General features: G+C 72.6%; 43 protein-coding genes and 1 riboswitch. Of the genes, 21 read left to right on the top strand and 22 right to left on the bottom strand.

The genetic code is table 11. From position 1 onward, the window contains the following. Nucleotides 1-108: 108 nt before the first annotated feature. Nucleotides 109-1209 (bottom strand): aminotransferase class V-fold PLP-dependent enzyme, encoded by a 1101-nt coding sequence (locus AB0389_RS33650; RefSeq protein WP_366399348.1) that lies wholly within the window; start codon nucleotides 1207-1209, stop codon nucleotides 109-111. Nucleotides 1210-1298: 89 nt separating this feature from the next. Between AB0389_RS33650 and AB0389_RS33645 the strand changes: the two genes are divergently transcribed. The 3 genes from AB0389_RS33645 (at nucleotide 1299) to AB0389_RS33635 (ending at nucleotide 4197) form a co-directional block, all read left to right on the top strand. Further along, nucleotides 1299-2396, top strand: a complete 1098-nt coding sequence (locus AB0389_RS33645) for an amidohydrolase family protein (protein WP_366399346.1) — start codon at nucleotides 1299-1301, stop codon at nucleotides 2394-2396. A 31-nt stretch (nucleotides 2397-2427) separates the two neighbouring features. Beyond that, the gene (locus tag AB0389_RS33640; protein ID WP_366399345.1) at nucleotides 2428-2871 is read left to right on the top strand and encodes an NUDIX hydrolase; all 444 of its coding nucleotides are present in this window, start codon (nucleotides 2428-2430) and stop codon (nucleotides 2869-2871) included. A 192-nt stretch (nucleotides 2872-3063) separates the two neighbouring features. After that, nucleotides 3064-4197 carry an SCO1860 family LAETG-anchored protein gene (locus AB0389_RS33635; RefSeq protein WP_366399344.1) on the top strand — a complete coding sequence of 378 codons (1134 nt, stop codon included), beginning with the start codon at nucleotides 3064-3066 and terminating at the stop codon, nucleotides 4195-4197. A 75-nt stretch (nucleotides 4198-4272) separates the two neighbouring features. Here AB0389_RS33635 and cobC read toward each other — a convergent pair whose 3' ends face one another. Together cobC and AB0389_RS33625 are read right to left on the bottom strand one after the other, a co-directional pair. Continuing rightward, nucleotides 4273-5334, bottom strand: a complete 1062-nt coding sequence (cobC, locus tag AB0389_RS33630) for an Rv2231c family pyridoxal phosphate-dependent protein CobC (protein ID WP_366399343.1) — start codon at nucleotides 5332-5334, stop codon at nucleotides 4273-4275. A 116-nt stretch (nucleotides 5335-5450) separates the two neighbouring features. Further along, nucleotides 5451-6143 carry a cobalamin biosynthesis protein gene (locus AB0389_RS33625; RefSeq protein WP_366399342.1) on the bottom strand — a complete coding sequence of 231 codons (693 nt, stop codon included), beginning with the start codon at nucleotides 6141-6143 and terminating at the stop codon, nucleotides 5451-5453. Between AB0389_RS33625 and AB0389_RS33620 the strand changes: the two genes are divergently transcribed. Next, nucleotides 6060-6806 carry a ZIP family metal transporter gene (locus AB0389_RS33620; protein ID WP_366399341.1) on the top strand — a complete coding sequence of 249 codons (747 nt, stop codon included), beginning with the start codon at nucleotides 6060-6062 and terminating at the stop codon, nucleotides 6804-6806. The genes AB0389_RS33625 and AB0389_RS33620 overlap by 84 nt on opposite strands. A gap of 31 nt (nucleotides 6807-6837) precedes the next feature. Here AB0389_RS33620 and AB0389_RS33615 read toward each other — a convergent pair whose 3' ends face one another. The 7 genes from AB0389_RS33615 to AB0389_RS33585 all read right to left on the bottom strand — a co-directional run bounded on the left by AB0389_RS33615 (nucleotide 6838) and on the right by AB0389_RS33585 (nucleotide 15291). Beyond that, the gene (locus AB0389_RS33615) at nucleotides 6838-8235 is read right to left on the bottom strand and encodes a cobyrinate a,c-diamide synthase (RefSeq protein WP_366399340.1); all 1398 of its coding nucleotides are present in this window, start codon (nucleotides 8233-8235) and stop codon (nucleotides 6838-6840) included. Continuing rightward, nucleotides 8229-8828: a cob(I)yrinic acid a,c-diamide adenosyltransferase gene (gene cobO / locus AB0389_RS33610; RefSeq protein WP_366399339.1), complete on the bottom strand. Its 600-nt coding sequence runs from the start codon at nucleotides 8826-8828 to the stop codon at nucleotides 8229-8231. The genes AB0389_RS33615 and cobO overlap by 7 nt, the downstream gene beginning before the upstream one ends. Further along, nucleotides 8828-10954, bottom strand: coding sequence for a putative cobaltochelatase (locus AB0389_RS33605; RefSeq protein WP_366399338.1), 2127 nt, complete (start codon nucleotides 10952-10954; stop codon nucleotides 8828-8830). Before AB0389_RS33605 ends, cobO begins: the two co-directional genes overlap by 1 nt. Nucleotides 10955-10982: 28 nt before the next feature. Further along, a complete protein-coding gene (locus AB0389_RS33600) occupies nucleotides 10983-12515 on the bottom strand; it encodes a cobyric acid synthase (RefSeq protein WP_366399337.1) in 1533 nt (510 codons plus the stop codon). Beyond that, a complete protein-coding gene (locus AB0389_RS33595; RefSeq protein ID WP_366399336.1) occupies nucleotides 12512-13549 on the bottom strand; it encodes a cobalamin biosynthesis protein in 1038 nt (345 codons plus the stop codon). Before AB0389_RS33595 ends, AB0389_RS33600 begins: the two co-directional genes overlap by 4 nt. Before the next feature lie 55 nt (nucleotides 13550-13604). Next, nucleotides 13605-13693: riboswitch (cobalamin riboswitch) on the bottom strand. A 114-nt stretch (nucleotides 13694-13807) separates the two neighbouring features. Continuing rightward, nucleotides 13808-14047 (bottom strand): hypothetical protein, encoded by a 240-nt coding sequence (locus tag AB0389_RS33590; protein ID WP_366399335.1) that lies wholly within the window; start codon nucleotides 14045-14047, stop codon nucleotides 13808-13810. Then, a complete protein-coding gene (locus tag AB0389_RS33585) occupies nucleotides 14044-15291 on the bottom strand; it encodes an inorganic phosphate transporter (protein ID WP_366399334.1) in 1248 nt (415 codons plus the stop codon). The genes AB0389_RS33590 and AB0389_RS33585 overlap by 4 nt, the downstream gene beginning before the upstream one ends. A gap of 172 nt (nucleotides 15292-15463) precedes the next feature. Between AB0389_RS33585 and AB0389_RS33580 the strand changes: the two genes are divergently transcribed. From AB0389_RS33580 to AB0389_RS33570, 3 genes are all read left to right on the top strand, one after another. Beyond that, nucleotides 15464-16171 carry a class II aldolase/adducin family protein gene (locus AB0389_RS33580; RefSeq protein ID WP_366399333.1) on the top strand — a complete coding sequence of 236 codons (708 nt, stop codon included), beginning with the start codon at nucleotides 15464-15466 and terminating at the stop codon, nucleotides 16169-16171. A gap of 60 nt (nucleotides 16172-16231) precedes the next feature. Continuing rightward, the gene (locus tag AB0389_RS33575) at nucleotides 16232-17395 is read left to right on the top strand and encodes a hypothetical protein (protein ID WP_366399332.1); all 1164 of its coding nucleotides are present in this window, start codon (nucleotides 16232-16234) and stop codon (nucleotides 17393-17395) included. Between the two features lie 367 nt (nucleotides 17396-17762). Beyond that, nucleotides 17763-19085 carry a hypothetical protein gene (locus AB0389_RS33570; protein ID WP_366399331.1) on the top strand — a complete coding sequence of 441 codons (1323 nt, stop codon included), beginning with the start codon at nucleotides 17763-17765 and terminating at the stop codon, nucleotides 19083-19085. 57 nt (nucleotides 19086-19142) lie between these two features. On the opposite strand, the gene AB0389_RS33565 is transcribed toward AB0389_RS33570, so the two are convergent. Then, complete coding sequence (locus AB0389_RS33565; protein ID WP_366399330.1) at nucleotides 19143-20036, bottom strand: neutral zinc metallopeptidase; 894 nt, start codon at nucleotides 20034-20036, stop codon at nucleotides 19143-19145. A 274-nt stretch (nucleotides 20037-20310) separates the two neighbouring features. Between AB0389_RS33565 and AB0389_RS33560 the strand changes: the two genes are divergently transcribed. The 9 genes from AB0389_RS33560 to amaP all read left to right on the top strand — a co-directional run bounded on the left by AB0389_RS33560 (nucleotide 20311) and on the right by amaP (nucleotide 26919). Continuing rightward, the gene (locus AB0389_RS33560; RefSeq protein WP_366399329.1) at nucleotides 20311-21909 is read left to right on the top strand and encodes an ABC-F family ATP-binding cassette domain-containing protein; all 1599 of its coding nucleotides are present in this window, start codon (nucleotides 20311-20313) and stop codon (nucleotides 21907-21909) included. A gap of 324 nt (nucleotides 21910-22233) precedes the next feature. After that, nucleotides 22234-22455 (top strand): helix-turn-helix domain-containing protein, encoded by a 222-nt coding sequence (locus tag AB0389_RS33555; RefSeq protein WP_006123601.1) that lies wholly within the window; start codon nucleotides 22234-22236, stop codon nucleotides 22453-22455. 130 nt (nucleotides 22456-22585) lie between these two features. Further along, nucleotides 22586-23380, top strand: a complete 795-nt coding sequence (locus AB0389_RS33550; protein WP_366399328.1) for an enoyl-CoA hydratase/isomerase family protein — start codon at nucleotides 22586-22588, stop codon at nucleotides 23378-23380. Nucleotides 23381-23827: 447 nt separating this feature from the next. Next, a complete protein-coding gene (locus AB0389_RS33545; protein WP_366399327.1) occupies nucleotides 23828-24253 on the top strand; it encodes a ribonuclease domain-containing protein in 426 nt (141 codons plus the stop codon). A gap of 337 nt (nucleotides 24254-24590) precedes the next feature. Beyond that, nucleotides 24591-25073, top strand: coding sequence for an Asp23/Gls24 family envelope stress response protein (locus tag AB0389_RS33540; protein ID WP_366399326.1), 483 nt, complete (start codon nucleotides 24591-24593; stop codon nucleotides 25071-25073). 43 nt (nucleotides 25074-25116) lie between these two features. Beyond that, the gene (locus AB0389_RS33535) at nucleotides 25117-25308 is read left to right on the top strand and encodes a hypothetical protein (protein WP_114658549.1); all 192 of its coding nucleotides are present in this window, start codon (nucleotides 25117-25119) and stop codon (nucleotides 25306-25308) included. A gap of 21 nt (nucleotides 25309-25329) precedes the next feature. After that, nucleotides 25330-25662 (top strand): hypothetical protein, encoded by a 333-nt coding sequence (locus tag AB0389_RS33530; protein ID WP_366399325.1) that lies wholly within the window; start codon nucleotides 25330-25332, stop codon nucleotides 25660-25662. Further along, nucleotides 25659-26336, top strand: coding sequence for a DUF6286 domain-containing protein (locus AB0389_RS33525; RefSeq protein ID WP_366399324.1), 678 nt, complete (start codon nucleotides 25659-25661; stop codon nucleotides 26334-26336). The genes AB0389_RS33530 and AB0389_RS33525 overlap by 4 nt, the downstream gene beginning before the upstream one ends. A 4-nt stretch (nucleotides 26337-26340) precedes the next feature. Further along, on the top strand, nucleotides 26341-26919 hold the full coding sequence (gene amaP, locus AB0389_RS33520) for an alkaline shock response membrane anchor protein AmaP (protein WP_366399323.1): 579 nt from the start codon (nucleotides 26341-26343) through the stop codon (nucleotides 26917-26919). A 12-nt stretch (nucleotides 26920-26931) separates the two neighbouring features. Here amaP and AB0389_RS33515 read toward each other — a convergent pair whose 3' ends face one another. The 6 genes from AB0389_RS33515 to AB0389_RS33490 form a co-directional block, all read right to left on the bottom strand. Then, nucleotides 26932-27687: an SDR family oxidoreductase gene (locus AB0389_RS33515; RefSeq protein WP_366399322.1), complete on the bottom strand. Its 756-nt coding sequence runs from the start codon at nucleotides 27685-27687 to the stop codon at nucleotides 26932-26934. Between the two features lie 4 nt (nucleotides 27688-27691). Continuing rightward, entirely contained in the window at nucleotides 27692-29494 is a 1803-nt protein-coding gene (locus AB0389_RS33510) for a glycoside hydrolase family 15 protein (RefSeq protein ID WP_366399347.1), read from the bottom strand. A gap of 98 nt (nucleotides 29495-29592) precedes the next feature. After that, entirely contained in the window at nucleotides 29593-30411 is an 819-nt protein-coding gene (locus AB0389_RS33505) for an SURF1 family protein (RefSeq protein ID WP_366399321.1), read from the bottom strand. Between the two features lie 131 nt (nucleotides 30412-30542). Next, nucleotides 30543-30779, bottom strand: a complete 237-nt coding sequence (locus AB0389_RS33500) for a hypothetical protein (protein ID WP_114658544.1) — start codon at nucleotides 30777-30779, stop codon at nucleotides 30543-30545. A gap of 127 nt (nucleotides 30780-30906) precedes the next feature. After that, nucleotides 30907-31887, bottom strand: a complete 981-nt coding sequence (locus AB0389_RS33495; RefSeq protein WP_366399320.1) for a DEDDh family exonuclease — start codon at nucleotides 31885-31887, stop codon at nucleotides 30907-30909. A gap of 57 nt (nucleotides 31888-31944) precedes the next feature. Continuing rightward, nucleotides 31945-35043 (bottom strand): NACHT domain-containing protein, encoded by a 3099-nt coding sequence (locus tag AB0389_RS33490; RefSeq protein ID WP_366399319.1) that lies wholly within the window; start codon nucleotides 35041-35043, stop codon nucleotides 31945-31947. A 203-nt stretch (nucleotides 35044-35246) separates the two neighbouring features. Here AB0389_RS33490 and AB0389_RS33485 point away from each other — a divergent pair, with 203 nt between their 5' ends. Then, the gene (locus tag AB0389_RS33485) at nucleotides 35247-36290 is read left to right on the top strand and encodes a zinc-dependent alcohol dehydrogenase family protein (RefSeq protein ID WP_366399318.1); all 1044 of its coding nucleotides are present in this window, start codon (nucleotides 35247-35249) and stop codon (nucleotides 36288-36290) included. Between the two features lie 107 nt (nucleotides 36291-36397). Here AB0389_RS33485 and AB0389_RS33480 read toward each other — a convergent pair whose 3' ends face one another. Continuing rightward, nucleotides 36398-37966, bottom strand: a complete 1569-nt coding sequence (locus tag AB0389_RS33480; protein ID WP_366399317.1) for a S8 family serine peptidase — start codon at nucleotides 37964-37966, stop codon at nucleotides 36398-36400. A 265-nt stretch (nucleotides 37967-38231) separates the two neighbouring features. Between AB0389_RS33480 and AB0389_RS33475 the strand changes: the two genes are divergently transcribed. The 3 genes from AB0389_RS33475 to moaA all read left to right on the top strand — a co-directional run bounded on the left by AB0389_RS33475 (nucleotide 38232) and on the right by moaA (nucleotide 41502). Beyond that, entirely contained in the window at nucleotides 38232-38633 is a 402-nt protein-coding gene (locus tag AB0389_RS33475) for a DUF485 domain-containing protein (protein ID WP_366399316.1), read from the top strand. Beyond that, a complete protein-coding gene (locus AB0389_RS33470; protein ID WP_366399315.1) occupies nucleotides 38630-40303 on the top strand; it encodes a cation acetate symporter in 1674 nt (557 codons plus the stop codon). The genes AB0389_RS33475 and AB0389_RS33470 overlap by 4 nt, the downstream gene beginning before the upstream one ends. Nucleotides 40304-40512: 209 nt before the next feature. Next, nucleotides 40513-41502, top strand: a complete 990-nt coding sequence (gene moaA / locus AB0389_RS33465) for a GTP 3',8-cyclase MoaA (protein ID WP_366399314.1) — start codon at nucleotides 40513-40515, stop codon at nucleotides 41500-41502. Here moaA and AB0389_RS33460 read toward each other — a convergent pair. Both AB0389_RS33460 and AB0389_RS33455 read right to left on the bottom strand, forming a co-directional pair. Further along, entirely contained in the window at nucleotides 41485-41781 is a 297-nt protein-coding gene (locus tag AB0389_RS33460; RefSeq protein WP_366399313.1) for a hypothetical protein, read from the bottom strand. The genes moaA and AB0389_RS33460 overlap by 18 nt on opposite strands. Before the next feature lie 184 nt (nucleotides 41782-41965). After that, nucleotides 41966-42331 carry a DUF3099 domain-containing protein gene (locus AB0389_RS33455; protein WP_366399312.1) on the bottom strand — a complete coding sequence of 122 codons (366 nt, stop codon included), beginning with the start codon at nucleotides 42329-42331 and terminating at the stop codon, nucleotides 41966-41968. 214 nt (nucleotides 42332-42545) lie between these two features. Here AB0389_RS33455 and AB0389_RS33450 point away from each other — a divergent pair, with 214 nt between their 5' ends. Further along, nucleotides 42546-42839 (top strand): GlsB/YeaQ/YmgE family stress response membrane protein, encoded by a 294-nt coding sequence (locus AB0389_RS33450; RefSeq protein WP_366399311.1) that lies wholly within the window; start codon nucleotides 42546-42548, stop codon nucleotides 42837-42839. 77 nt (nucleotides 42840-42916) lie between these two features. Here AB0389_RS33450 and tyrS read toward each other — a convergent pair whose 3' ends face one another. Both tyrS and AB0389_RS33440 read right to left on the bottom strand, forming a co-directional pair. Beyond that, nucleotides 42917-44185 carry a tyrosine--tRNA ligase gene (tyrS, locus tag AB0389_RS33445; RefSeq protein ID WP_366399310.1) on the bottom strand — a complete coding sequence of 423 codons (1269 nt, stop codon included), beginning with the start codon at nucleotides 44183-44185 and terminating at the stop codon, nucleotides 42917-42919. 54 nt (nucleotides 44186-44239) lie between these two features. Beyond that, the gene (locus AB0389_RS33440; RefSeq protein ID WP_366399309.1) at nucleotides 44240-45640 is read right to left on the bottom strand and encodes a metallopeptidase TldD-related protein; all 1401 of its coding nucleotides are present in this window, start codon (nucleotides 45638-45640) and stop codon (nucleotides 44240-44242) included. Nucleotides 45641-45849: the final 209 nt, after the last annotated feature.

The raw sequence follows: 45849 nt of genomic DNA, 5'->3' as shown, positions 1-45849 counted from the left end.
CCTGCGGCGGGGGCGACCACTGGGCCACCCGCGAAGACGGGTGCGGGGCGCGAGCACCCGGTCGGGCCGGGCCGGGGGGGGGGCCCCCCCGCCGCCCCGCGACCGCGCTCAGTTCCACACCTCGTCGGCCGCGCGCAGCGCGCCCGCCACGTCCACCGAGCCGCTTGCGCCGCCCAGCGCCGCGCCCAGCGCCGCCAGCGAGGCCCGCACCGCTTCGGGGGTCGCGTCGGCGCCGTAGTGGTTGACCCGCACCATGCCGGTCGCCAGCGCGCCGCCGCCCGCGATCAGCGGCAGCCCCGGGTCGGCCGCCAGCGCCTTCGCGACCAGCTCCGAGGCGTCGACCCCGGCCGGGGTGCGCAGGGTCGTGGCCACCGGCGCGGCCTCGGCCGCGTCGTGGACGTACGGCGCGAGACCGCCCCCGAGCGCCAGCGCGCCCGCGCGGGTGGCCGCGGCGGCCGTGGTGTGCCGGGCGATCACGGTGTCGAGACCGACCGCCTCGATCCGCTCCAGACACGCCTCCAGCGCGAGCATCTCCAACTGGGCGGGGGCGTGCGGCAGGGCCGTGCGGCCGGTGTCGATCCAGCGCTCCTTCCAGTCGAGCAGGGAGAGGTACGAGCGCCGGGGCGCCCGCGGATTGGCCGCGAACCGCTCCCAGGCGCGCGGGCTCACCGAGACCGCCGAGACGCCCGCCGGGCCGCCCATCGCCTTCTGCGCGCCGATGACGCACAGGTCGACACCCCAGGCGTCCGGCAGCAGCGGCTCCGCGGCGACCGAGGCGACGGCGTCCAGCATGAACAGCGCGCCGTGGGCCCGTACGACCTCGCCGATCTCCGCGACCGGATTGGTGTTGCCGGTCGCGGCCTCCGCGTGCACCAGCGATACGAAGCCGATCTCGGGGCGCGCGGCGAGCGCGGCCTCGACCTGCGCGGCGGTGACCGCCGTGTCGAAGGGCACCGCCAGATCGACCACGTCAGCGCCGCAGTCGCGCAGCCAGTTGCCGAAGGTCTGCCCGTAGGGGCCGGTGACCACGTTCAGCGCCGTCGAACCGGGACCGGCGCCACCGCGTACGCAGCCCTCCAGCGGCAGCAGGGCCTCGCCCTGGGTGATCACGACATCGTTCGCGGTGGCGAGGAGCGAGCCGACGCGGCGCTCGATCGCGGCGAAGTGCGCGGCGGACAGCGGGGGCAGGTCCAGCAGGGGGTGGGTCACGGCGGTGCTCTCTTCGGGCGTCGGGTCGGGCGGCGAAGGGGGGAATCCCTCGCGGTCGAGGGTACTCACGGCCTCGTACAGTGCTGGCCATGAGCGATCACGAGGTGCTGCGGGTCACGGGACGGATCCTGGTCGGACCCGAGGAGGTCCGGGACGAACTGTGGGTGGTGGGCGGCCGGATCACCTACACCCCGCCCTCCGGCACCGGTGCGCGTGAGGTCCGTACGGTCCAGGGCTGGGCGCTGCCCGGACTGGTGGACGCCCACTGCCATGTCGGGCTCGACGGCCACGGCGCGGTCGACGCCGCCACCACCGAGAAGCAGGCGCTGGCCGACCGGGACGCGGGCGCGCTGCTGCTCCGGGACGCCGGCTCGCCCGCCGACACCCGCTGGACCGACGCGCGCGAGGACCTGCCGAAGATCATCAGGGCGGGCCGCCACATCGCCCGTACCCGCCGCTACATCCGCAACTACGCGCACGAGATCGAGCCGGGAGAGCTGGTGGCGTATGTGGCGAGAGAGGCGCGGCGCGGCGACGGCTGGGTCAAGCTCGTGGGGGACTGGATCGACCGCGACGCGGGCGATCTGACGGCCTGCTGGCCGCGCGCGGAGGCCGAGGCGGCCATCGCGGAGGCCCACCGCCTGGGCGCGCGCGTCACCGCGCACTGCTTCGCCGAGGCCGCGCTGCGCGATCTTGTGGAGGCGGGCATCGACTGCGTCGAGCACGCGACCGGCCTCACCGAGGAAACGATCCCGCTCTTCGCGGAGCGCGGAGTCGCCATCGTCCCCACACTCGTCAACATCGCCACCTTCCCGAACCTCGCGGCGGGCGGCGCGGAGCGCTACCCGCGCTGGTCGGCCCACATGAACCGCCTGTACGAGCGCAGGTACGACACGGTCCGCGCCGCGTACGACGCGGGCGTCCCCGTCTTCGTTGGCACGGACGCGGGCGGCACCCTCGCCCATGGCCTGGTGGCGGCCGAGGTCGAGGAGCTGACACGGGCCGGCATCCCGCCGCTGGAGGCGCTCTCCGCCACAACCTGGCGGGCACGGACCTGGCTCGGCCGCCCGGCCCTGGACGAGGGCGCCCCGGCCGACCTCGTGGTCTACGACGAGGACCCCCGCGCGGACGTCCGGGTACTGGCGGCGCCCCGCCGGATCGTGCTGAACGGGCGGGTAGTAGGCTGAATGTCCGCGCCGGTCAGTACGCTCCCGGGCCATGAGCGACACATCCGAGCGGGGGCCGATGCGGGATGCCTCCGTCGTCGTGGCCCGAGATGTGGACGGCACGGTCGCCGTCCTGAGCGCCGAATTCCCGCGGCACGGTGGCGAGTACGTGTTCCTGCCCGGCGGGCGCCGGGAAGGTGGCGAGACGCCGGAGGAGTGCGCGCGGCGTGAGCTGCGGGAGGAGGCCGGTGTCACCGCCGCTACTTGGCGCCCCCTCGGCTCGTACGCCATCACCCTGAACTCCCCGGCCCGTATCCATCTCTTCCTGGCCGAGGGCCTCGCCTGCGGTCCACGTCAACTCGCCCCGAGCGAAGTGGATTTCAAGCTGATGTGGTGGCCGATGGCCGACGCGATCCATGCCGCCGTCCAGGGGCGCTTCCTGCTCCAGGGCGGCCCCCTGGCGCTGCTGCTGGCCCAGCGGGCGACCGCGGCTTGAGGTGCCCTTCGGGAACGCGTGTCCCACAAGAATCGAATTTGGACCCGAAAACCCCACTTTAGAGTGAACTCACTTCAGGTGCTCGCTCGTTCACTCTAAGTGCGTAAAGATGACTGGTGTCTCAGTCGTCACTGCCCGCGTGTCCCCGCGGACAGCAGGCGACGCCATGTCTCTTGTGGGGGTTCCACCATTTTGAACAGCAATACCTTCCGCCTGCCCGCGCGCCGCTGCGCCGCCGTCGTGGCCGCCGCCACGCTGACGGCGGGGCCGGTGCTCCTCGCCGCGCCGGCGCAGGCCACCGAGGGTGGGCACGAGGGAAAGGCGAGCGCGGTTGTGCTCGGTGTCGGGCTCGACGTGTCCCTGCTCAACAAGTCCGTCAACCTGCCGCTCAAGCTCGCGCTCAATGAGGTCCAGGCGCCCGCGACCGCGGAGAAGACGGCGTTGACCGCCCAGCTCGACGGTGTCGACAAGGGCAGGCCCTTCACCCTGCTGCGCGCCGAAGTCGCCACCGCGAAGGCGACGGCCGACAAGCACAGGGCCGAGGGCTACACCAACATCGCGCACGCCAAGGTCCACGTCCCCGGGCTGCCGCTGCTCTCGCTCATCGAGCTCCAGGAGGTCACCTCCAAGGTGGTCTGCGAGGCGGGCAAGCAGCCGACCGCCGAGTCGAACCTGCTCGGCCCCGTGACCGTCCTCGGCAAGAGGATCACGCTTTCCGCGGCCGGCACCACGCGCGTCGAGGTGCCCGCCGTCGGTGAGGTCTCGCTCACCCTGTCGAAGACGCACACCACGTCCCGTACGGCCGCGGCGGCGGCGCTCGAACTGAAGGTGTCGGTCAACCCGCTCAAGCTGAACGTCGCGGAGGTCGAGGGCACCGTCACGCTCGCCGGGGCCACCTGCGAGTCACCCGACGCGCCCGCCGCCGCACCCGCGCCGGAGAAGCCGGCCGACACGCCGGACGACAAGCCCGGCGACAAGCCGGAGGAGCAGCAGCCCGCGCCCGGCAAGCCGGCCGGTGAGCAGCCCGCCGCCGACCCGGAGGAGGGCGCCAAGCCCGCCACCGGCGACAAGCCCGCGGCCGGGGACGACACCCCCGACACGGACAAGCCGGCGGCCGAGCAGGCGGCCGACAAGGGCTCAGAGAAGGAGCAGGAGTCGGACGGCGGGCTGAAGGCGCAGTCCGCCGCCGAGCCGGTCAGGACGAACCTCGCCGAGACCGGCAGCAGTTCCACCACGCCCTACCTCGCGGGCGGCGCGGCGGCGCTGCTCGCCCTGGGCGGCGGCGCCATGCTCGTGGCCCGGAAGAACCGTGCCGCCAAGCGCTGATGTAGTTCGGACGGCCTGACCAGGAGCGGCGCTCCGGTACGCATGTGAGTGTGCCGGAGCGCCCGCCCCTACGTACTACGTCCCCGTCGCCGTCAGCGCCTGGTCCAGCGCCTGGAGGAAACGATTTGTCGTGGCCCGGTCCCGGACCGCGATCCGCAGCCACTGCGGCCCGAGCCCCGGAAACGTGTCCCCCCGGCGCGCGGCGAAGCCCAGCGTGCGCAGCCGCGCCCGGACCGCCTCCGCGCGCTCCATGCGGATGAGCACGAACGGCCCCTCGGCCGCCTCCACCGTCCGCACCTCCTCGAACTCCGCCAGCCCCGCCAGCAGATGGGCCCGCTCCAGCGCCATCCGGCAGGCCGCCCGCTCCGCCTCCGCGAGCGCCTCGGGCGTCACACACGCCTCCGCCGCCGCAAGCGCAGGCGTCGACACCGGCCACAGCGGCTGCGCCCGTTCCAGCGCGGCCACCGTCCCCGGTTCGGCCAGTACGTAGCCGATCCGCAGCCCCGCCAGACCCCAGGTCTTCGTCAGGCTGCGCAGCACCACAAGGCCCGGCACGTCCGTCCGGCCCGCCAGGGCCTCCGGCTCGCCCGGCACCGCGTCCATGAACGCCTCGTCCACCACCAGCGTCCGTCCTGGCCTGGCGAGCTTCGCGAGGGTCTCGGCCGGATGCAGCACCGACGTCGGATTGGTCGGATTGCCCAGCACGACGAGATCCGCGTCGTCGGGCACTGCCCCCGGATCGAGCCGGAAGCCGTCCCACGCGTGCAGCAGCACCCGCCGGACCTCCCGCCCCGCGTCCCGCAGGGCCGCCTCCGGCTCGGTGAACTGCGGATGGACGATCACCGGCCGCCGGGCCGGGAGGGCGCGCGCGAGCAGCACGAACGCCTCCGCCGCCCCCGCCGTCAGCAGCACCCGCTCCACCGGCAGCCCGTGCCGTGCCGCGACCGCCGCGCGGGCCGCGCGCCCGTCGGGGTAGGCGGCGAGCCCGGTCAGCGACGCGGCGATCCGCTCGCGCAGCCAGGCCGGGGGAGTCCCCGTACGGACGTTGACCGCGAGATCGATCAGACCGGCGCCCGCGTCCCGTACCTCCGCGTCGCCGTGATGGCGCAGGTCGTGGCTATCAGCGCGCGTAGACATGGCCGTCACGGGGGTAGGCGCGAACTATCGCGCCGGCCGGGGCGGTGCCCGCGCCGACGGCGGCCGGTCTCCGGCGCGTACAGCTGTGCTCGGTCTTCCGAGCGTGCTGAGCGTGCTCAGCGTTCTTGATGGTCCTGACCGTGCGGGTCACCGGGCTCCTCCCCTCGTGCCACCGGTGTCCCGGGGCGTCTGCCGTGCTCTGCGCTCGCTACCGACATCATGTCCTCCCCGCCCGGTTCCACTCCGCTTGGCCCCCATCGGGTGTGGCATCTACTCGCCACCGCACAGGTGACCCCCGCCCGCCGCCCGTCCGGAGCCGACTTCCGTTTCGGTACGAGCAGGGTTCCGCCGCAGGCCAGCGCGGCGGCCTCGGCGACGGACGGCGTTCCCACCGCCCGGGCCGGCGCGGCGGACGGATTCGGTACGGCGATCCGGGTCAATAGCCCGGCCGGGTATCCCCGTACGGGCACCCCGAGCCGGGCCGCCGCCGCGACGATCGCGGGCCGCCCGGCCGCGGTCGCGACCGTCGCCAGTTCGACGACGGACTCCGGCGGCAGGCCCGCGTCCCGCAGCGTGGCCGCGATCAGCGCGAGTACGTCGGCGGTGGACGCGCCGCTGCTCGCGCCGACCCCGACGATCAGTTCCCCGATGATCAGTTCCCCGGCCCCCTCGGCCCCCCGCTCCTGACATGCGCGGGACCCGTCCGATCGGCTATGCAGGGGCCCATGGCGGTCTTCGTCGCGCTCGGCGCGTTCCTCATGACGCTGTTCGGCGGCTGGACCGCGCAGCGGGTCACCGACCGCCGCCATCTCGTGCTGGGACTGGCCGGTGGGCTGATGCTCGGCGTGGTCGGGCTCGATCTGCTGCCCGAGGCGATGCACGCGGCCGGCCACGAGATCTTCGGGGTGCCACAGGCACTGCTGCTCTTCGTCGGCGGCTTCCTCGTCGCCCATATGGTCGAACGGCTGCTCGCCGTCCGTCAGGACACCGGCGGCCCGCACGGCGCCGAGGCCGTCCCGGGCCCTCGCGAGCGGGTCCCCGAGGTCGGGCTCACCGCCGCCTCGGCCATGGTCGGCCACAGCCTCATGGACGGCATCGCGCTCGGCGCCGCCTTCCAGGTCGGCGGCGGCATGGGCACCGCCGTCGCCCTCGCCGTCATCGCCCACGACTTCGCCGACGGGTTCAACACGTACACCCTGACCAGCCTGTACGGGAACAACCGGCGCCGGGCGGCCACCATGCTCGTCGCGGACGCCGTCGCGCCGGTGATCGGCGCCGCCTCCACCCTGCTCTTCACGCTCCCCGCCGAGGCGCTCGGCAGCTACCTCGGCTTCTTCGGCGGCGCACTGCTCTATCTCGCCGCCGCCGAGATCCTGCCCGAGGCCCACCACGACCATCCGGCGCGCTCCACGGTGTGCTGCACGGTCCTGGGCGTCTGCTTCGTCTGGCTGGTGGTCGGCGTCGCCGGCTGAGCGGGGCCGAGACCTCACGCCGGGCCGCCGCTCACGCCTCCGCCACCACTGCCGCCGCGCACCGTTCGACCAGCCGCCGCGCCATCTCCGGCGCCGCCGCCCAGTGCGTATGCAGATAGCTGGCGTGCACCCCGCGCCGGACAAACCCCTCCAACCGGCGCTCCGGGTGCACCAGGCCCCAGGCGGGAGCCGCCCCGGCGCCCGGCTCCAGCACCGTCCGGTGGAACTCGTGCCCGCGTACGCGGGTCCCGGCCGCCGCCAGCGCGCTGTCGCCGACCGCCACCGCCTCCCGGTAGCCCAGCGTCAGCCGGCCCGACATCCGCGCGTCCGCGTCCAGCACCCCGCACATCGGCTTCCCGTCCAGGGAGCGCGCCAGATACAGCAGCCCGGCGCACTCGGCGGCCACCGGAGCGCCGGAGTGCGCCAGTTCCGCCACTGCCTCGCGCAGCGGCTCGTTGGCCGACAGCTCCGGCGCGTACACCTCAGGGAACCCGCCGCCGATCACCAGCCCCCGGGTCCCCGGCGGCAGCGTCTCGTCCCGCAGCGGATCGAACGGCACGACCTCGGCGCCCGCCGCCGTCAGCAGCTCGGTGTGTTCCGCGTACGAGAAGGTGAACGCCGATCCGGCGGCCACCGCGATCACCGGCCGCGCACCGGACACGGCAGCCACGGTGTCCATGGCCGGCTCCCACGCCACCGCGTCCAGCGGCGGCGCGCTCCGCGCCAGCGCCAGCAGCGCGTCCAGGTCGCACCCCGCCCGCACCCGCCCGGCCAGCTCCCGCATCGCCGTCAGCGCGTCAGTCCGCCGCTCCTCGACCGGCACCAGCCCCAGATGGCGCGACGGCGCGGCGACCTGGTCGGTCCGGCGCAGCACCCCGAGCACCGGTACGCCCGACTCGTCCAGCGCGTCCCGCAGCAGCCGCTCGTGCCGGTCGGTGGCGACCTTGTTGAGGATCACCCCGCCGATCCGCACCTCCGGATCCCACGACGCGAACCCGTGCACCAGCGCCGCCACCGAACGCGACTGCGACGACGCGTCCACCACCAGCACCACCGGCGCCCGCAGCAGCTTCGACACCTGTGCGGTCGACGCCAGCTCGCCCTGGCCCGAGGCGCCGTCGTACAGCCCCATCACGCCCTCGACGACCGCCAGATCGCACCCCGCCGCGCCGTGCGCGAAGAGCGGCCCGACCAGGCCGGGGCCGCACATGTACGCGTCGAGGTTCCGGCCGGGACGTACCGCCGTACCGCCGCTCCCCGCCGACACCGCCAGCGCGTGGTAGCCCGGGTCGATGTAGTCGGGCCCGACCTTGTGCGGGGACACGGCCAGGCCGCGTTCCGAGAAGGCCGCCATCAGGCCCGTCGCGACGGTGGTCTTGCCGCTGCCCGAGGCGGGCGCGGCGATGACCAGCCGGGGAACGTTCACCACTCGATGCCCCTCTGCCCCTTCTGCCCCGCGTCCATCGGGTGCTTCACCTTCGTCATCTCCGTGACGAGATCCGCGAAGTCCATCAGCTCGGCAGGCGCGTTACGGCCGGTGATCACCACGTGCTGGGTGCCGGGCCGGTTCCGCAGCACCTCGATCACCTCGGCGGTGTCCACCCAGCCCCAGTGCAGCGGATAAGCGAACTCGTCCAGCACGTACAGCTTGTGCGTCTCGGCCGCCAGATCCCGCTTGACCTGCTCCCAGCCCTCGCGCGCCGCCTCCTCGTTGGAGAGCTGCGAGTCGCGCTGCACCCAGGACCAGCCCTCGCCCATCTTGTGCCAGGCGACGGTGCCGCCCTCGCCGCTCGCGCCCAGCGTCTTCAGCGCCTGCTCCTCGCCGACCTTCCACTTCGCCGACTTCACGAACTGGAAGACCCCGATCGGCCACCCCTGCGTCCACGCGCGCAGCGCGAGCCCGAAGGCGGCCGTCGACTTGCCCTTGCCCGTGCCCGTGTGGACGAGCACCAGCGGGCGGTTGCGTCGCTGACGGGTCGTCAGACCGTCGTCCGGTACGTTCTCCGGCTGTCCCTGCGGCATTACGCGGCCCTCCTGGCTGCTCGTCCCTCGCCGGCCCGGTCCTGCCGGCCGGCCCGATCCTGCTGCTGTACGTCCCTGACCAGCCCCGCGATACTGTCCGCGCGCAGCTCGTCCAGGGTGATCGCGGTGCCCGCCAGCGAGGTCGCCAGCGCGCCCGCGAGCCCCAGCCGTACCGGCCCCGACTCGCAGTCCACGACCACCGAGGCCGTCCCCTCCGCCGCGTGCAGCCGCGCCGCGCGCGCCGCCAGCGCCACCGGATCCGTCGCACCGGCCGCGCCACGCCCGCCGGTCGCCCGGCCGTCCGTCACCACGACCAGCAGCGCCCGGCGCGCCGGATCCCGCAGCCGCTCCACCCGCAGCACGTCATGGGCCTTCAGCAGCCCGGCCGCGAGCGGTGTGCGCCCGCCCGTGGGCAGGGACTCCAGCCGTACCGCCGCCGCGTCCACCGACGACGTGGGCGGCAGCGCCACCTCGGCGTCCTTCCCCCGGAACGTGATCAGCCCGACCTTGTCCCGCCGCTGGTACGCGTCCAGCAGCAGCGAGAGCACCGCGCCCTTCACCGCGCTCATCCGCTGCCTCGCCGCCATCGACCCGGACGCGTCGACCACGAAGAGCACCAGATTCCCCTCGCGCCCCTCCCGTGTCGCCTGCCGCAGATCGTCCTTGCGCACCACCAGCCCGGCGCCCACGCGGCCCCGGGCCCGCTGGTGCGGCGCCGCCGCCTGGACGGTCGCCGTGAGATGCAGCTTGGTCAGCGCGCCCTTGGGACGCCGGGACCCCGTCGTCCTGCCGTGCTCGGTACGGGCCCGGGAGCGCCGCCCGGCCGCGCCGTCGCCCAGCCCCGGCACGCTCAGCGCCTTGGTGCGGAACGGCTCGGCGGCCCGTACGGCGGACTGCTCACCGGCGCCCGCGCCGGCGGGCCGGGGCCGCGCCTCGGGCCGACCCTCGGGCTCGGCGGGCGTGTCGTCCTGCCCGGTCCCGGACTCCCGCGGCGTGTCGGGCCCGGCCGGCCCCTGCTGCGGCGGGATTCCGCCGCCACCGCCGCCGTCCGGGCCGCCGTCCGGGCCGTCAGGACCGGGGCCGTCGTCCCCGCCACCGTCCCCGTCGTTCCCGTCGCCCTGGAACTCCTCCAGCGTGTCGTCGAGCTTGTCCTCGTCGATCCCCGGCGCGTCGAACGGATTGCGCCGCCGCCGGTGCGGCAGCGCCAGCAGCGCCGCCTGCCGTACGTCCTCGGCCAGGACCTCCGTACGCCCCGCCCACGCGGCCAGCGCCGTCGCCGTCCGCGCCATCACGATGTCCGCGCGCATCCCGTCCACCTCGAACGCGGCGCAGGTCGCGGCGATCTGGAGCAGCGCCGTGTCCCCGAGCCGCACCTCGGGCAGCAGCGCCCGTGCGGCGGCGATCCGCTCGCGCAGCCCGCTCTCCTCGTCAGCCCAGCGCGCGGCGAAACCGGCCGGGTCGTCCTCGTACGCGATCCGCCGCCGTACGACCTCCACCCGCAGCCCGGGCTCGCGCGACGCCTTGACCTCCACGGTCAGCCCGAAGCGGTCCAGCAGCTGCGGACGCAGCTCGCCCTCCTCGGGGTTCATCGTCCCGACGAGCAGGAAGCGCGCGGCATGCCGTACGGAGACGCCCTCGCGCTCGACGTACGAGGCGCCCATGGCGGCGGCGTCCAGCAGCACATCGATCAGATGGTCGTGCAGAAGATTGACCTCGTCGACGTAGAGCACCCCGCGGTGCGCGTCCGCGAGCAGCCCCGGCTCGAACGCCTTCACGCCCTCGGAGAGCGCCCGTTCGATGTCCAGCGCGCCCACCAGCCGGTCCTCGGAGGCGCCCACCGGCAGCTCGACCACCCGCGCCGGCCGCGCCGCGCCCGCGCCCGGCTCGTGCGGCCCGTCCGGGCACCCGGGATCGGGCGCCGCCGGATCGCAGCTGAACCGGCAGCCCGGCACCACCGCCAGCTCAGGCAGCAGCGCGGAGAGGGCCCGTACGGCCGTGGACTTCGCCGTGCCCTTCTCACCCCGCACGAGGACGCCGCCGACCGCCGGACTCACCGCGTTCAGCAGCAGCGCGAGGCGCAGATCGGCCATCCCCACGACGGCGGTGAACGGAAAAGGGGTGCTCATATGCTGCTCGCTCCTTCGAAGATGGTGGTCACGGGGCCCCCGGGGGAATGAAGGGCAGTCCCGCGGGCGCCCCCTCCTCGATCAGCCGCAGCAGCGCGTCCGTGTCCGCGTGCTCCTCGATCAGATCGCCGAGCAGATCAAGCTGCTCCTCGCGCAGCGCGCCGAAGCTCGTACCGGGCGCCGGGACGAAACGCCGGCCGGCCGCCCGCGCCACCTCCGTCAGGAACGCGCGCCGGAACGCGTCGCTCTCCAGCGCCCCGTGCCAGTGCGTGCCCTGGACGGCCCCCACCCGGCAGCCGTCCAGCGCCCCGCCCGCCGCGTCCACGGCAAACGCCTCGCCGCCGAACACCTCCGCGACGCCATGGTGGATCTCGTACCCCTCGACGGCCTCGCCGAGCGCCACCCCGACCGGCCTGGCCAGCGTCTTCTCCGCCGCGAAGCGGACCCGTACGGGCAGCAGCCCGAGCCCCGCCACCGTGCCCGCCCGGGACTCCACCTCGTCCTCGATACGCTCGCCCAGCAGCTGATAGCCGCCGCAGATGCCCAGCACCGGACGGCCCTCGGCGGCGCGCCGGGCGAGCGCGTCGGCGAGCCCGCGCTCCCGCAGCCACGCCAGCGCGCGGACCGTACCGCGGGTGCCCGGCACGACCACCAGATCGGCGTCGGCCAGCTCCTCGGGCCGGTCCACGAACCGCACGACGACCCCGGGCTCGGCCGCCAGCGCGTCCACATCCGTGAAGTTCGACATCAGCGGTACGGCGCAGACCGCGACCCGCAGCACATCCTCCCCGTGCGGGGGCGCCACCACCGACTCGCGCACGGCGCCGTGCGCCGAGACGCGCAGCCCGTCCTCCTCGTCGATGCCCAGCCCGTGCCGGAAGGGCAGTACCCCGAGCGTCGCCCGCCCGGTCAGCCCGCGTAGCATCTCCAACCCAGGCTCCAGCAGCGACACATCGCCCCGGAACTTGTTCACCAGATAGCCCGCGATCAGCTCCTGGTCCGCCGGGGACAGCAGCGCCGTCGTACCGAAGAACGACGCGAAGACGCCGCCCCTGTCGATGTCCCCGACCACCATCACCGGCAGCCGGGCGGCCCGCGCGATCCCCATGTTCACCAGGTCGGTGCGGCGCAGATTGATCTCCGCGGGGGAGCCCGCGCCCTCGCAGATCACCGCGTCGTACGTGGCCCGCAGCTCCGCCAGACACTCCAGTACGGTCCCGAGCAGCGCCTCGCGCCGCCCGCCCACGTACTCCGTGGCGCTCAGCTCGCCCACCGGCCGCCCCATCAGCACCACCTGGCTGCTGCGGTCACTGCCCGGCTTGAGCAGTACGGGGTTCATCAGCGCGGTCGGCTCCACCCGGCACGCCTGTGCCTGCATCGCCTGCGCGCGGCCGATCTCGGCGCCCTCGCGCGTCACGAAGGAGTTCAGGGACATGTTCTGCCCCTTGAACGGCGCGACCTTGACGCCCTGCCGCACCAGCCAGCGGCAGATCCCCGCCGTGACCACACTCTTGCCCGCGTCCGAGGTCGTCCCGGCCACCAGCAGTCCGCCGCCGCTCATCGGCGCCCCCGTCCCCTCGACTTCAGCAGCGCGTAGGCGGCGCGCCCGGCCAGACCGGCCCCGAGCGCGAGCACGTTCACCCGGTGCGACAGCCGTACCGCCCGCTCGATGTCCGCGACCTCGACGGGCCGCCCGCCGCCGTTGAGCACCGGCCGGTGCTCGACCCGGCCGCCGTACGCCAGTGTCCCGCCGAGGCGTACGCCCAGCGCGCCGGCGAACGACGCCTCCACGGGGCCCGCGTTGGGGCTCGGATGCTTCGCCGCGTCGGCCCGTACGGCCCGTACCGCGCCCCGGGGGTCGCCGCCCGCGGCGATCGCCAGCGCGGCCGTCAGCCGGGCGCCCGGCCAGCCCGCGACATCGTCCAGGCGCGCGGCGGCCCAGCCGAACCGGCGGTACCGGGGCGACTTGTGGCCCACCATCGCGTCCAGCGTGTTCACGGCCCGGAACGCGACCAGCCCCGGCACCCCGGCGACCGCGCCCCACACGAGGGCGCCGACCACCGCGTCGGAGGTGTTCTCGGCGACGGACTCGACGACGGCCCGCGCGATCTGCTGGTCGTCCAGCGCCTGCGGATCGCGCCCGCACAGATGCGGCAGCCGCTCCCTGGCCGCCTCGGTGTCCCCGGCGGCGAGCGCGCCGCCGATGGCCCGCGCCTCCCGGCCCAGCGAGGTGCCGCCGATCACGGTCCAGGTCGCGGCGGCGGCGAGCACGGTGGCGGCGGCGGGACGGCCGCGTACGGTACGGGCCGCCAGCGCGGCCAGCCCGGCGGCGCCACCGGCGCACACGGCGGTGTGCAGCGCGCCCCGGCCCCGGTCGTCGCGCCACAGCGCGCGCTCCAGGGCCCCGGCCGCCCGGCCGAACGCGGCGACGGGATGGCCCCGGCGCGGATCACCGAGGAGCCGGTCGGCGAGGAACCCGGCGGCGAGTCCGAGGGCGACGGAGTGTCCGAAGGGGGCGGACGGCCCGAGGGGAGCGCCGACGGGCAACCGCGCGGCACTCGGCTCGCGCACGGCGGCGGAACCGCAGCCAGGCATGGCGAAATGTCCTCACTCAGGGTCCGCGCCCCGGCTCGACGTGACGCGGCGGCAGGAGTTCCTGGCTCCCGGGGGCGCCCGTCGTGAAACGGGCTCCCCGGTGACAGTGGCGGGACCGCGCCGGATTCGCACCGGCTTCCTCTTCTGCCGCCGTGTATGGCCCCGGCAGTCCACCACGCGGTTCGAGGCCCGTCAACTCTGCCTTGACCTGCGAGGGGACAGTGTGCTGAGGCACACCCTCGGCACACTCCCGAGCGCTCAGGCCACGATCAGATAGATCCCGTACGCCACGGCCGCCGCGCACAGCGCGAAGCAGAGGTACGCGCCCGCTGAGCGGGCCACGGCCGCCCCGCCGCCCGTGGCCGCCTCCCCGGCCTCGCCGCCCGCGTCCCGCTTGGCGAGACCGACGATGCCGAGGGTGAACAGGCCCACGAGGGCGACGGTCGTCACAAGGCTGACGCCGAAGACGGAGCCGAGCGCTGCCCAGTCGATGTTCATGCGATGACTTCCTTACGCGCCGCCGGCTCGGTGGTGGTGCCGGTGGGGACGGGGGCGGGGATGGTGGCCGAGAGGCCGGAGACGTCCGTGAGGACGGCGGTGGCGGGTACGGCCTCCGTGACCGGCTCCGCCGGCTCGGTGCCCTCGGCGGCGGTGACGTTGGTGTGGTCGACCGGGCGGCGCCGCGAGGCGAGGTAGATCCCGCCCGAGACCGCCACCAGCAGCACCGCGACGAGCGCGACACCCCAGTCGCCCTGCCCGGTCAGGAACTCGGCGCCCGCGGCGACCAGACCGGCGGCCGGCAGCGTCAGCCCCCAGGCGATGAACATCCGGCTCGCGGTGGACCAGCGGACCACCCCGCCCTTGCGGCCGAGCCCCGCGCCCATCACGGCGCCGGAGCAGGACTGGGTGGTGGAGAGCGAGAAGCCCAGGTGCGAGGAGGCCAGGATGACCGTCGCGGCGCTGGTCTGCGCGGCGAAGCCCTGCTGCGGCTGGAGGTCGGTGAGCCCGGTGCCCATGGTGCGGATGATGCGCCAGCCGCCGAGGTACGTACCGAGCGCGATGGCCACGCCCGCAGAGACGATGACCCACACCGGCGGGTTCGAGCCGGGGGCGAGGACCCCGCCGGTCACCAGCGCCAGGGTGATGACGCCCATGGTCTTCTGCGCGTCGTTGGTGCCGTGCGCGAGCGAGACAAGGCCGGCGGAGGCGATCTGGCCGGCCCGGTAGCCCTTGGCGGTGGCCTTCTCGTCGCTGTTCCGGCCGATCCGGTACGTCAGCCGCGTCGCCAGCATGGCGGCCAGCCCCGCGACGACCGGCGCGGCGAGCGCCGGGATCAGGATCTTCGTGATGACGACCCCGCCGTTGACGCCGGAGGTGCCCACCGACATCAGGGTCGCGCCGATCAGCCCGCCGAAGAGCGCGTGCGAGGAGCTGGAGGGGAGACCGAGCAGCCAGGTGAAGAGATTCCACAGGATGGCGCCGACCAGCGCCGCGAAGATCACTTCTGTTCTGATGCCCTTTTCGTTGATCAGGCCGCCGGAGATCGTCTTGGCGACCTCCACCGACAGGAACGCGCCGACGAGATTCAGGACCGCGGACATACCGACCGCGACCTTCGGCTTCAGAGCACCGGTCGAGATGGTGGTGGCCATCGCGTTGGCGGTGTCGTGGAAACCATTAGTGAAATCGAACACAAGGGCTGTCACGATCACGATCGCGAGCAGCAGCGTGAGGTGTTCCATCGACCTGTACCCAGGCAATCGTTCGACGTCGGTGGCCTCGGTGAACGTAAGGAGTCAGGGTGAACGGAAGGTGAACTGGACGGGTATTCAGGGTGACTCCCACCGAGGGGGTGTCCCGGGGGCCAACGCGGCGGGGCCGCGGGCCCGTTCCGGGCGCTGGCAGTATCGCCGTATGACCGACCAACTCCCCGGCAGACTCGCCGATCGGCCACCGCGCGACACACTGGAACGGGCCTGGCGCGACCTCGTCGCGACCGCCCGCAGAACGGCCGCCGACGGACTCGTCGTCGGCACCTCGGGAAACGTCTCCGTACGGGTCGGCGAACTGGTCCTGGTGACGCCCAGCGGGGTGCCGTACGACCGGCTCACGCCCGGCGATCTGCTCGCCGTCGGCCTCGACGGCGAGCGGGTGCTCGGCGAGCTGGCGCCCACCAGCGAACTGCCCCTGCACCTGGCCGTCTACCGGGAGACCGACGCGCTCGCCGTGGTCCACACCCACGCCGTGCACGCCACCGCCGTCTCCACGCTCGTCCCCGAACTGCCGCCGATCCACTACATGGCGGCGGCCCTCGGCGGCCCGGTCCGGGTCGCGCCGTACGCCCTCTACGGCTCACCGGAACTCGCCGCGCACCTGCTCCACGCCCTGCGCGAGCGCACCGGCTGTCTGCTGCGCAACCACGGCACCCTCACCTACGGCGCCACCCTCGACCAGGCCTACGACCGCACGGCCCAGCTGGAGTGGATGTGCCGCCTCTGGCTCACCGCCGCCGCCCTGCCCGGCCGGGAGCCCACGCTCCTCACCGACGACCAGATGCGCGAGGCCGGGCGGAAGCTGAGCGGATACGGCCAGCAGCCGCCCGGCGGTGTGGACGGCGGCTGACGACGGCCCGGACGGCCCCGCCCGGTGGCCCGTCCGCGCGGGCGCCCCGACACTGGGAGCGTGCGCCCGTCTCAAGCGACAAAAGCGAGCAGAACGACCAAGGTGACGGCGGCGGCAGCGGCGGCCGTCTCCACCGCACTCGGCGTCGGCGCGGCCACGGTCGCCGCCGGCCGGTACGCCAGCGACGCCGCGCTCAAGGTGCCGCCCGGCCGGCCGCTGCCCGGCGACCCCCGGCTCACCGTCCACGCCACCGCCGCCGGCCAGGTCACCCTGACCCGCTGCCTCGCGGCCCTGCGCCCCGGCACGTACGGGATCGAGGGCCCCGGCGTGCACGCCGTCGTCGGACCCGTGCTGGAGGGCCTCGACCACTCCGCCGACACCGTGGTGCGCCGGCTGGAGCGCGTCGACCTCGGCACCCTGCGGCCCGGCACCCGCGTCCGCCTCACCCCGCAGGTCCACCGCGGCGACCCCGGCACCGCGCTCGGGCTCGCGTTCCGCGACGAGTCGGTCCCGGGGGAGCTGGGCGCGCTGCCCGCCTGGTTCGTCCCCGGCGCCCGCGACACCTGGGTGATCACCGCGCACGGTCTCGGCACCACCCGCGAACACCCCCTGAACATCATGGAGTTCCTGGCCGGACAGCAGCTCCCGGTGCTCGACCTCGCCTACCGCGGCGACCCCGGCGCCCCCCGCCCGCCGGACGGCCTCGGCCGCCTCGGCGACTCCGAGTGGCGCGACCTCGACGCCGCGATCCGGTACGCCGTGCGGTACGGCGCCGAGCGCGTCGTGCTGCACGGCTGGTCCACCGGCGCGTCCATGGCCCTGCACGCCGCCGGGAACTCGGCGCTCAGCGAGCGGATCTCGGGGCTGGTGCTCGACTCGCCGGTACTCGACTGGGAGGCCACCCTGCGGGCCCTGGCCGCCGCCCGCCGGGTCCCGGGACCGCTGCTGCCGCTGGCGGTCAGAGCGGCCCAGGGCAGGACCGGGATCCACGGCGACCGGCTCCTCGAAGCGGCCGACCCGCGCAATCTGCACCTACCGACGCTGATCTTCCACGGCCCCGACGACACCCTCGCCCCCTGGGGACCGTCCCGCGAGCTGGCCGCGCACCGGCCCGACCTGATCACCTTGCACACCGTGGAGCACGCTCCGCACGCCGCGATGTGGAACGCCGATCCGGCCGGCTACGAGGAGACGCTCCGACGCTTCCTCACGCCCCTGATGTAGCCGCGCGGGCCGCCCCGGGGCGGCTCCCGGTACACCCCGTGCGGTACCTCCCGATGTAGCGCACGCTGTACCGCCCGCCGTATCTCCCGGTGTATCCGCTTATGCGGCCCCTATGACGGCCGGCCGGCACGAAAGCCCTGCTGGCGGCCGTCCCGGGCCCCCTTCCTCCCCTTCCGTACCCGTGTGTCCCCCGCCGGAAGGGCCCCGCGCGCCGGCCCGGAAGTGCCGCGGCGGGTTCCGTTTGGGCTTTCGGGCGGTCACCGGGAAGACTGCCCCCGTGACGTCCCGAAAGCCTGATGAGCAATTGGCGCGCAACTCCAGACTCCGACTTGTCCGCGCGCGGCCGTTGACCACGGCCCGACGGGCCGTGACCGATGGGCGCAACCGGCCGGCACCCCGCCCGCCCGAGGGCACTCCGCCCCCGGCGGAGCTGGCCCGCCAGGCGAGGGCGGTCCTCGCCGACGCCGTACGGGTCGCCCGCTGGGCCGCCGCCGACCGGGACCCCGGAGCGGGCCCGCTCACCGGCGCCGCGCGGGACCGGGCAGCCGCCGCGCTGGAGCTGACCCCGCTCCAGGTCGGCGCGGGCTGGGACCGGGCCAGACTGGCCGGACTCGTCGAGCTGCACGGCGATGCCGTACGCCCCGGCTGGCGCCTCCAGGCGTGGGACCGGGACGACAGCGCCGTCCAGCGCGGCTGGGTCGCCCTCTTCGACGCCTGGTCGCTGGTCCACCCGGCACCCGAGGACGTCGCGCCTGCCACCGTCGCGGAGGTCGTCGAGGCCGTCCCCCAGGTGCTCTCGCTGCTCCAGCTCTCGGCCGGGCCCGTCCTCGTACCGGCCCTGCTCGACCTGCTCCAGCAGCGCGTCGCCGAACTCCACGGGGAGCGCTGCGAGGTCCCCTACGGGCCGCACCCCGACCCGCTCCCCGACCCGGCCGCCGCGCCGCCCGCCCCGGAACCCGTGGACGAGGCCCTGCTGCCGCCGCTGCTCGACTGGGCCCTGGAGGGCCTGGCCGCCGTCGGCGCGCTGACCCTGGGGGAGGGGCAGGCCACTCTCACCCCGCTCGGCAACTGGGCGGTCTGGGTCAAGCTGGAGCAGATCTGCGTCGCCGCCCAGAGCCCGGCGGGCAATATCGAACAGTCCGCCCAGCACATGCTGCGCGGCTGCGCCCGCCTCACCCCGGGACCGGCCCGCGCCGAGTACCGGGCCTGGCTCGCCGCCCGTACCGTCGGCAGCGCAGTCACCGAACTCCTCGCCGTCGCCCGCGGTGAGGACGCGCTCCTGCGCGGCCTCGCCTTCGAGGCGCTGCGCGTCGTCGGCGCGCCCGCCGAGGGCGAGGTACGGGCGGCGGCGGCCGAACCCTCCCTGCGCCCCTACGCCCTGCTCTGGCTGGCCGAGTACGAGGGCGCCGACCCCGACGACGCCTCCGAGGTGCTGACCCGCGAGGAGTCGACCTGGCTCTGGGTGGACACCGCGGCGGCCGTCGCCGACCACGGCGAGAGCGATCTGCTCGTACGCCATCTGGAATCCGCCGTGCAGGGCAATGTGCCCACCCTGCTCGCCGAGGTCAGGGCCATCGGCCACCCCCGTACGGTCCAGGTCCTGGTCGCCCTCGCCGCCGCCCACCCGGACCCGGCGCTCGCCAAGGCCGTCCGCCGGGCGGCCTTCCAGGTCCACACCGGCGGCTCCTGACGCCCGCGGCGGCCCCGGACCACCCGCCGGTGTCCGGAGCCGCCGCTGCCGCCCGCCTCAGGCGAACGTGTCGCAGCGCGCCACGTCACCCGAGTCGTAGCCGGTGTGGAACCACTGCTGACGCTGCGCCGCCGAGCCGTGCGTCCAGGACTCCGGGGTGACCTTGCCCTGGAACTTCTCCTGGATCCGGTCGTCACCCACGGCCGCCGCCGCGTCCAGCCCGTCCTGGATGTCCTCGTCGGTGAGGCTCGTCAGCAGCGGGCGCCCCGTCCGCTCGGACGGCGTGGTCGTCGCGTGCCGGGCCCAGACGCCCGCGTAGCAGTCCGCCTGCAGCTCCACCTTCACCGCGTTGCTGTCCGGGCCCTGCTTGCCGTCGTGCGCCCGCGCCAGCGTCCCCTTGAGGTTCTGCACGTGGTGCCCGTACTCGTGCGCCACCACGTACGCCTGCGCGAACGGCCCGCCGCTCGCCCCGAACTTCGTCTTCAGCTCCTCGAAGAAGCCGAGATCCAGATACGCCATCTTGTCGGCCGGGCAGTAGAAGGGCCCGACCGCCGAGGTGGCCGCGCCGCAGGCGGTGTTCACGCGGCCGGTGAAGAACTTCGTGTCCGCGTCCGTGTAGCGCTCACCGGTCCGCGCGTACTCCGCCCGCCAGTACGTCTGGACGCTGTTGACCACCGCGAGGATCCGGCAGTCCTCCCGCTCGTTGGCGTCCTTGCCGGTCCTGCAGTTCTCCTCGACCCCACTGACGCCCGTGGCACCGGACGAGGGGGAGGCGGAGCCGCCCGACGACAGCCCGAGCTTCTCCGGGCTGACCCCGAAGTAGAGGCCGACGAGCAGCACGACGATCCCCACGATGCCGCCCCCGACCGTGGTCGCCCCGCCGGGGATCCCGCCGCCGCGCTCGTCCTGGACCTCCGACGTGTCCAGCTCGGCGTCGTCATCGAACCGCATGTGCCACCACTCTCCGCTCCCCGACGGCCACAGCGGTCCGTCGGCGCGCGCAGAATACCGGCGCACGCGCCGCCACCCCGCGTACCGCCCGCGTACCGTCCGCGCCCACCGCCCGCGCCCGCCGTCCGCGCCCGCCGCCCCCGTACCGGCCGGGTAAAGCGGTTGCGGCGCCCGGTAGACTGCCTCTATGGCATTTCTCCTTGTGCATTAGCCGGCGTCGAAGAATCCCTCCGCCCGCCCTCTTCCGCCGTCCATACCGCCCTGGAGTCTTTCCGTGATCACCGCAACCGGCGTCGAGCTGCGCGCCGGAGCCCGCATCCTCATCGAGTCCGCCTCTTTCCGTATCGCCCGGGGCGACCGCATCGGTCTCGTCGGCCGCAACGGCGCCGGCAAGACCACCCTCACCAAGTGCCTCGCCGGCGAGGGCATGCCGGCCGCCGGCACCATCACCCGCTCCGGCGAGGTCGGCTATCTGCCGCAGGACCCGCGCACCGGCGACCTCGACGTCCTCGCCCGCGACCGCATCCTCTCCGCCCGCGACCTCGACTCCGTCCTGCGCAAGATGCGCGAGAACGAGGAGCGGATGGCGAACGGACAGGGCGCCACCCGCGAGAAGGCGATGAAGAAGTACGAGCGCCTGGAGACGGAGTTCCTCACCAAGGGCGGATACGCCGCCGAGGCCGAGGCCGCCACCATCGCCGCCGCGCTCGGCCTGCCCGACCGGGTGCTCGGACAGCCCCTCCACACGCTCTCCGGCGGTCAGCGCCGCCGGGTCGAGCTGGCCCGCATCCTCTTCTCGGACGCCGACACCCTGCTCCTCGACGAGCCCACCAACCACCTCGACGCGGACTCGATCGTCTGGCTGCGCGACTACCTCAAGACGTACCGCGGCGGCTTCATCGTGATCTCCCACGATGTCGACCTCGTCGAGACCGTCGTCAACAAGGTCTTCTACCTCGACGCCAACCGCTCCCAGATCGACGTCTACAACATGGGCTGGAAGCTCTACCAGCAGCAGCGCGAGTCCGACGAGAAGCGCCGCAAGCGCGAGCGAGCCAACGCCGAGAAGAAGGCCGCGTCGCTGAACTCCCAGGCCGACAAGATGCGCGCCAAGGCCACCAAGACCGTCGCCGCGCAGAACATGGCCCGCCGCGCCGAGCGGCTGCTCTCCGGCCTGGAGCAGGTACGCCAGTCCGACAAGGTCGCCAAGCTCCGCTTCCCCGAGCCCGCGCCCTGCGGCCGTACCCCCCTGACCGCCGAGGGCCTCTCCAAGTCGTACGGCTCGCTGGAGATCTTCACCGATGTCGATCTCGCCATCGACAAGGGCTCCCGGGTCGTCATCCTCGGCCTCAACGGCGCCGGCAAGACCACCCTGCTCCGGCTGCTCGCCGGGGTCGAGAAGCCGGACACCGGCCAGGTGACCCCCGGCCACGGACTCAAGCTCGGCTACTACGCCCAGGAGCACGAGACCCTCGACCCGGAGCGCTCCGTCCTGGAGAACATGCGCTCCTCGGCCCCGGACCTCGATCTCGTCGACGTACGGAAGACGCTCGGCTCCTTCCTCTTCTCCGGCGACGACGTGGACAAGCCGGCCGGCGTGCTCTCCGGCGGCGAGAAGACCCGGCTGGCGCTGGCCACCCTGGTCGTCTCCTCCGCCAACGTGCTCCTGCTCGACGAGCCCACGAACAACCTCGACCCGGCCAGCCGCGAGGAGATCCTCGGCGCGCTGCGCACGTACAAGGGCGCCGTCATCCTCGTCACGCACGACGAGGGCGCCGTCCACGCGCTGGAGCCCGAGCGGATCATCCTGCTGCCGGACGGGGTCGAGGACCTCTGGGGCGCGGACTACGCCGATCTGGTCGCCCTGGCCTGATCCACCCCGTATGGATCATTCGGCTCAGCAGTGATCCTTCATCTGAGTGAGTGCGTCTCGTACCACCGGTGTGGTGCGTGACCGATCCGACGGGTCACCCCATCATCCGGCCTTTCCCCTCTCGCACCCGTGCTGACCTGGTCCTTCGTTCGACGCGTCGGACGGATGTGTCTCTCGTCACGTCTGGAACGCGCGGCTCCGTTCGTGTTCGAACGCGGTAGCCGGCGCAAGCTCTCCGTACTGACCTTGCCGAATGGGTGGCCAGGACGGCCGCGAGGGGTGATCATGAGAAGTCCAGAGCGCACTTCCCATGAGGAGGCACGGGTGGCCGAGACTCTGAAGAAGGGCAGCCGGGTAACCGGCGCCGCGCGCGACAAGCTCGCGGCAGACCTGAAGAAGAAGTACGACAGCGGTGCGAGCATCCGGGCGCTGGCCGAGGAAACCGGCCGCTCCTACGGATTCGTCCACCGCATGCTCAGCGAGTCCGGGGTCACGCTGCGGGGACGCGGCGGGGCTACGCGAGGCAAGAAGGCCGCGTCGGCCTGACGGCCGGACACGGTTCCCTCCGGAGGCCACCGGTTCGGGTGGCCACCCGGGTCGATCTGTCGATCGCCCAGGTGGTTACTGTGCAGTCACTTAGCAAGCTGAGTCCGACTGCCCGAACCGGAGGCACCCCATGACTTCGCTCGAACCAGTGCTCGACAAGGACGGCGTACGGCTCACCGTCGAGGACGCGGTTGCCACGGTGACACTGACCAACCCGGCGAAGCGCAACGCTCAGTCTCCCGCTCTGTGGCGGGCGTTGACAGAAGCCGGCAGGTCACTGCCGGGCAGCGTGCGGGTCGTGGTGCTGCGCGCGGAAGGAAAATCCTTCTCCGCGGGGCTCGACCGGCAGGCGTTCACCCCCGAGGGGTTCGACGGGGAGCCGTCCTTCATGGACCTCGCCCAGGGGTCCGACGAAGACCTCGACGCGACCATCGCCGCCTACCAGGACGGCTTCGTCTGGCTGCGCCGCCCCGACCTCGTGTCGATCGCGGCCGTCCAGGGGCACGCCATCGGGGCCGGCTTCCAGCTGGCCCTCGCCTGCGACCTCCGGATCGTCGCGTCCGACGTCCAGTTCGCCATGCGCGAGACCAGCCTCGGCCTGGTCCCCGACCTCACCGGCAGCCACCCCCTCGTGGCACTCGTCGGCTACGCCCGCGCGCTGGAAATCTGCGCGACGGGCCGCTACGTCCAGGCCGAAGAGGCCGAACGCACCGGCCTCGCCAACCTCGCCGTACCGGCGGAGGACCTGGACGCCGCCGTACGCGACCTGACGACGGCGCTGCTGGCGGCGCCGCGCGACGCCCTCATCGAAACGAAGGCGCTTCTCCAGGGCGCGACGTCGCGCACGTTCGAGACGCAGCGGGTGGCGGAACGGGGGGCGCAGGCGAGGCGTCTGCGCGACTTGGCGGGGGCGCCTCCCGGCTAGGGGCCTTGGCCTTGGCGGTGCGTTGCGGGTGCGGCCGGTTGGTTCCGGTGCCGGGGGCCGGGGCACTCCGGAGGCGCATCCCCGGATGCACGATTTACGCCGCGTGCGGCTGGGTTCTTTGAGCGCGGGTGCGTTCAGCGGCACAAATCGCGCTTTAGACCGACCGGCAAATGGGGGGCGGCGTCACGGGGCTGGGCACGCGCGTCTGCGGCGTTGTCGTCACTCACCAACGCTCCGCGTTGACTCAATCCTCCGCCTTGCAGCCACACGCACCCAGCCCCGCTCCTTCACCCACCCCCCATTTGCCGGTCGGTCTTACATCCGGGGACGTCACCTCCTGCGACCCCGGCCCCCTCCCGCCGGTGGTCGGCCGGCGTACCTACCACCCGGCCGGGTGATGCCGCCCGTCGGGGCGTGTCCGGCGGTCCGTGTCGGCGTTGGCCGGGAATGACCACCTTCCGCGGTGTACGCCGCGCGGCTGTCGCCGCCCTCTTCCTGTCGGCCCTGACCGTCTCTCTGACGCCCTCGGCCACTGCCGATGTCATCGAGCCCCCGCTGCCCGTCGAGTACTTCCCCAGCCAGGTGAAGGAAGCCTGCGCGATCTGGAAGGAACTCGACTGGCCGAAGGCCGGCCGTCCTACCGACTACCCGGTCCTCAACACCTCCCTCGTCATCCGCGGCAGCAACGTCTACGGCAATCGCAGTGGTGACCTCCCGAGCGCCGACGAGTACCGCGAGTACGACGTCAACCCCCGCCCGCGCGGCCAGCGCCGCGACGCCGAACGCCTCGTGCGCGACCCGGCCACCCACGCCGTCTGGTACACCCACGACCACTACGAAAACTTCCAGGAGATCTCCGAGGGCTGCGCCTGACGCCGAACCCGGCCCAGAACGGTCGCGCGCCGGCCGTCCACCGGCGGGAGGGGGCCGGGGTCGCAGGAGGTGACGTCCCCGGATGTAAAGCGCGATTTGTGCCGCTGAACGCACCCGCGGACAGAGAACCGGCCCGCACGCGGCGTAAATCGTGCATCCGGGGATGCGCCTCCGGAGTGCCCCGGCCCCCGGCACATGGCCACACCGGCCGCACCCCAGTACCACCACAGACCACGGCCCCCCGCCGGGAGGCGAAACCGTCGGGAGGCGACCCGCAGGTGTCGCACCTAATGTGGGCAGCGAAGTCCCCCACCGCCCCGGAAAGGGATGAATCGCGATGACCGACACCGCACCCCGCAACCAGTCCGCCCCCTCCGGAGGAGCCGGCGGCGCCAGCCCCGTCACCAAGCGTGGCGGTGGCGACCCGGCCACGCGTGGCCGTACCACCATCGCCGACGGCGTGGTCGAGAAGATCGCCGGTCTCGCGGCCCGCGATGTGCTCGGTGTGCATGCCCTGGGCAGCGGGATCTCCCGTACCTTCGGGGCCGTGCGCGACCGGGTGCCCGGCGGTGGCAGTGGCAAGTCCGTGAGCCGGGGCGTCAAGGCCGAGGTCGGCGAGGTGCAGACGGCGCTCGATCTGGAGATCGTGGTCGACTACGGCGTCTCGATCACCGAAGTCGCCGCCGCTGTACGGGAGAACGTCATCGCGGCGGTCGAGCGCATGACGGGCCTCGAAGTGGTGGAAGTCAACATCGCGGTCAGTGACGTCAAGCTGCCCGACGAGGAAGATGACGACGAGCCGGATTCCCGGCTTCAGTAACGGCCGTACGTGACCGGGTCGTTCAGCCGAAGAGGAGCACAGCATGAGCATGGCGGTGGTCGGCCTGTTGGCCGGGATGGCGCTCGGGTTCGCCGGGTACTTCGGCGGCTTCGGAGCCTTTGTGCTGGTGGCCGCGCTGGGCGTGGTCGGGTTCGTGGTGGGCAGGTTCGTGGACGGGGATCTGGAGCCGGGCGATCTCTTCCGTACGCGCGACCGCGACGACCGGCGGCGGTGACGGCGGGTGGCAGGTGACCGGGTGACGGCGGCCGACAGGGGGGCGACGACGATCGCCGACCGGGTCGTCGCGAAGATCGCCGCGCGGGCCGCGCGGGAGGCGCTCGGCAGTGTGCCGGAGGACGGTCGTCCGCCGCACGCGACCGTCACGGTGCACCACGGCACCGCGCGCGTACAGGTCGGCGTCGAGCTGGACTATCCGTCGGACATCGGGGCGCAGTGCGGCGCGGTGCGCAGCCAGGTGGAGCACCGGGTGAGGACGTTGGCGGACATGGAGGTGCCCGAGGTGGTCGTGCGGGTCGAACGGCTGCACACCGCGCAGTCCGGGACCGCCGCGCGGGGGAGGCTCCGGTGAGCGAACCCGCGCCCGAGGGGCGGGAGAGCGTGGGGCGGGAGCGCGCGGGCACCGCCGCGCTGGATCCGGCGGACGCCCCGTACCGGGAGCCCGTACCGACCCTCGCGGAGTACGACGACGGCCCGGCCGCCCGCGCCACCCGCTTCTGGTCGGCCCGCCGGATCCCCGGCACCGTGGTTTCGCTGATCGTGCTCGGTGCCTCCGGGCTGCTGCTGTACGACATCGCGGCGGTCAGGGCGGGGCACGAGGCGATGTCGTGGCGCAGGCAGCTCGCCCGCCGGCTCGCCGACCAGCCGCTCGACCGGGCGTGGGTGCTGGCCGCCGCGGCCCTCGCCATGGCCCTCGGGCTGTGGCTGCTGTTCCTCGCCCTCACCCCGGGGCTGCGCCGACTGCTGCCCATGCGGCGGGAGTTCGTCCATGTCCGGGCCGGACTCGACCGGGAGGCCGCCGAACTCGCCCTGCGCGACCGGGCGATGGAGGTCTCCGGGGTGCGCTCCGCGCGGGTGCGGATGCGGCGGTCGAGGGTACGGGTGCGGGTGCTGTCCCACTTCCGCGCGCTGGACGACGTACGGGCCGATCTGGACCGGGTGCTCGGCGACGGTGTCGGCGAACTCGGCCTCGACAGAAGGCCCGCGCTGACGGTGCGTGTCCGCAGGCCCGCCAGGAAGGGATGACGCGATGGTCCGGCTGGTCAACCGTGTACTGCTGGCCCTCATCGGCCTGATCCTGCTCTGCGCGGGCGGGGTGGTGCTGGCGCGGGGGCTTGGCTGGGCGGTGCCCTCCTGGTGGCCGTACGGCGGGCCGCACGACGTGCTGCTGACGCGGGCGAACCGGGAGCGGTGGCGCGGCGACGGCTGGTGGTGGCCGGTCGTCATCGCCGTGCTCGCGGTCGTGGTCGTCCTGGCCCTGTGGTGGCTGCTGTCGCAGTTCCGGCGGGCCAGGGCGGCGGAGGTGCTGATCGACAGCGGTGACGGCGAGGGCGCCGTACTGCGCGGCCGGGCGCTGGAGAGCGCTCTGGCGGACGACGCGGAGTCCATGGACGGGGTGGCGCGTGCCGACGTACGGCTGACGGGCCGCCGCACCGGCCCCGGCGCCCGCGTACGGCTGCTGCTGGAGCCGCACGCGGCGCCGCGTGACGTCCTGCACCGCCTCACCGGGGAGGCGCTGGCGCGGGCCCGTGACTCGGCGGGGCTGGCGTCCCTCCCGGCGGAGGTACGGCTGCGGGCGGCGCGGCACCGGGCGGAACGCGTCAGCTGACGGGGCGGGCGGTCAGAAGCCCCGGCGGGTGCCGCCGTCGACCGGGATCATCAGACCCGTCAGATACGAGGCCGCCGGGGAGAGCAGGAACGCGGCCGTCGCGCCGAACTCCTCCGGGGTGCCGTAGCGCCGCAGCGGGATCCGGGCCTCGTTGGCCGCCCGCGCCGCCACCGGGTCGCCGGACAGCGCGTCCAGCTCCCGCACCCGGTCGGTGTCGATCCGGGACGGCAGCAGGCCGACCACCCGGATGCCGCGCGGGCCGACCTCGTCGGCCAGGGACTTCGCGAAGCCGGCCAGCCCGGGGCGCAGCCCGTTGGAGATGGTCAGGCCCCCGATGGGTTCGTGGACGGAGCCGGAGAGTACGAAGCCGATGACGCCGCCCTCGCCCAGTTCGGCCACCGCCGCGCGGGCCAGCCGTACCGCGCCGAGGAACACCGACTCGAACGCCGACTGCCACTGCTCGTCGGTGTTCGACTCGGCCGTGCCGGGCGCGGGCCCGCCGACGCTGATGAGGATGCCGTCGAGGCGGCCGAAGTGCTCGCGGGCGGCGTCGACAAGGCGGCCCGCGGCGGCCGGGTCGGCGTTGTCGGCGCTCACCCCGTGGGCGCCCGGGCCGAGTTCCGCCACGGCCTTGGCGACGCTCTTCTCGTCGCGGCCGGAGACGACGACCTTCGCGCCGTCCGCGGCGAGCGCCTGAGCCGCCGCGCGGCCCAGCCCGCGCGAGGCGCCGGTGACGATGTACACACGGTCCTTCAGTCCAAGATCCATGGAGCTATCCTGCCGTGCCGTCGCCGGCCAGCGCATGGCCGGCCAGGGTGAGGGCGGTCACGACCAGCCCGATATGGCTGAACGCCTGCGGGTAGTTGCCCAGTTGCCGCCCGGCCACCGGGTCGTACTCCTCGGAGAGCAGCCCCACGTCGTTGCGGAGCGAGAGCAGCCGGTGGAAGAGCTCCGCCGCCTCGGCCGGCCGGCCCGTCGCGTAGAGCGCGTCCGCGAGCCAGAAGGAGCACACCAGAAACGTTCCCTCACGGCCCGGCAGCCCGTCCACCCCGTACCCCGGCGAGGTGCTGTAGCGGCGGACGAGCCCGTCGTGGCCCAGCTCCGCCCGTACCGCGTCGACCGTGCCGATCACCCGGGGATCGTCCGGCGGCAGGAAGCCGACCCGGGGGATGAGCAGCGTCGCCGCGTCCAGCTCGGTGGAGCCGTACGACTGCGTGAAGGTGTTGCGCACCGGGTCGTACGCCTTCTCGCACACCTCACGGTGCACGGCGTCCCGCATCGCCCGCCACCGCCCGACGTCGCCGCTGAGCGTCGGATCGGCCTCCAGCGTCCGTACGGCCCGGTCGGCGGCGACCCACACCATCACCTTGGAGTGTGTGAAGTGCCGGCGCGGCCCCCGGATCTCCCACAGCCCCTCGTCCGGCTCGCGCCACTTCGACTCCAGGAAGCCCAGCAGGCTGAGCTGGATGCTCCACGCGTGCGGCTTGGGCGCGAGACCGGCCGTCCGCGCGAGGTCGAGGGTGTCCATCACCTCGCCGTACACGTCCAGCTGGAGCTGTTTGACGGCGTCGTTGCCGGTCCGGACCGGGGAGGAGCGCGCGTACCCGGCCAGCCACGGCAGCTCGCTCTCCGGCAGCCGCCGCTCGCCGCCGAGCCCGTACATGATCTGGAGGTCGGCCGGATCCCCGGCGACGGCGCGCAGCAGCCAGTCCCGCCAGGCCGCCGCCTCGGTCAGATAGCCGGCGGAGACCAGCGCCCCCAGCGCCAGGGTGGAGTCGCGCAGCCAGCAGTAGCGGTAGTCCCAGTTCCGCACCCCGCCCAGCTCCTCGGGCAGCGAGGTGGTGGGCGCGGCGACGATGCCGCCCGTTGGGCCGTAGGTGAGCGCCTTGAGGGTGATGAGGGAGCGCATCACGGCGTCGCGGTGCGGCCCCTCGTAGCGGCAGCGCGCCGACCACTTGTGCCAGTCCTTCAGGCTCCGCTCCAGCGACTTGTACGGATCGACGAGTGGCGGGCGGGGCCGGTGCGAGGGGTGCCAGGTGAGGACGAAGGCGACCTTCTCGCCCGTCTCGACGGTGAACGACGAGCAGGTGCTGTAGTGCTGCCCCCACGTCTTGACCTGGGGCTCGCTGCGCAGCCAGACGGAGTCGGGCCCGGCGACCGCCACCCGGTGGCCCTGGGAGCGCCGCATCCACGGCACGACGGATCCGAAGTCGAAGCGCAGCCGCAGGGTGGCGCTCATCTCGACCCGGCCGCTGACGCCCTCGACGATCCGCATGATCTCGGGGGCGACATCGCGCTGCGGCATGAAGTCGGTGACCTTGACGGTGCCGGTCCGGGTCTCCCACACGGACTCCAGCACGAGCGAGTCACCCAGATAGCCGCGCCGGGTGCAGTGCGCGGCACCGGTGGGGGCGAGCCGCCAGTGGCCGTTGTCCTCGGTGCCGAGCAGCGCGGCGAAGCAGGCGGCGGAGTCGAAGCGAGGAAGGCACAGCCAGTCGATGGAGCCGTTCCTGCCGACCAGGGCGGCGGTCTGGAGATCGCCGATGAGTGCGTAGTCCTCGATGCGTTGGGTCACGCCCATGGCTGTTCCCTCGGCGCGAGCGCGCTAAGCAGGACTGCGGCGCGTCGGGTGACGGCGCCGCAGTGTCAGGCTCCGCGTCAGACGTCGGTGCGTCAGGCTCCGGCGGGGACGGGCTCCGGCTCGGACTCCGCCGCCGCCTCCTCGTCCGCGGCCTTCTTCTTCGCGGCGGCGATCCGGTCGCGCCGTTCGTTGCGTACGAGGATCAGCCAGCCCACGGGCACGGCGCCGACGAACAGCCACCACTGGACCGCGTACGCCATGTGCGGCCCGATGTCGCCGTGGTCGGGGGTCGGGACGGCCTCGGGGCTGCCGCCGGAGGGCACGGGCGAGGTCAGCTCGATGTAGCCGCCGAGGACGGTACGGCCCAGCAGCGCCTGCTGCTGCTCGCTGTTGATCAGCATGACCTGGCGCGGCGGCAGATCCCGCAGGTCCTTGATGCCAGTGGCCGTCGTCGACTCGTCGGCCTTGAGCCGGCCGGTGACGGTGACCTCGCCCTTGGGCGCGGCCGGGATACGGGGGAAGGCGTACTGGTCGTCGCCCGCCGCGATCCAGCCGCGGTTGACGATGACCGCGCGGCCGTCCTTGAGGATCAGCGGGATGAGGACGTGGTAGCCGATCCGGTCGTCGCTGGAGGTCCTGCGCCGTACGACCACCTCGTGCGCCGGGTCGAACCGGCCGGTGGCCGTGACCGTACGCCAGTAGTCGGCGCGCGGGACGGTGTGCCCCGGGGACGTCAGATCGGTGACCGGGACGGGCTTCGCGCCGAGGTTGTCCGCGATCAGGGCGTTCTGGGCGACCTTGTGTTCATGGCGGTGGAACTGCCAGAAGCCCAGCTCGATCATCGTGGGGATGAGGGCGAGGCCAAGGAGGGTGAGGATCACCCACTGCCGGGACAACAGGAAGCGGTACACGCCTCCGACGGTACTCGGGGGGCGTCGGAGGACCGGACGGGGGGTGGACATTTCGTGTCGCGCGCCGGGGCGGGGTGGGGCGCGACGCTCCGGGGCGGGGCCGGCGTGTGCTTGCCTCGCACCCGGGCGCCTCACACCCGGTCGACGATGCCCACCCGGCCGTCGGCGCGGGCGCAGTGCCCGCCGCAGTACCAGTGCCCGTCGGCCTCGACGCCCTGTCCGATGATCTGGACGCGGCAGTGTTCGCAGATGGGCGCCATACGGTGGATCGCGCAGGAGAACGAGTCGAAGACGTGCCGCGCGCCGTCCTGGGTCTCCACGTAGAAGGCCAGCTCGTAGTCGTTTCCGCATACCTCGCAACGTGCCATGCGCTGGATGGTCGGTGGCGCGGACGGTGGTGGCAAGGCTTCCCGGGGCGGGTCGCCGACGCGGCACCCGGGCGGCGGTATCGCCCGGTACCGATCGCCCGGTACTACCTGCGGCCCCGACGGACCGTCACGGGGATCCGTCGGCCGGTGCCACGTCCCGCAGCAGCTGGGTGAAGGCCGCCTCGTCGATCACCGGCGTACCGAACGACGCGGCCTTGACCGTCTTCGACGTCGACGAGTCCGGGTCATTGGTCACCAGCAGGCTGGTCAGCCGCGAGACGCTCGTCGCGACGTGCAGCCCCGCCTCCACGGACCGGTCCTCCAGCAGCTCGCGGTCGATGGAGGTGTCGCCGGAGAACGCCACCCGCATCCCCTGCGTCAGCCGCCCGCCCGGTACGTACCGCCCGGGGTTCGGATACGGGCAGGAGGGCCGCTTGCGCGAGGGCCGCCAGCTCGCCTGCCGGTACGAGGCCTGATAGCCGACCCGGGGCGCGGCGGGCCCGTCGGACCACTCGGTGAGCGGCCGGCACTCCAGCAGCGGCAGCCGTACGCCGTCCCGCGCCGCCGCGTGCAGACTCGGCCGGAACGACTCGGCCAGCACCCGCGCGTCGTCCAGCGCGTGGTGCGCGCGCTGCTGTACGACACCGAAGTGCGCGGCGAGCGTCTCCAGCTTGTGGTTGGGCAGCGGCAGCCCCAGCTCCTTGGAGAGCGCGATGGTGCACAGCCGCTGCCGGGTGGGCGCGGTCCGTTCCGCCCGCGCGTACTCCCGGGAGATCATCGACCAGTCGAAGATCGCGTTGTGCGCCACGAGCACCCGGCCGTCGAGCCGTTCGGCCAGCGCGCCGGCGATCTCGGGGAAGAGCGGGGCACCGGCCAGCACATCGGTCGTCAGCCCGTGGATCCACACCGGTCCTGGGTCGCGCTCCGGATTGACCAGGGTGTACCAGTGGTCCTCGACATTGCCCCGGGCGTCCAGGCGGTAGACGGCAGCCGACACTATCCGGTCGTCGCGGGCGAGGCCGGTGGTCTCGACGTCGACGACCGCGTACCCCTCGGGGTAGGCGGCCGGCCACGTCGCTGCTGTCGTCTGGTCGTCAAGCATGGTCACAGAGAATACGGGCCGGGACCGACAGACCCGTAGTCCGGTCCTCCGCTGCCGCTCGGTTCAGTCGGGGTCGCGGATGATGCGGCCGGGCGGGAAGAGGTCTTCGCCGGTCACAGGGGTGTCGCCAGACAGCCTGATGGTGAGGTGCTCCAGGTCGACCAGCGGGCTTAGGTCCATCGGAGAGCCAGGCTGACTGTAGTTGATGAGCCACAGAGTGGTGAGGGCGGGCAGAGTGCCCAGTGGGGCCAGCCCGTCCGGCACTTCGCACTCGAACAACACGAGGGTTTCAAGTTCGAGGAGATGGCTGAGGTGTCTCAGATCCAGCGAGTCCTGGTGACGGAGATTCAGTAGGCGCAGTCTGTTGAGCGACGGCGTCTCGGCCAGTTGCCGGGTCTGTGTCACTCCGCTCAGCGTGAGGTCTGTGAGGTGTGGCCAGCGTTCGATGCCTGACAGATCGAGGTAGCGCGTCTGCGTGCTGAGCGACAGTCTGATCAGTTGCGGGCCGATCTGTAGTTCGCCAACGCTCTCCATGAGCAAGGGGTAGTCGAACAGTACGTGTTGGAGATCGGGCATCTCGCTGAGAGGGTCCAACGCAATCTCATGATGCAGGTCGGACAAGATGAGATCGGTGATCCCGGGCCGGGCCAGAGCTGTCAGATCCCTTACCGCTAGGCAGCGGTTCAGATGCACATCGGTGAGGTGCGGGAGTGCCGTGAGGACGGACAGGTCGGTTAGCACGCCGTTGTCCCATAGCTGGAGCCTGTTCAGTTCCTCCAGGGCCAGCAAGGGAGTGAGATCGGGATGGTTACCGACCACACGCACATGACGGGCCTGAGGAACGTGACGTAAGGCCAGCAGTTGTTCCGGGGTGCGGACGGTCAGAAAGCACTCCTTCCAGCCGCGGCCGGAAAGAATCGCTTTCGCGTACGACTCGGTGTCGAATGAACCCCAGGCCCTGCACAAATCGTTGACAATCCACGGCCGAACGTCCTCCCGAAACCGTGAGATCACGGCTAGGGCGGCATCCCCCTTGATGAGTCCCGCCGTCCGCACCACCGCTGCCGCCGTGCGCTTGTCCAGCCCCTCCGGCCCCGGTAGCAGTTCGATCACCAGCTCCCCGACCTTCGCCAGCTCCTCCGCGTCCCGGTCCCCGCGCGGCGGCACCAACTCCTCCGTCCGTCGCTCCACCTCGCCCCGTACCCCCGGATCCAACTCCGGTGCGTGTTCCAGGCAGGTCGCCGCCAGCAGTACCAGCCGGTTGCGCAGTCGGGGCGCGCGGTCCGCGCGGCGGAGCAACTGCTTGAGCAGGCGCGCCCGTTCGTCCAGGCGTGCGTGGCCCACCGCCATCCGTACCACGTCGTCCCACTGGTCGTCGTGCGCGTTGCTCACCAGCACGCCGAAGTCCCGCGCCTCGACCGCCGCCTTCGCGCCCAGGTAGTCCTGGAACGTGCGGTGGACGAAGTCGACGGCGCCCGGGACCGGTTCGCGGAGCAGGCCGCTGCGGTTCAGGAGGTGCTGGAAGACGTGCTCCGCCTCGCAGGCCACCTGCGGCATCGCCGCCAGCCACTCGCCGACCATCTCCACGGCCTCGTCCCGCACCGCCTCCACCTGGCCGTTGCGGATCAGCCAGTACGCGAGGCGCTGGAGCAGGGCCGTCTGCTCGTCGCGGGTGAGGGTGACGCCCTCGACGTCCTGGATCTCGCGTTCCGTGTCCCGTCGTACGAGGAGCATTTCGAGTGCGGCGTCGTACAACTCCTTCCGGGCTCGCGGAAGTTGCATCCGGCGGTCCCGGTTCAGGGCGCAGAGCAGCGCGCACATCAGCGGGTTTGTTGCCAGCCGGCCCAGGTCCCGGCGCGTGGTGACGGCGTGCATGAGGGACTTCTCGTACGTGTCGAGCCGCGCGCGCTCGTCGTCGGCGCCGCACTCCAGCCGGGCCGCGTCGTGCCAGTGGGAGACGAACGAGCCGAGGGCGTCGCGTTCCATCGGCAGCAGGGAGTGCGCCACGAAACCCAGCCCGGACAGCCAGTCCACGGGGACGGCTGACGGGCGGGTCGTCACCACGTACCGAGCCCGGGGGAACGCCGCCACCAGGGACTTCAGCCAGGCTTCCGTGCGCGCCCGCAGCCGCGTCGGCACCTCGTCCACGCCGTCGACCAGGACCAGCGCCCGGCCCTCCGTCAGCAGGGACTCCGCCCAGGGCCCCGCCGGGGTCAGCGGGACGCCCGCAGCCCGCAGGAAGTCCTCCGGCAGCGGGAGAGCCTCCGACACGGTGAAGGCGCGCAGCCGCAGCACGAAGGGGACGCACCGGTTCAGGTCCGCCAGCTCGGGGAGGAAGCCGCGCCGGGCGGCGGTCACGGCCAGCCACTGCACCAGCGTGCTCTTGCCGGAACCGGCCGCCCCGCGCAGCAGTAGCCGGTCCGCGCCCGCCAGCGCCTGTTCGGTGGTGAGCGTCGCGGGGCCGACGCGCGGCAGCCCGGGGATCTCCCGCTCGCCGCTCATGGCGAGGCTGATGTAGGCGGTGTCCAGGGGCAGTTCGCGGCTCGACCGACCCAGCGTCAGCCCGAACAGCTCCAGCCGGCCGTGGGTCGCGGTCACATAGGCCGCGTACCGCTCCTCGAAGCCGAGCGCGACCGCGTCCGCGCGCGGCCCCATCCGCTCCCGTACGTCCGCCACCAGCTCCCGCGTGCGTCCCGTTGCCCGCGTCTGCTCCACCGCCGCCCGTGCGGGGAAGGAGGGGTGCGCCGTGAGCTGCTCCACCAGGTGCGCGCAGCACAGCCCGAGCAGCTCGTCGTACAGTCCCCGCGCCCGTTCACCCAGCCCCGCCGCCGGGGAGCGCAGCTCGCCGTGCAGCCGCGCCGGGTCGAGATCCAGGGCGAACAGCCGCTCGGCGCCGATATCGCCCGCCGCCGCGAAGGTGTCCCGTACGGAGTCGACGGCTGCCAGCCGTTCGTGCGCGGGCAGGGCTGCGTACGAGGCGTGCGAGGGGGAGAGGCGCCGCGCCAGCACCTTCGCCAGCCGGTCCGGGCTCGCCGGGCGGGGGAGCGGGCGGAGCGGGTCGGGGACCAGGGCGGCGCCCGGTCTCGGGGCCAGCAGGGACTTGGCGACGGTGCCGCCGACCGCGCCCGCCAGCCGGACCAGTGCCATTTCGATACCCGTCACGGATGTGCCCGCCCCCTGGCCGCCTCACGCACCGTTCGCGGGCACGCACTCTTCACCGTGCACAGGATCGTACGGCGGACGGACCCCGCCGAGAGGCCGGTTTGCACCGGCCCCCGGGCACGGGCTTACGGTGAATGGTCGTACCAACCAATTCGTACGCGTCATTACCCTGGAAATTCCTCCCAAAAGGAACGGAACCCCCCATGCGCGCCACCGTCATCCACGCCCCCGGCGACATACGGGTCGAGGACGTCCCCGACCCCGTCGTCCAGCTCCCCACCGACGCGGTCGTCCGTGTCCTGCGCGCCTGCATCTGCGGCAGCGACCTGTGGCCCTACCGGGGAGAGGGGACCACCGGGGCGGGCCGCCGGATCGGGCACGAGTTCCTCGGCGTGGTGGAGGAGACCGGGGCCGGCGTGAGCGGGTTCGCGGCCGGGGATCTTGTCGTCGCGCCGTTCGCCTGGTCCGACGGGGTCTGCGCGCTGTGCCGCGAGGGTGTGCACACCTCCTGCGCCGAGGGCGGCATCTGGGGCCAGCCCGGATCCGACGGCGGACAGGGCGAGGCCGTGCGGGTGCCCCACGCCGACGGCACGCTCGTCAAACTGCCCGCCGACGCGGCCTCCGACGACCGGCTGCTGACCGCGCTGCTCGCGCTCTCCGACGTGATGGGCACCGGCCACCACGCCGCCCTGGGCGCGGGCGTACGGCCCGGGGCCACGGTCGCGGTCGTCGGGGACGGCGCGGTCGGGCTGTGCGGTGTGCTGGCCGCCAGGCGGCTCGGCGCCGAGCGGATCATCGCGCTCGGACGGCATCAGGCCCGTACCGACATCGCCCGGCGGTTCGGCGCCACCGATGTCGTCGCCGAGCGCGGTGACGCGGCGGTCGAGGCCGTACGGGAACTCACCGGCGGGCAGGGCGCCCACTGCGTGATCGAGGCCGTGGGCACCGAACAGTCGATGCACACATCGCTGCGGATCGCCCGCGACGGCGGCGCCGTCGGCTATGTCGGGGTGCCGCACGGCAGCGCCACCGGCATCGACCTCGGGCTCATGTTCGGCCGGAACATCGCGCTGCGCGGGGGCGTCGCGCCCGCCCGTGCCTACCTGCCCGAGCTGCTGCCCGACGTGCTGGACGGCACGATCGACCCGTCCCCCGTCTTCGACCTGACCGTCGGCCTGGAGGACATCGCCCAGGGCTACAAGGAGATGGACGCGCGGACCGCGCTCAAGGTGCTCGTCACCGTCTGAGCGATCTGAGCGGTCTGAGCGGTGTGACGATACGTACGTACGCACGTGGGCCGTCCCCCGGTCGCCGGGGAACGGCCCACGCCGTTCGTTCGTTTACCGCTCCGCGGTTACTTGTTCACCGCGGCCAGGGCGTCGACCAGACCCGCCCCGTAGAAGCTGTTGTAGCGCTTGCTTCCGGTGCACACGGCGTCGGCCACGCCGTCACCGTTGAGGTCGTACACCTCGGGGCACTCCGTCTTCGTCGCCTGGACCTTGAGCAGCGCCTTGATGGCGGCGGCCGAGGCGTGCGGGTGCGTCGACTTCAGCAGCGCAGCCACGCCCGCGACATGCGGGGAGGCCATCGACGTACCGGCCATGTAGCCCCACCTGGCGTTCGGCAGCGGGCCAAGGATCAGACCGCTGGTCGCCGGGGCGTCCGGGGTCTGGTAGCGGGTGGAGTCGCCGCCCGGGGCCGTGACGTCGATGACGCCGAGACCGTGGTTCGAGAACGAGGACTTCAGGCCCTTCGCGCCGGTGGCGGAGACGGTGACGACACCCGGCAGCTCCGTCGGGATGTCGAAGCACTTCGACGTGTCGATGGTGCGGTCCACCGGGGTCGAGTCGTTCGGGCTGGAGGAGTCGTCGATCGTACGGGCGGCGAGGTCGTAGTTCTCGTTGCCCGCGGCGGCGACGTTGACCGTGCCCTTGCTCTCCGCGTACCGGGTGGCCCGGGTGAGGGAGTCGACCAGAGCCTTCTGATCGGGGTCCGTCACGCAGTTGAAGTACCACGGGTCGGTGTAATAGCTGTTGTTCGTCACGTCGATGCCGTGGTCGGCCGCCCAGACGAAGCTGCACACGACGGCCTCGGCGTAGAAGTAGCCGGCCGGGGTGGACGCCTTGATGCCCGCGACCCGTACGCCCGGCGCCACGCCGGTGACGCCGATGCCGTTCTTCGCCGCGGCTATCTCACCCGCGACATGCGTGCCGTGCGGGCTCTCCTCGGCGGTCGGCCGCCAGGCGCCGTCCGTCGTGTCGGGCTTGCCGCTGACGCAGTTGACGGAGGCCGCGCGGTTGAAGTTCGGCGCGAGGTCCGGGTGTGTGTCGTCGACACCCGTGTCGATGACGCCGACGGTGACCTTCGAGCTGCCGAGCGTCTTCAGGTGCGCCTTGTCCGCCTTGATGGCGGGCAGGTCCCACTGCAGGGGCTCCAGCGGGTCGGGCTCGGCCGCCGCGGCCGAAGCCGGGGAAGCCGCCTTCGACGCCTTCGCCGTCGCTGCCGCCACCGCGTCCACCTGCTCGGCCGTCAGCTCAACGGGCGCGCCGATGTCCGTCGTCGACTGCGAGGGCAGCGGAGCGGTGCGGGTGGCTCCGGCCGAGAGGACCCCGCCGGTCTTGCGCACGGTCTTCGCGAACTCCGGGTTCTGCGAGGTGACGACGGTGACACCTATCTTGTCGTAGGACGTCACCACCGTGCCGCCGGCCCGGTCTATCGCCTTCTTGACCGACTTTGCCGTCAGCGCCCCGCCGTACGTGTTGACGACGTACGTCAGCTTCGGACCGTCCGTCACGACCGGCGTGGGTCCGCCCGCCGGAGCGGCCGAGGCCGTGCCCGCCGGCAGGAAGCCGAGCGAGACGGTGAGCGCCAGACCTACGGGCAGCGCCAGTGCGCGCCGCCGTCTGGATCCCAGATGAGCCATGGGTTCTCCACATCATCCGTGAGTGCCGTCCTCGCGCGGAGCTGCGCTGGACGGGTACATGACCAGTGAAGCTATCGCTGATCATTGGTGCTCTTCAATCGTTCCCGGCGTCAATTCCGGATTGATTCCGGAAGAAAAAGCCCCGGGGTGAACCGCTTCGCCACGCCCTCCGTGCCGTTGTCAGGGGGACGAGCATCCGCCCACCCCCTGTGAGGTCTTCCGCGCCATGTCCCACTCCACCGCACCCGCGTCACGAGGAGATTCCGTGGCTTCCGACGTACCGCCGCCCGAGCCGCAGGCTTCCGAGCCCCCGGCACCCGACCGGTCGGCCCCCGAACCGCCCTCGGCGGCCCAGCCCACGACGGCCCAGTTCGTCGCGGTGCAGGAGAGCGCGGACTTCGCCGAACTGCGGCGTACGTACCGCGCCTTCGCCTTTCCGCTGACCATCGCCTTCATCGCCTGGTACCTGCTGTACGTCCTGCTGTCCAACTACGCCGGCGGGTTCATGGGCACCAAGCTCTTCGGCAACATCAACATCGCGCTCGTGCTCGGTCTCGCGCAGTTCGCCACCACCTTCCTGATCGCCTGGATCTACTCGCGGCACGCGGCCCGCCGGCTCGACCCGGGCGCCGAGGCCATCAAGTCCCGTATGGAGGCGGACGCATGAGCCACTCGGTCGCACTCCTGAGCGGGCCCGTCGACGTGCCCCTCCCGCTCGTGCCCGTCCAGCTCGCCGCCGCCGGGGACGCCAGCGAGCACCGGCCGCTGATCATCACGCTCTTCGGGCTCTTCGTGGTGGCCACCCTGGTCATCACCGTCTGGGCCGGCCGGCAGACCAAGAGCGCCTCCGACTTCTACGCGGGCGGCCGTCAGTTCACCGGCTTCCAGAACGGCCTCGCGGTCTCCGGCGACTACATGTCCGCCGCGTCGTTCCTCGGCATCGCCGGTGCCATCGCCCTCTTCGGCTACGACGGCTTCCTCTACTCCATCGGCTTCCTGGTCGCCTGGCTGGTGGCGCTGCTGCTCGTCGCCGAACCGCTGCGGAACTCCGGCCGGTACACGATGGGCGACGTCCTCGCGTACCGCATGCGCCAGCGTCCGGTCCGTACCGCCGCCGGCACCTCCACCATCGTCGTGTCGATCTTCTATCTGCTGGCGCAGATGGCCGGCGCGGGCGTGCTGGTCTCGCTGCTCCTCGGCATCACCAGCGACGCGGGCAAGATCGCCATCGTCGCGCTGGTCGGGCTGCTGATGATCGTGTACGTCACGATCGGCGGGATGAAGGGCACCACCTGGGTCCAGATGGTCAAGGCCGTCCTGCTCATCGCGGGCACCCTGCTGATCACGTTCCTGATCCTGTGGAAGTTCCACTTCAACCTCTCCGACCTGCTCGGTACGGCCGCGAGCAACAGCGGCAAGGGCTCGGCCTTCCTGGAGCCGGGGCTGAAGTACGGGGCCACGGCGACCTCGAAGCTGGACTTCATCTCGCTCGGCATCGCGCTGGTGCTCGGTACGGCGGGACTGCCGCACATCCTGATCCGCTTCTACACCGTTCCGACCGCGCAGGCCGCCCGGAAGTCGGTCATCTGGGCGATCGGCATCATCGGCTCCTTCTACCTGATGACCATCGTGCTCGGCTTCGGTGCCGCCGCCCTGCTCAAGCCCGGCGACATCATCGCCTCCAACAAGTCCGGCAACACGGCGGCGCCGCTGACCGCCCTGGAGATCGGCGGCGGCGCGGGGTCGACCGGGGGCGCGATCCTGCTCGCGGTGATCTCCGCGGTGGCCTTCGCCACCATCCTCGCGGTGGTCGCGGGCCTGACGCTGGCGTCCTCGTCGTCCTTCGCGCACGACATCTACGCCAATGTCATCCGCAAGGGTGAGGCCACCGAGAAGGAAGAGGTACGGGCGGCCCGCTGGGCGACCGTCGCCATCGGCGTCGTCTCCATCGCGCTCGGCGCACTCGCCCGCGATCTGAACGTGGCCGGCCTGGTCGCGCTCGCCTTCGCCGTCGCGGCCTCCGCCAATCTGCCGACGCTGCTGTACAGCCTGTTCTGGAAGAGATTCACCACCCAGGGCGCCCTGTGGTCGATCTACGGCGGGCTGGCCTCGTCCGTTCTGCTGGTGCTGTTCTCGCCGGTCGTCTCGGGGAAGCCCACGTCGATGTTCCCGAGCGTCGATTTCCACTTCTTCCCGCTGGAGAACCCCGGGCTGATCTCGATCCCGCTGGGCTTCCTGCTCGGGTGGCTGGGCACCGTCCTGTCGAAGGAGGAGCCGGACGCGGGCAAGTACGCGGAGCTGGAGGTCAAATCCCTGACGGGCACGGGGGCGCACTGAGCCGGTCGCTCCCCACGCCCTCCGTGGCCGCGCCGCACTCCTGCGGCGCGGCCACGTCGGTGTCAGTGGTCTGACGTAGGCTCGAACATGTTCGGATCAGTACGTTCGGATCGGACGTTCGGACGAGCATGCTCGGATCAGCACGTCCGGATCAGCACGTCTGGATCAGCACGTCCGGTCCGTCACCGTCACCGGGAGGAGGCAACACCGTGCTCATCGACACCTTCGGCCGCGTCGCCACCGACCTGCGCGTCTCGCTCACGGACCGCTGCAATCTGCGGTGCACGTACTGCATGCCGGAGGAGGGCCTCCAGTGGCTCACCAAGTCCGACCTGCTGAGCGACGACGAGATCGTCCGGCTGATCCGGATCGCCGTGACCCGCCTCGGGATCACCGAGGTCCGCTTCACCGGCGGTGAGCCGCTGCTCAGACCCGGCCTCGTCGGGATCGTGGCGCGCTGCGCCGAGCTGGATCCGCGCCCCGAGATGTCGCTGACGACCAACGGCATCGGGCTCGGGCGCACGGCCGCCGCGCTGAAGGAGGCCGGTCTCGACCGGGTCAATGTCTCGCTCGACACCCTGCGCCCGGACGCCTTCAAGACCCTCACCCGCCGCGACCGGCACGCGGACGTGCTCGCCGGACTGCGCGCCGCGCACGAGGCGGGGCTGACCCCGGTCAAGGTCAACGCCGTCCTGATGCCGGGGCTCAACGCGGACGAGGCCCCCGACCTGCTGGCCTGGGCGCTGGAGCACGGCTATGAGCTGCGGTTCATCGAGCAGATGCCGCTCGACGCCCAGCACGGCTGGAAGCGCTCCGGCATGATCACGGCCGGCGACATCCTCGCCTCACTGCGTACGCGCTTCACCCTGACCGACGAGGACACGGCGGACCGCGGCTCCGCCCCGGCCGAGCGCTGGACGGTGGACGGCGGGCCCGGCCGGGTCGGGGTCATCGGCTCCGTCACCCGCCCGTTCTGCGGTGCCTGCGACCGTACGCGGCTCACGGCCGACGGCCAGGTGCGCACCTGCCTCTTCGCCCAGGAGGAGACGGATCTGCGCGCCGCGCTGCGCTCCGACGCGTCCGACGACGTGATATCCGGCCTCTGGAAGGCCGCGATGTGGGGAAAGAAGGCCGGTTCAGGTCTGGACGACCCGGAGTTTCTCCAGCCCGACCGCCCCATGTCAGCCATCGGCGGCTGAGCCTGGTTCACCGCCCGGGGGGTTCTCGGCACGCTCCCACGCGTCCAGCGTCACCACGTCCTTGAGGAAGCCGCGCACCCCGAGGAACGAGGAGAGATGCTCCCGGTGCTCGTCGCAGGCCAGCCAGGTCTTGCGCCGTTCCGGCGTGTGCAGCTTGGGATTGTTCCAGGCCAGGACCCATACGGCGGCGGCGCGGCACCCCTTGGCGGAGCAGACGGGGGCGGTGGCGGGGGTGTCGGGGCCGCCCTGAGCGGGGCCGTCGAAGAGGGGGAAGTTCACCGCTCTACCCTACGACCGAAGAAACGACCGAAAAAAAACGACGCCGAGCAGCCACGGGGGGAGCTGCCCGGCGTCGGTCTGTCGCTCCGACGGGGGATGCGGAGCGCCTGCAAAGTATGTCACGGAGAAGGGGGTGCCGCGCACAAGAACTTCACGATTGATCTGAGCTTTTCTTGAGCTTGGTCTATCTCCGGCCGTTCTGGATATCGTCCCGGTCGTGTTCCCCGGCTCCGCCGCCGGTCGGGGGCGTGGGCGGTGGCGCGATCATCGGAGGCGGCTCCACGGTCACGAAGGTGGAGGGGAGTGAAGTGACGTTCTCCCGGCCCCCGTTGGCGAACACCACCGCCACATAGGGCAGGAGGATACCCAGCGCCAGGGCCACGATCGCGATCGGCCGCTGGACGTTCCACAGCGCGGCGGTCGCGATCACCGCGACGGTCCGCAGCGACATGGAGATCACATAGCGACGCTGCCGGCCGCGCACATCCTCGGCCAGTCCCCGGCGGGCTCCCGTGATCTGGAAGACCTCGGAGCCGCTCTTCTTCCGCATCCCGACCCACCACCCGATTCACCTGTGCCGGACTCGCCCCGGACCGGACGCCACCACGGTACGCCGCGGCCTCCCCGGGAACGAGAGCGGGGGCGCCGCTCTTTCCGGCGCCGGACCGCGCGCCACCCCGTACGGCTCTGTCCGACATGCGCTGAATGGCCGACCGGCACAGACTGTCGGTCATGCGCATATCGCGCCGCGTGAGGAGGCGACCATGAGTTGGTTGTGGGTCATCGTCGTGGGTCTGGTGCTCGGTCTGATCGCCCGTGCGATCATCCCCGGCAAACAGCACATCCCACTGTGGCTGACGGCTGTGTTCGGCATCCTGGGCAGCATTCTCGGCAATGCCGTCGCGGGATGGATCGGTGTCCGCCACACCAGTGGCATCGACTGGACCCGCCATGTGCTCCAGCTGATCGGGGCCATCATCGTGGTCGCCCTGGGCGCGAAACTCTGGAGCACGATCAGAGGCACCAGGGGCACCGAGAACCACCGCGAGAGAATCTAGGATCCCTCCGGAAACACCGCTGCCGGGCGTATGGGAAGAACCCCTCCCGTACGCCCGGCAGCGGTGTTTCGCGCGGGTCAGCCCCCGGCGACCTCGATCGCGGCCAGGTTCTTCTTGCCCCGGCGCAGCACCAGCCAGCGGCCGTGCAGCAGCTCGGCCCGGTTGGGGACCGCGTCCGCGTCGGCGACCTTCACGTTGTTCACGTACGCGCCGCCCTCCTTGACCGTACGGCGCGCGGCCGACTTGCTCGCCGCCAGGCCCGTCTCGACCAGCAGGTCGACCACCGCCGCCGGCTCGGCGACCGTGGCGTGCGGCACCTCGGAGAGCGCGGCGCCGAGCGTCGCCTCGTCCAGCTCCGTCAGCTCGCCCTGGCCGAAGAGCGCGCGGGACGCGGCGATGACCGCCGCGCACTGGTCCGCGCCGTGGACCAGCGTCGTCAGCTCCTCCGCCAGCGCCCGCTGGGCCGCGCGGGCCTGCGGACGCTCCGCGGTGAGCGTCTCCAGCTCGGCCAGCTCGGCCTGCGACTTGAAGCTGAGGATGCGGCTGTACGCGGTGATGTCGCGGTCGTCCACGTTCAGCCAGAACTGGTAGAACGCGTACGGCGTGGTCATCTCCGGGTCGAGCCAGACCGCCCCGCCCTCCGTCTTGCCGAACTTCGTGCCGTCCGCCTTCACCATCAGCGGCGTCGCCAGCGCGTGCACCTCGGCGCCCGGCTCGACCCGGTGGATCAGGTCGAGACCGGCGGTGAGATTGCCCCACTGGTCGCTGCCGCCCTGCTGGAGGACGCAGCCGTACCGCCGGTACAGCTCCAGGAAGTCCATGCTCTGGAGGAGCTGGTAGCTGAACTCGGTGTAGCTGATGCCCTCGTCGGACTCCAGCCGGCGGGCGATCGAGTCCTTCGTGAGCATCTTGTTCACCCGGAAGTGCTTGCCGATGTCCCGCAGGAACTCGATCGCGGACAGGCCCGCGGTCCAGTCCAGGTTGTTGACCATCGTCGCCGCGTTCGGCCCGTCGAAGGCGAGGAACGGCTCGATCTGCGACCGGAGCCGGGCCACCCAGCCGGCCACCGTCTCCGGATCGTTCAGCGTGCGCTCGGCCGTCGGCCGCGGGTCGCCGATCTGCCCCGTCGCCCCGCCGACCAGCGCCAGCGGCCGGTGTCCGGCCTGCTGGAGCCTGCGTACGGTCAGCACCTGCACGAGATGGCCCACGTGCAGGCTGGGCGCGGTCGGGTCGAAACCGCAATAGAACGTGACGGGACCGTCCGCGAGCGCCTTGCGCAAAGCGTCCTCGTCAGTGGACTGGGCGAACAGCCCGCGCCACTTCAGCTCGTCGACGATGTCCGTCACGGTCGGGTCTCTCCTCGCACGTCAATGGATGTACCACGGGTCAGTCTATGGGGGTCATACGCCCCGGCTGACCGAGCTCATATTGAAGTCGGGCACGCGCAGCGCGGGCATCGCGGCCCGGGTGAACCAGTCGCCCCACTCGCGCGGCAGCGTCTTCTCCGTACGCCCCGCCTCGGTGGCCCGGGACAGCAGATCGACCGGCGACTCGTTGAACCGGAAGTTGTTCACCTCGCCGACGACCTCGCCGTCCTCCACCAGATACACCCCGTCCCTGGTCAGCCCGGTGAGCAGCAGCGTCGCCGGGTCGACCTCGCGGATGTACCAGAGACAGGTCAGCAGCAGCCCGCGCGAGGTGCTCGCCACCATCTCCTCCAGCGACCGCTCGCCGCCGCCGTCCAGGATCAGATTCCCGATGCCCGGCGCGACCGGCAGGCCGGTCAGGGCGGCGCTGTGCCGGGTGGTGACGAGCCGGTCCAGCGTGCCCTGCCGCACCCACTCCGTGGGGGCCAGCGGCAGACCGTTGTCGAAGACGGACGCGTCGTCCCCGGACGCGTGCGCGATCACGAACGGCGCGGACTCCAGCCCCGGCTCGGACGGGTCGGAGCGGAGCGTGAGCGGCAGCGGGGAGAGGGTCTCCCCGACGCGGGTGCCGCCGCCGGGGCGGGAGAAGACCGTACGGCCCTCCACCGCGTCCCGGGCCGCCGAGGACCACAGCTGGTAGATCAGCAGGTCGGCCACGGCGGTCGGCGGCAGCAGCGTCTCGTACCGCCCGGCGGGCAGTTCGATCTTCCGCTCGGCCCAGACCAGCCGGCGGGCCAGCTCGGCGTCGAGCGCGCCGGGGTCGACGTCCTTGAAGTCGCGCGTGGCGCGGCCCGCCCACGCGGAGCGCGTACGGTCCGGGGACTTGGCGTTCAGCTCCAGCGTGCCGTTCGGCTGGTCGTGGCGCAGCCGTACCCCCGTCGACGTCCCGAGATACGTCGACGTCAGCTCGTGGTTGGCGAAGCCGTACAGCTCACGGCCACCGGCCCGGGCCCGCGCGAACGCCTCGCCGAGCGCCGGCGCGAAGTCCGCGAAGACGGCGGAGGTCGTCTCCACGGGCGCGTCCGTGAAGTTCCCCGACACCTCTCCGGCCGCCACCAGCGGCCCCGCGTCCTCGGCCGGTCCGGCGCCGCGCGCGGCGGCCTCGGCGGCCCGGACCAGCGGCTCCAGCTCGTCGGCGGTCACCGCGGCGCGCGACACCACCCCCGAGGCGGTGCCCCGCGCCCCGTCGACGGTCGCGATGACGGTGAGCGTACGGCCCCGGGTGACCCCGTTGGTGGTCAGCGCGTTGCCCGCCCAGCGGAGATTGGCCGACGACTGCTCGTCGGCGATGACGACGCAGCCGTCGGCCGTGGACAGTTCGAGCGCGCGCTCGACGATCTCGTGCGGCCTGCTGCTCCTGATCGCGCCGCTCATCGTCCGGCCTCCTGAGTCGTGTTAAGGCTGTGCTGTCCCGGGGGACGACCCCCGGACCCCCGGCCGGGCGTGGTGGTCGTCGTCATCGTCCGGCCTCCTGAGTCGTGTTGAGACTGTGCTGTCCCGGGGGACGACCCCCGGACCCCCGGCCGGGCGTGGTGGTCGTTGTCATCGTCCGGCCTCCTGAGTCGTGTTGAGAGTGTGCTGTC

Origin of the sequence: Streptomyces sp. NPDC093109, from assembly GCF_040701725.1 — a bacterium.
Classification (GTDB): domain Bacteria; phylum Actinomycetota; class Actinomycetes; order Streptomycetales; family Streptomycetaceae; genus Streptomyces.
Note: the sequence above shows the minus strand (reverse complement) of the source record. Positions and strands in the feature narration are given on the sequence as shown.

Coding starts and splice junctions, on each gene's coding strand:
- AB0389_RS33620 (WP_366399341.1), top strand. CDS start 6,060: ATGGCGGTCTTCGTCGCGCTCGGCGCGTTCCTCATGACGCTGTTCGGC.
- AB0389_RS33640 (WP_366399345.1), top strand. CDS start 2,428: ATGAGCGACACATCCGAGCGGGGGCCGATGCGGGATGCCTCCGTCGTC.
- AB0389_RS33440 (WP_366399309.1), bottom strand. CDS start 45,640: ATGAGCGGCGCGATCAGGAGCAGCAGGCCGCACGAGATCGTCGAGCGC.
- AB0389_RS33485 (WP_366399318.1), top strand. CDS start 35,247: ATGCGCGCCACCGTCATCCACGCCCCCGGCGACATACGGGTCGAGGAC.
- AB0389_RS33550 (WP_366399328.1), top strand. CDS start 22,586: ATGACTTCGCTCGAACCAGTGCTCGACAAGGACGGCGTACGGCTCACC.
- AB0389_RS33645 (WP_366399346.1), top strand. CDS start 1,299: ATGAGCGATCACGAGGTGCTGCGGGTCACGGGACGGATCCTGGTCGGA.
- AB0389_RS33585 (WP_366399334.1), bottom strand. CDS start 15,291: ATGGAACACCTCACGCTGCTGCTCGCGATCGTGATCGTGACAGCCCTT.
- AB0389_RS33565 (WP_366399330.1), bottom strand. CDS start 20,036: ATGCGGTTCGATGACGACGCCGAGCTGGACACGTCGGAGGTCCAGGAC.
- AB0389_RS33580 (WP_366399333.1), top strand. CDS start 15,464: ATGACCGACCAACTCCCCGGCAGACTCGCCGATCGGCCACCGCGCGAC.
- AB0389_RS33625 (WP_366399342.1), bottom strand. CDS start 6,143: ATGGCGGCGGTCGGTGACCCGCTGCGCGGTCCAGCCGCCGAACAGCGT.
- AB0389_RS33545 (WP_366399327.1), top strand. CDS start 23,828: ATGACCACCTTCCGCGGTGTACGCCGCGCGGCTGTCGCCGCCCTCTTC.
- AB0389_RS33480 (WP_366399317.1), bottom strand. CDS start 37,966: ATGGCTCATCTGGGATCCAGACGGCGGCGCGCACTGGCGCTGCCCGTA.
- AB0389_RS33455 (WP_366399312.1), bottom strand. CDS start 42,331: ATGCGGAAGAAGAGCGGCTCCGAGGTCTTCCAGATCACGGGAGCCCGC.
- AB0389_RS33515 (WP_366399322.1), bottom strand. CDS start 27,687: ATGGATCTTGGACTGAAGGACCGTGTGTACATCGTCACCGGCGCCTCG.
- AB0389_RS33595 (WP_366399336.1), bottom strand. CDS start 13,549: ATGCCTGGCTGCGGTTCCGCCGCCGTGCGCGAGCCGAGTGCCGCGCGG.
- AB0389_RS33450 (WP_366399311.1), top strand. CDS start 42,546: ATGAGTTGGTTGTGGGTCATCGTCGTGGGTCTGGTGCTCGGTCTGATC.
- AB0389_RS33600 (WP_366399337.1), bottom strand. CDS start 12,515: ATGAGCGGCGGCGGACTGCTGGTGGCCGGGACGACCTCGGACGCGGGC.
- cobC (WP_366399343.1), bottom strand. CDS start 5,334: ATGTCTACGCGCGCTGATAGCCACGACCTGCGCCATCACGGCGACGCG.
- AB0389_RS33590 (WP_366399335.1), bottom strand. CDS start 14,047: ATGAACATCGACTGGGCAGCGCTCGGCTCCGTCTTCGGCGTCAGCCTT.
- AB0389_RS33470 (WP_366399315.1), top strand. CDS start 38,630: ATGAGCCACTCGGTCGCACTCCTGAGCGGGCCCGTCGACGTGCCCCTC.
- amaP (WP_366399323.1), top strand. CDS start 26,341: ATGGTCCGGCTGGTCAACCGTGTACTGCTGGCCCTCATCGGCCTGATC.
- AB0389_RS33540 (WP_366399326.1), top strand. CDS start 24,591: ATGACCGACACCGCACCCCGCAACCAGTCCGCCCCCTCCGGAGGAGCC.
- AB0389_RS33500 (WP_114658544.1), bottom strand. CDS start 30,779: ATGGCACGTTGCGAGGTATGCGGAAACGACTACGAGCTGGCCTTCTAC.
- AB0389_RS33605 (WP_366399338.1), bottom strand. CDS start 10,954: ATGAGCACCCCTTTTCCGTTCACCGCCGTCGTGGGGATGGCCGATCTG.
- AB0389_RS33535 (WP_114658549.1), top strand. CDS start 25,117: ATGAGCATGGCGGTGGTCGGCCTGTTGGCCGGGATGGCGCTCGGGTTC.
- cobO (WP_366399339.1), bottom strand. CDS start 8,828: ATGCCGCAGGGACAGCCGGAGAACGTACCGGACGACGGTCTGACGACC.